This window comes from Methylobacterium sp. 190mf, assembly GCF_900107945.1.
Taxonomy (GTDB): Bacteria; Pseudomonadota; Alphaproteobacteria; order Rhizobiales; family Beijerinckiaceae; genus Methylobacterium.
Genome location: NZ_FNVI01000034.1, coordinates 1 through 45332, shown reverse-complemented (window position 1 = coordinate 45332; position 45332 = coordinate 1). Strand labels below are relative to the sequence as shown.

The 45332-nt window shown below is 69.1% G+C and carries 54 protein-coding genes and 2 pseudogenes; 21 read left to right on the top strand and 35 right to left on the bottom strand.

Annotated features, from left to right (window positions below; all coding sequences use genetic code 11):
- Positions 1-320, top strand: a 320-nt coding sequence (locus tag C4T42_RS27910; protein ID WP_146074034.1) for a transposase, incomplete at its 5' end; no start/stop codon positions are given.
- A 369-nt stretch (positions 321-689) separates the two neighbouring features.
- Here the strand turns inward: C4T42_RS27910 and C4T42_RS27905 are convergent.
- Positions 690-987 (bottom strand): annotated as a pseudogene (locus tag C4T42_RS27905) (transposase family protein); the annotation flags it as partial.
- A 150-nt stretch (positions 988-1137) separates the two neighbouring features.
- Here C4T42_RS27905 and C4T42_RS27900 point away from each other — a divergent pair.
- A complete protein-coding gene (locus C4T42_RS27900) occupies positions 1138-1290 on the top strand; it encodes a hypothetical protein (protein WP_020094741.1) in 153 nt (50 codons plus the stop codon).
- 153 nt (positions 1291-1443) lie between these two features.
- Here the strand turns inward: C4T42_RS27900 and C4T42_RS31655 are convergent, their stop codons facing one another.
- From C4T42_RS31655 to C4T42_RS27890, 3 genes and pseudogenes are all read right to left on the bottom strand, one after another.
- Entirely contained in the window at positions 1444-2661 is a 1218-nt protein-coding gene (locus C4T42_RS31655; RefSeq protein ID WP_146074055.1) for a hypothetical protein, read from the bottom strand.
- Between the two features lie 65 nt (positions 2662-2726).
- Positions 2727-3401: an adenylyl-sulfate kinase gene (gene cysC / locus C4T42_RS27895; RefSeq protein WP_103986275.1), complete on the bottom strand. Its 675-nt coding sequence runs from the start codon at positions 3399-3401 to the stop codon at positions 2727-2729.
- A gap of 101 nt (positions 3402-3502) precedes the next feature.
- A pseudogene (locus C4T42_RS27890) lies at positions 3503-3791 on the bottom strand (IS66 family transposase); the annotation flags it as partial.
- A 116-nt stretch (positions 3792-3907) separates the two neighbouring features.
- Here C4T42_RS27890 and C4T42_RS27885 point away from each other — a divergent pair.
- The 3 genes from C4T42_RS27885 to C4T42_RS27875 are packed head-to-tail and all read left to right on the top strand — an operon-like array spanning position 3908 to position 4654.
- Positions 3908-4150, top strand: coding sequence for a hypothetical protein (locus C4T42_RS27885; RefSeq protein ID WP_026605189.1), 243 nt, complete (start codon positions 3908-3910; stop codon positions 4148-4150).
- Between the two features lie 59 nt (positions 4151-4209).
- A complete protein-coding gene (locus C4T42_RS27880) occupies positions 4210-4395 on the top strand; it encodes a hypothetical protein (RefSeq protein WP_081636512.1) in 186 nt (61 codons plus the stop codon).
- A gap of 16 nt (positions 4396-4411) precedes the next feature.
- Positions 4412-4654, top strand: a complete 243-nt coding sequence (locus C4T42_RS27875; RefSeq protein ID WP_103986274.1) for a hypothetical protein — start codon at positions 4412-4414, stop codon at positions 4652-4654.
- A 312-nt stretch (positions 4655-4966) separates the two neighbouring features.
- Here C4T42_RS27875 and C4T42_RS27865 read toward each other — a convergent pair whose 3' ends face one another.
- The 3 genes from C4T42_RS27865 to C4T42_RS27855 form a co-directional block, all read right to left on the bottom strand.
- Positions 4967-5497: a hypothetical protein gene (locus C4T42_RS27865; protein ID WP_181049229.1), complete on the bottom strand. Its 531-nt coding sequence runs from the start codon at positions 5495-5497 to the stop codon at positions 4967-4969.
- Positions 5498-5575: 78 nt separating this feature from the next.
- A complete protein-coding gene (locus C4T42_RS27860) occupies positions 5576-5788 on the bottom strand; it encodes a hypothetical protein (RefSeq protein ID WP_103986272.1) in 213 nt (70 codons plus the stop codon).
- 414 nt (positions 5789-6202) lie between these two features.
- The gene (locus C4T42_RS27855; protein WP_244603296.1) at positions 6203-6715 is read right to left on the bottom strand and encodes a hypothetical protein; all 513 of its coding nucleotides are present in this window, start codon (positions 6713-6715) and stop codon (positions 6203-6205) included.
- 146 nt (positions 6716-6861) lie between these two features.
- Between C4T42_RS27855 and C4T42_RS27850 the strand changes: the two genes are divergently transcribed.
- Positions 6862-7374: a hypothetical protein gene (locus C4T42_RS27850; protein WP_103986270.1), complete on the top strand. Its 513-nt coding sequence runs from the start codon at positions 6862-6864 to the stop codon at positions 7372-7374.
- Positions 7375-7770: 396 nt separating this feature from the next.
- Here the strand turns inward: C4T42_RS27850 and C4T42_RS32140 are convergent, their stop codons facing one another.
- A complete protein-coding gene (locus C4T42_RS32140; RefSeq protein WP_181049228.1) occupies positions 7771-7908 on the bottom strand; it encodes a hypothetical protein in 138 nt (45 codons plus the stop codon).
- A gap of 855 nt (positions 7909-8763) precedes the next feature.
- On the opposite strand from C4T42_RS32140, the gene C4T42_RS27845 reads away from it, so the two are divergent.
- Positions 8764-9033: a hypothetical protein gene (locus C4T42_RS27845; RefSeq protein ID WP_020094732.1), complete on the top strand. Its 270-nt coding sequence runs from the start codon at positions 8764-8766 to the stop codon at positions 9031-9033.
- A gap of 244 nt (positions 9034-9277) precedes the next feature.
- On the opposite strand, the gene C4T42_RS27840 is transcribed toward C4T42_RS27845, so the two are convergent.
- The 5 genes from C4T42_RS27840 to C4T42_RS27815 all read right to left on the bottom strand — a co-directional run bounded on the left by C4T42_RS27840 (position 9278) and on the right by C4T42_RS27815 (position 12563).
- Positions 9278-10144, bottom strand: coding sequence for a porin family protein (locus tag C4T42_RS27840; protein ID WP_103986269.1), 867 nt, complete (start codon positions 10142-10144; stop codon positions 9278-9280).
- A gap of 1055 nt (positions 10145-11199) precedes the next feature.
- Positions 11200-11409, bottom strand: a complete 210-nt coding sequence (locus C4T42_RS27830; protein WP_026605187.1) for a hypothetical protein — start codon at positions 11407-11409, stop codon at positions 11200-11202.
- Between the two features lie 106 nt (positions 11410-11515).
- Complete coding sequence (locus C4T42_RS27825) at positions 11516-11836, bottom strand: polyhydroxyalkanoic acid system family protein (RefSeq protein WP_020094729.1); 321 nt, start codon at positions 11834-11836, stop codon at positions 11516-11518.
- A gap of 99 nt (positions 11837-11935) precedes the next feature.
- Entirely contained in the window at positions 11936-12247 is a 312-nt protein-coding gene (locus C4T42_RS27820) for a hypothetical protein (protein WP_020094728.1), read from the bottom strand.
- An 85-nt stretch (positions 12248-12332) separates the two neighbouring features.
- Complete coding sequence (locus tag C4T42_RS27815; RefSeq protein WP_020094727.1) at positions 12333-12563, bottom strand: hypothetical protein; 231 nt, start codon at positions 12561-12563, stop codon at positions 12333-12335.
- A 517-nt stretch (positions 12564-13080) separates the two neighbouring features.
- Between C4T42_RS27815 and C4T42_RS27810 the strand changes: the two genes are divergently transcribed.
- Positions 13081-13398: a hypothetical protein gene (locus C4T42_RS27810; protein WP_049961926.1), complete on the top strand. Its 318-nt coding sequence runs from the start codon at positions 13081-13083 to the stop codon at positions 13396-13398.
- A 400-nt stretch (positions 13399-13798) separates the two neighbouring features.
- On the top strand, positions 13799-14029 hold the full coding sequence (locus C4T42_RS27805) for a hypothetical protein (protein WP_056526661.1): 231 nt from the start codon (positions 13799-13801) through the stop codon (positions 14027-14029).
- On the opposite strand, the gene C4T42_RS27800 is transcribed toward C4T42_RS27805, so the two are convergent.
- Both C4T42_RS27800 and C4T42_RS27795 read right to left on the bottom strand, forming a co-directional pair.
- Positions 14026-14268 carry a hypothetical protein gene (locus C4T42_RS27800; RefSeq protein ID WP_020094724.1) on the bottom strand — a complete coding sequence of 81 codons (243 nt, stop codon included), beginning with the start codon at positions 14266-14268 and terminating at the stop codon, positions 14026-14028. The genes C4T42_RS27805 and C4T42_RS27800 overlap by 4 nt on opposite strands.
- Positions 14269-14300: 32 nt before the next feature.
- A complete protein-coding gene (locus tag C4T42_RS27795) occupies positions 14301-14555 on the bottom strand; it encodes a hypothetical protein (protein ID WP_020094723.1) in 255 nt (84 codons plus the stop codon).
- Positions 14556-14976: 421 nt separating this feature from the next.
- Here C4T42_RS27795 and C4T42_RS27790 point away from each other — a divergent pair, with 421 nt between their 5' ends.
- The gene (locus tag C4T42_RS27790; protein WP_103986268.1) at positions 14977-15792 is read left to right on the top strand and encodes an SDR family oxidoreductase; all 816 of its coding nucleotides are present in this window, start codon (positions 14977-14979) and stop codon (positions 15790-15792) included.
- Positions 15793-15849: 57 nt separating this feature from the next.
- Here C4T42_RS27790 and C4T42_RS27785 read toward each other — a convergent pair whose 3' ends face one another.
- The 3 genes from C4T42_RS27785 to C4T42_RS27775 form a co-directional block, all read right to left on the bottom strand.
- Positions 15850-17100: an ATP-binding protein gene (locus C4T42_RS27785; RefSeq protein WP_103986267.1), complete on the bottom strand. Its 1251-nt coding sequence runs from the start codon at positions 17098-17100 to the stop codon at positions 15850-15852.
- A gap of 152 nt (positions 17101-17252) precedes the next feature.
- A complete protein-coding gene (locus C4T42_RS27780) occupies positions 17253-19499 on the bottom strand; it encodes a molybdopterin cofactor-binding domain-containing protein (protein ID WP_103986266.1) in 2247 nt (748 codons plus the stop codon).
- A gap of 11 nt (positions 19500-19510) precedes the next feature.
- Positions 19511-19957 (bottom strand): (2Fe-2S)-binding protein, encoded by a 447-nt coding sequence (locus C4T42_RS27775; RefSeq protein ID WP_020094719.1) that lies wholly within the window; start codon positions 19955-19957, stop codon positions 19511-19513.
- Between the two features lie 602 nt (positions 19958-20559).
- Between C4T42_RS27775 and C4T42_RS27770 the strand changes: the two genes are divergently transcribed.
- Positions 20560-21942, top strand: coding sequence for a mercuric reductase (locus C4T42_RS27770; RefSeq protein WP_103986265.1), 1383 nt, complete (start codon positions 20560-20562; stop codon positions 21940-21942).
- Between the two features lie 3 nt (positions 21943-21945).
- Here C4T42_RS27770 and C4T42_RS27765 read toward each other — a convergent pair whose 3' ends face one another.
- Positions 21946-24447 (bottom strand): MFS transporter, encoded by a 2502-nt coding sequence (locus C4T42_RS27765; RefSeq protein ID WP_103986264.1) that lies wholly within the window; start codon positions 24445-24447, stop codon positions 21946-21948.
- Between the two features lie 356 nt (positions 24448-24803).
- Here C4T42_RS27765 and C4T42_RS27760 point away from each other — a divergent pair, with 356 nt between their 5' ends.
- The 5 genes from C4T42_RS27760 to C4T42_RS27740 all read left to right on the top strand — a co-directional run bounded on the left by C4T42_RS27760 (position 24804) and on the right by C4T42_RS27740 (position 28005).
- Positions 24804-25466 carry a response regulator transcription factor gene (locus C4T42_RS27760; RefSeq protein ID WP_103986263.1) on the top strand — a complete coding sequence of 221 codons (663 nt, stop codon included), beginning with the start codon at positions 24804-24806 and terminating at the stop codon, positions 25464-25466.
- Positions 25467-25797: 331 nt separating this feature from the next.
- Positions 25798-26169: a response regulator gene (locus C4T42_RS27755; protein WP_056526640.1), complete on the top strand. Its 372-nt coding sequence runs from the start codon at positions 25798-25800 to the stop codon at positions 26167-26169.
- Between the two features lie 211 nt (positions 26170-26380).
- Positions 26381-27118: a HAMP domain-containing sensor histidine kinase gene (locus tag C4T42_RS27750; protein ID WP_103986262.1), complete on the top strand. Its 738-nt coding sequence runs from the start codon at positions 26381-26383 to the stop codon at positions 27116-27118.
- Between the two features lie 246 nt (positions 27119-27364).
- Positions 27365-27658 carry a hypothetical protein gene (locus tag C4T42_RS27745; RefSeq protein ID WP_020094713.1) on the top strand — a complete coding sequence of 98 codons (294 nt, stop codon included), beginning with the start codon at positions 27365-27367 and terminating at the stop codon, positions 27656-27658.
- A gap of 71 nt (positions 27659-27729) precedes the next feature.
- Positions 27730-28005: a hypothetical protein gene (locus C4T42_RS27740; RefSeq protein ID WP_053621787.1), complete on the top strand. Its 276-nt coding sequence runs from the start codon at positions 27730-27732 to the stop codon at positions 28003-28005.
- A gap of 24 nt (positions 28006-28029) precedes the next feature.
- Here the strand turns inward: C4T42_RS27740 and C4T42_RS27735 are convergent, their stop codons facing one another.
- The 3 genes from C4T42_RS27735 to C4T42_RS27725 all read right to left on the bottom strand — a co-directional run bounded on the left by C4T42_RS27735 (position 28030) and on the right by C4T42_RS27725 (position 29682).
- Positions 28030-28242 carry a hypothetical protein gene (locus tag C4T42_RS27735; protein WP_103986261.1) on the bottom strand — a complete coding sequence of 71 codons (213 nt, stop codon included), beginning with the start codon at positions 28240-28242 and terminating at the stop codon, positions 28030-28032.
- A 22-nt stretch (positions 28243-28264) separates the two neighbouring features.
- The gene (locus tag C4T42_RS27730; protein ID WP_103986260.1) at positions 28265-29155 is read right to left on the bottom strand and encodes a methyltransferase domain-containing protein; all 891 of its coding nucleotides are present in this window, start codon (positions 29153-29155) and stop codon (positions 28265-28267) included.
- A gap of 185 nt (positions 29156-29340) precedes the next feature.
- Positions 29341-29682, bottom strand: a complete 342-nt coding sequence (locus C4T42_RS27725; protein ID WP_103986259.1) for a hypothetical protein — start codon at positions 29680-29682, stop codon at positions 29341-29343.
- Positions 29683-29746: 64 nt separating this feature from the next.
- Here C4T42_RS27725 and C4T42_RS27720 point away from each other — a divergent pair, with 64 nt between their 5' ends.
- On the top strand, positions 29747-30079 hold the full coding sequence (locus C4T42_RS27720) for a hypothetical protein (RefSeq protein WP_056526737.1): 333 nt from the start codon (positions 29747-29749) through the stop codon (positions 30077-30079).
- Here C4T42_RS27720 and C4T42_RS27715 read toward each other — a convergent pair.
- The 9 genes from C4T42_RS27715 to C4T42_RS27675 form a co-directional block, all read right to left on the bottom strand.
- Complete coding sequence (locus C4T42_RS27715; RefSeq protein ID WP_103986258.1) at positions 30064-30510, bottom strand: hypothetical protein; 447 nt, start codon at positions 30508-30510, stop codon at positions 30064-30066. The two genes, C4T42_RS27720 and C4T42_RS27715, sit on opposite strands and share 16 nt — an antisense overlap.
- Before the next feature lie 126 nt (positions 30511-30636).
- The gene (locus C4T42_RS27710) at positions 30637-30969 is read right to left on the bottom strand and encodes a hydroxyisourate hydrolase (RefSeq protein WP_103986257.1); all 333 of its coding nucleotides are present in this window, start codon (positions 30967-30969) and stop codon (positions 30637-30639) included.
- Complete coding sequence (locus C4T42_RS27705) at positions 30966-32399, bottom strand: amidase (RefSeq protein WP_103986256.1); 1434 nt, start codon at positions 32397-32399, stop codon at positions 30966-30968. Before C4T42_RS27705 ends, C4T42_RS27710 begins: the two co-directional genes overlap by 4 nt.
- Entirely contained in the window at positions 32396-33148 is a 753-nt protein-coding gene (locus C4T42_RS27700) for an aspartate/glutamate racemase family protein (protein WP_103986255.1), read from the bottom strand. Before C4T42_RS27700 ends, C4T42_RS27705 begins: the two co-directional genes overlap by 4 nt.
- An 18-nt stretch (positions 33149-33166) precedes the next feature.
- Complete coding sequence (locus C4T42_RS27695) at positions 33167-33985, bottom strand: ABC transporter permease (RefSeq protein ID WP_042673588.1); 819 nt, start codon at positions 33983-33985, stop codon at positions 33167-33169.
- A gap of 17 nt (positions 33986-34002) precedes the next feature.
- On the bottom strand, positions 34003-34902 hold the full coding sequence (locus C4T42_RS27690) for an ABC transporter permease (RefSeq protein ID WP_103986254.1): 900 nt from the start codon (positions 34900-34902) through the stop codon (positions 34003-34005).
- Entirely contained in the window at positions 34899-35942 is a 1044-nt protein-coding gene (locus C4T42_RS27685; protein ID WP_103986253.1) for an ABC transporter substrate-binding protein, read from the bottom strand. The genes C4T42_RS27690 and C4T42_RS27685 overlap by 4 nt, the downstream gene beginning before the upstream one ends.
- A gap of 37 nt (positions 35943-35979) precedes the next feature.
- Positions 35980-37080 carry an ABC transporter ATP-binding protein gene (locus C4T42_RS27680; protein WP_103986252.1) on the bottom strand — a complete coding sequence of 367 codons (1101 nt, stop codon included), beginning with the start codon at positions 37078-37080 and terminating at the stop codon, positions 35980-35982.
- Complete coding sequence (locus C4T42_RS27675) at positions 37077-37835, bottom strand: aspartate/glutamate racemase family protein (protein ID WP_244603295.1); 759 nt, start codon at positions 37833-37835, stop codon at positions 37077-37079. The genes C4T42_RS27680 and C4T42_RS27675 overlap by 4 nt, the downstream gene beginning before the upstream one ends.
- Before the next feature lie 167 nt (positions 37836-38002).
- Here C4T42_RS27675 and C4T42_RS27670 point away from each other — a divergent pair, with 167 nt between their 5' ends.
- The gene (locus C4T42_RS27670) at positions 38003-38731 is read left to right on the top strand and encodes a GntR family transcriptional regulator (protein WP_103986250.1); all 729 of its coding nucleotides are present in this window, start codon (positions 38003-38005) and stop codon (positions 38729-38731) included.
- A 114-nt stretch (positions 38732-38845) separates the two neighbouring features.
- Here the strand turns inward: C4T42_RS27670 and C4T42_RS27665 are convergent, their stop codons facing one another.
- Both C4T42_RS27665 and C4T42_RS27660 read right to left on the bottom strand, forming a co-directional pair.
- Positions 38846-39094 (bottom strand): PilZ domain-containing protein, encoded by a 249-nt coding sequence (locus C4T42_RS27665; RefSeq protein WP_042675639.1) that lies wholly within the window; start codon positions 39092-39094, stop codon positions 38846-38848.
- Between the two features lie 204 nt (positions 39095-39298).
- Positions 39299-40831: a sensor domain-containing diguanylate cyclase gene (locus C4T42_RS27660; RefSeq protein WP_103986249.1), complete on the bottom strand. Its 1533-nt coding sequence runs from the start codon at positions 40829-40831 to the stop codon at positions 39299-39301.
- 824 nt (positions 40832-41655) lie between these two features.
- Here C4T42_RS27660 and C4T42_RS27650 point away from each other — a divergent pair.
- Positions 41656-41883 carry a hypothetical protein gene (locus C4T42_RS27650; protein WP_103986247.1) on the top strand — a complete coding sequence of 76 codons (228 nt, stop codon included), beginning with the start codon at positions 41656-41658 and terminating at the stop codon, positions 41881-41883.
- Between the two features lie 19 nt (positions 41884-41902).
- Here the strand turns inward: C4T42_RS27650 and C4T42_RS27645 are convergent, their stop codons facing one another.
- Entirely contained in the window at positions 41903-42175 is a 273-nt protein-coding gene (locus C4T42_RS27645) for a hypothetical protein (protein WP_103986246.1), read from the bottom strand.
- 206 nt (positions 42176-42381) lie between these two features.
- Here C4T42_RS27645 and C4T42_RS27640 point away from each other — a divergent pair, with 206 nt between their 5' ends.
- Positions 42382-42672, top strand: coding sequence for a hypothetical protein (locus tag C4T42_RS27640; protein WP_103986245.1), 291 nt, complete (start codon positions 42382-42384; stop codon positions 42670-42672).
- Positions 42673-43124: 452 nt separating this feature from the next.
- On the opposite strand, the gene C4T42_RS27635 is transcribed toward C4T42_RS27640, so the two are convergent.
- Positions 43125-44066, bottom strand: a complete 942-nt coding sequence (locus C4T42_RS27635) for a HipA domain-containing protein (protein ID WP_244603294.1) — start codon at positions 44064-44066, stop codon at positions 43125-43127.
- Between the two features lie 965 nt (positions 44067-45031).
- Between C4T42_RS27635 and C4T42_RS27630 the strand changes: the two genes are divergently transcribed.
- A partial coding sequence (locus C4T42_RS27630; RefSeq protein ID WP_146074054.1) for a transposase occupies positions 45032-45332 on the top strand: 301 nt, incomplete at its 3' end.

The window sequence follows — 45332 nt, the reverse complement described above, 5'->3', positions numbered from 1 at the left end:
TCCAAGTCTACGTCGATCAGGTCCTGGTGCCCGAACTCGCACCCGGGGACATCGTGATCATGGACAATCTCGGCAGCCACAAAGGCCCGGCCGTGCGCGCGGCGATCGAGGCGGCGGGCGCGCGGCTCCTGTTCCTCCCGCCCTACTCGCCGGACTTCAATCCGATCGAGATGGCGTTCTCGAAGTTGAAGGCGGGGCTGCGCAAGGCCGCGGCGCGCACGCGCGAAGGGCTCTGGACCACAATCGGGCGGCTCGTCGATGCCGTTACGCCCGACGAGGCCGCAAACTTCTTCGTCGCGGCAGGATACGACCCCGATTAAACCGAAACCGCTCTAGTAGCAGGTTGCTGTTGCGGTTTGAGGCTCTGCATAGGGGTGACAGAAGATGTGCGGCTGCTCGATGATGATGAGCGCCGCAGAGCGAACAACAAGGCAGCGCTTACAACACATGCTACGGCTGCCCCGACCGGTGCCAAAAAGATCGAAATCGCTCCCAGCGACGGCCATATAGCCACAATCGAAAGTCCTGCGCCTACGAAGGCCGATAGAACGAGGAAGATGAGGTTCACGAGCGCACCTTTCCGCGATAGGCGGCCCGACGTGTCGCCCTCGGGTTCGAAGAACGGGGAGGTTGTATGACGATCTCAATGGCCGATATGCGGCAACTTCTGAGCGAAAACCGGTAACGGTCAGCCGGCGCGCCAAGCGTGCTCGCGGCGGCATCAGCTGGGGGAGTGACTCAGCGAAGGTACGACGGCGGCAGGCAATCTCAAAGCAGTAGAAGCGTCGGACGCGTAGGCGCAGCGTCATGGGCTGCCCGATGCTCGGCAGATCGGCCGGACGGCGTTCATAGCGGCTGTGAACGACAGAGCTGGTCGTATCACAGGTTGGACACTGCCCGTGCGCACGCCGCACTTGGGCGAAGACGACCGTCGGTCCGGATGACGCGCCCGATGGTACAGCCCGCCAGGGATGAGGACAGGATCAAACGCTTGGTGAACCGGCCCGTGCCATCCTCGTCACCGCGACCGTTCCACGCAAAGTGCGGGAGAACCGCAAAGCCGAAGGAAGATCATACAGTACCGAGCCAACCATGCACTTCGAAATCCGCGTGGCCGGCCGCCACCTCTAGACTTGGGTGCTGCTCGACGCCTCCCACATGACGGTGAACGAATCGGACTGGACCTTCCCGTCCGAGGCGCAGGCTTTAGCTGCCGCGCTGGCCTTCTCGAAGCAGATGACCCGGGCCTGGAAGACGCTGACCGCGCCGATGTCGGACGGCCTGCTATGATGTGCTGCCGCGGATCCGCGATAGCGCCGCTCAGCCTAATCCCGGCTGCGCGCCATTCCTCGGCGGCGATTAGAAGGTCGCGGTAGGCAACGGCCCGAGGTCTGACAGGCTTGATTTGATCTGGACAACAATTGAAGACATGGAAAACAATAATTAACAATCATTTAAAAGTTTTTGAGCTTGATATAGATAGACTTCATGACGGTGTGCAGTCGCTCCGTCGCTGGGCGTCGACTTAGCTACATCAGTCAAAATTTTCTTGAATTTAGATCGATTGAGTCCGCGCCAGGTAATGCTGGAGACCAGTGTCGATATGACGATTTCTAACGCATGTGACCGCTCTGTCTCGTTAGCCAATTGACATTCAAGCAGCTGTTCCCTCTGGCGCGCCGCAGCCAAAATAATTTCGATTTGGTTCCAGGCGTCCATATCCCTCTCGCACGATCTAAGATCACGTAGGATCGGTGATGTTGCCGAACTTTGGCTTTTTCGGCGAGCTGTGACTTCAGCAAAAGCGAACATGGCAGAAACAAGGTCGGGATTGGCGGTCCAAAAATCTGAATTGATGTACGAGTACGCTCGCTCCCGTAAAGCAAACAATTTTCCGCCAGTGAAACCCTCGATTCGATCTCCCCACCGAGCTATTAAGGTGCTTTCTATGCTAAGAAATTCCTCTATATCATAACCTATAGTCATATTTTCCATGAATCTATCTGCTCTTTCCGCCACTAACGTGCGTAAGAATTTAGATTCTTGTGCCTGGATTGCATCTATGCCAACGAAACCAAATGCATTCCACAGGCGGATCATCTCACATTCGATGTATTCGAAAGATTTGTTGTTGTCTGTTAGCTCGCCAGGGGGACTCGTCAAGCCGAGTAAATCGGAGGCGAACTGTTGTGTCACATCAGGAATTTGATCGTACAAGAAAATCTTAATCGCGTTTCTTCCAAAAACAGATGCCCAGTTACTCAACAATAAATCTGGAACCAGTAGATGTAGGCTGCCAGGAAGCGCAATTGCATCTTGAATAAACCTAGTAAAATCTTCGACCCCGCCATGTTTAATTAATTCTTGCCACCATGAAGGAAGAAGAGACAAGATATTCCTTTGGTAATAAACAATAGTAAATTCGGCAGATGGAAGAGCCGCGCGAATCTTTTGCAACGAGGCGACTGGAAGAAAGCTAAGCTCTTCACTCGAGAGAACACAGGTTTTCTCAAGGCCCGAAAGAATCTCCAGCAGGCCGCCAAGTTTGGAATGATCAGGGTCAGACGCTGTCCGAGCAAACTCGTGCTGCCCCGTCTGATTGGCATGAGCGAAGGGGTAAACAAAACTTGCGCCACTCTGCAAAGAGCGTGCGTAGAGCATGTTTTGGATCGATGTGGTTCCCGTTTTATGCGGGCCGATATGTATTATAAAATTTTGAGTCATAGTTAGATATTGCGCATTAGCTCCGGATTTTTAGGCAAAATCTGATCATAAAGTGGCTGTTCTGATGCTGCGCTCAGCTGTAAGAGCATGTCGATTAATGGCCGTGCTGTATCGACAATGGACTGACCCACGGTTGCGAGCGTTAAGTCAGGCTTCGTCGGCTCTTCATAGGGCGCTGTGATGCCGGTAAAATTCGGGATTGTGCCGGCGCGCGCCCGAAAATATAATCCTTTTGAATCTCGTTCCTCACAAATTGGTAGAGGCGTATCTATAAAAACTTCAATAAATGCGACGTCTCCTGCGATAGCCCTTGCGGCCTTCCGTTCCGCTGAGAAGGGGGATATAAGCGAGACGATTGTTACAAAACCAGCATCAGCTACCAGTTTTGCTGTTTCGGCCACACGGCGGACGTTCTCAGCTCTGTCGCGGTCGGTAAATCCCAAGTCACTATTCAATCCATGGCGTAGATTATCGCCGTCCAGCACCATTGTTGCGCGTCCTGAAGCGGTCAGGGCTTGATCCACGACGTTTGCGATCGTCGATTTCCCTGCGCCTGAAAGGCCAGTAAGCCAAGCAATGACTGGTCGCTGACCAAGAGCCTTCCATCGTTGCTCCCGTGGCTGCAGGGGCTGCCAAGTCAGGTTCCGATCCGACGTTGGGCCTCGTGATCGGTTCATGCTTCGCTCCTAAGTTGTCCTCCAGGTATGGATACACAAAAACGTGATCGGTTGTGTTGCTACAACGTCACGTTGATGCGCTTCGTAGCGGCGAAGGGTAATTACCCAGGCCTGTGATGGCAGGGGTCAGGCGCCGACGGTTTTGAGGATGAAGCCGAATGGATTGGCACCGCTCAGGCGCGCGGTGTCGACAACGGTGCGGATGGCGGCCTCGCCCTCAGCTGGCCACATGTCGCGATAGCCGTTGGTCGGTTTCCGCTGGACGACAGCCGGACGCAGGAGCCCCTCGGAGCTGTTGTTATTCGGCTCGACCTTTCCAGGATAGGCGAGGAAGACGAGGGGCTGATCGCGGGAGCGGCTGAGCTTGGCCTGCAACTCGCGGGTCAGGTCACGGACGCAACACGGGTGCAATGCGCTTCATATACGGCCTTCCGTCATTCGCATGAGGAAAGCGATAATCCTTAGCGCTAGAACGCGCTCGGATGTCTGGGTGGAGGCCTTCTCCGATGAGGCTTAATCTCGATTTTCCCGGTAGCTGGATCGTTAATCCCGGGTATGTGGCGCAGCGTATCGGCGTGAGCGCAACGACGCTGAAGCGTTCCGTCATCGAGGGAAACGCCAGGGTCTTGATCGTCCCCGGAAGCTGGGCGGACGCGAGGGGCGCGCGCGTCACTGTTCATCACTACGACGGTGGGTGGCAGGGCACGTTCGATCAGAGCGGACAGCTCGTGGCTGAGCATGTCTGGTAACTGCGGCCGCACCAACCGGAGGCACGGTGAGTTGTATCTCCTACTGGCAGGAGACGCCCATGAGCGCGCACACCTATCCGGACGTGAACACCAGTTCTGCAAGCGGAGCGGCTGCCAACAAGTTGACTCACCGACTTGGCGTAGACGTCAACAGCGGCGATCAGCTTCCCAGCCCATACCTGCTCGGCATCGCGCTTTCGGGTGCAGCCGTGGCGTGCCTGCTGATCCGGCTAGTGATCGGGTGAGCGGCACGACCTGCCCATGAGGCACACCCTCGGCCAGCAAGGCGACTGGGTCGGTGATTCGTGTGAGTTGGCCCCACGCCTCGGTGTGGATGCCGATTACCTGAAGCGCATGGAGCGGCAGGGACACGTCGATGCCCGGATCAAGATCGACGATGACAGCGGCACGGGCCAGACACGTGTGACCGTCCGCCTGCTGAACCGAGGCTGGAGAGGCACCTTCCATGGAGGCGGCGCCCTCATTTACGAAGAGATGTGGTGAGGCCTTGCAGTTGCAGCCGGCCCTTCGGCACTGCATAGCTCGGCCATGACAGCTGACGTACCGCACCCCTACTCGGTGACCATCGAGCCCCTGAAGAAACCGGAGGGTCATTTCGGTTGGGCATTGCGCCGAAGTGGTAAACTAATCGAGCGCTCGGACAGGGCGTTCACCACCGAGGTTAGGGCTTTCGAGAACGCTTTGAGGGCGATTGAGATAGACACGAAGCCGAGCAGTGGCGGTCGCCGCTAGGTGAGCGGACGCGCCGGATATTTCGGACAAGCGTCTCGTTTGTCCGACGTCCGGTCGCGGTACTCATCCTGGCAACTCGATCAGCCAGAGGTGGTTGACGCCGTTGAGAGCGACCGGGACAATCAGGCTGCGGCCGAGGCGTGCTTCGACGGCTCGCTTAAACACCTTGATGGCGGCCTCCGTCCGCTTGGCCTCATCGTCGCCTTCGGCTAGGTAGATGACGAAGAATGCCGTCCTGGCGGCCTGCAGCGGGACGGCACGAACCTCGGAGCCCTCATTGCCGAACGGTGACGCGCGGATGCCATCGTCGGTGACGCTCGTCCGAAGTGCTTGTCGGAACACCTCTGCCGATGTCGCCCAGCGCTCCTTGCTAGCCGCGACGGCTACCGCGGAGGTGCCGTCCGTCTGCCACTTCACGACACAGGTAGTGATCGGCTCGCGGTCGTAGTTCTCGCCGAGTGTGATGACCTCCAGATCAAAAAAGATCTCGTACCCGCAACGGGTGCCCCGCACCTTCCGGATTGCCACGCGCGTGTTGTTGATGGCGCCGCCCTTATAGCGATCGGCGAGTACGGCGAGAGCCTCATCAGCCAATCAATCGGTCGTCGCCCGTTTGTTGTGGAGGAGAGAATTTTTAAGCCGCAGATTAGAAGCGGCGCAGGCCTTCCCGACTCAGACGGTGATGTCCACCACACGCTCCTGCGATGCGAGAAGTTTCGGGTCATTCTTTTGCCTTTGGATGCCTGCGTCGTTCGGCGGGGGCGCCGGCATTGAGACGGTATGCAGCCCCGCTTTGTGCTCGATCGCAGCTTCCGCCCTTGCCGACTGGATCATCTCCGTCGCCTTCACCAGTCCGATGGCATTTATAGTGGTGGTGATTGTCATGGCTCTGATCTCCTTATTGGGGATCAAAGCACGTATTCGGTATTTGAATTACTTTTCTAATGTGTTCAATTTGCCGTTCTGTCAGCGGTCTATTCTAAGCAGCCCTCATCCTTCTGTCTTGTCGGGCTAGTCCTGCTTGGCGCCTCCGTTGATGCCTGTGCTATGCTCACCGCTGACGGAGCCGCTGCCGTGCCCCTGCGGGTTGAGCCGAGGGCGATCCGACGTGAGATCTTCGGGCTTCGTCCTTTTGGTTTGGTCGGATATGAGGTTCCTTCTTACTGACGAACCTAAGACACGAGAAGAGTTCGCTCGTACCAGTGTGCGGGCTATGCGCCATCGGGCACGGCCAACTGCGCTGGAGCGTTCCAGATGTCTGGATGCAAGTTTTCCGAGGACGCGCGGGTTCGCCTCTCCTCAGCGGTCCGGCCGACTACGTCCGATCGCTTCCGCCAATGCAGGGAAGCCGCCGATGAGTTCGGCACCGCTGATCCAGTAGCAATGCCCGAGCATGATGTTCAGCCAAGATGTAAAGCGAGCCCGTCTCGTCCAATGAATCCGCGCAGCAGCTTCGGGATCAATCTCCAGCCGGTAGTAGCTGCTCATCCAGAATTGCAGAGGCTTGATGGCGCGGATCGTCTTCCACGGGATCCAATCCGTCGAGAGGCGTCGGTCATAAATCCCTTGAGGACCAATGGAGACGACCACGTCGGGCTGGAACAGCTTCAGGCCCCACACAAGTGCGCCAAGGCCGAAGATCACTACGCCAACGCGCATCTCATAATCCCGGAAGCTTTCAGGAATTATGGTATCAGTGCCGACATTAGGCTGAGTCAGAGCCAGCCAAAGGGCCACTGCGACGAACACACACGATCCCATAAAGCGCGTAAAAATGCGCGAATTGGATCGGTAGAGATCGATTGTGCTCATTGGAATACTCCCTCACTTGAGTATTCGGCCTACGCCTCGCTACGGGCTTCCGAGGTGCGGCGGAGCACTGATGCGACCGCTGCAAGCGGTGCCAGTCACTCCGTCCACCAACTCAGTTGCGCAGGCTTGCATTGTGGAGGTTGACGATGACCTCAGATCCCGGCCGCACCGCCTACTACGCGCGCTTCGCATACGCCCGGCCACGCGAGTTCGACTCGTGGGACAGCCTGACACCGGAGGTGCGTGCCATCTGGGCACAGGTGGAGGTCGCGGTCCTCACCGGCGCTAGCTCTGGCATTCACCCCGGCCAAGCTCGGGAGGTCGCCGACGATCCGGATCGGCCCTCCACCATCTCAACGGCGGCCATAGTCCCGTCCGTGGTGGCTGGTGAGACCTTCGTGGTTATCCAAGACGAGCACGTGCAACTGCTTCAGCGCATTGACCGCGGCCCGTTCTTCGTGCCGCTCCTCGAGCTCGCATACGTGAAGCTCATCCCATGGAACGGTGACACGCTCATCCCGCGTCTGGTGAGCTGCGGCTGGGCTGAGATGGCGCCGCGCGAGTCGCGCGCAGTCCGAATCACCGACGCTGGCCGGCAGGCATTGGCCGATCTCGACGAAGCTAGGCTGAAGGGGCAGGGAGGGGGCAGTGTCGCGTGAGCAGTTGGCCAGTGCCGCCGACTTGGTGCGCGTATTCGGCTTCACCGAACGGCACTGAATCCGCCAGGCTGCGGCCGGGCGAAACGCTGATGCTCGACAGCCGTTCGGCGCGCAGTCATCGTAGGTGTTCGACCAACGTGCCGTGCGTCAGTGGTGGGATGCTTCGACGAGGACGGTGCCGGAATGACCGACACCTACCTCCGCGGTAAGACGTGGTGGGTCCAAGTCCACGCTAGGACACGGGAAACGAGCGCGACCACGCCGAGATAGTTGCCCCAGGAATTCGCCTTGGCTGCGCCTGGATGGGGCGCCGAATAAGGCTTAGAGACTTACCTGGCTGTCCGCCCGAGATCCGGCGGCCTCCATCGAGGCTGCGTGAAAGGGCTCTCGCTTGGCTCAGGCCAGCGTCGGAACCGGGCCGGTGAGGCCCGTAGCCGGCTTGTCGGCGTCGAAGTGATTGGCCAGCGCCACCACGAAAGCGAAGTTGGCGATGGCGGCGAAGGGGAGAAGGGCGAGGGCAGTGAGGAGGGTCATCGGCGGCGTCCTTTTGTGCGGTGCGTGAGAAACGATATCGCACTGCACGCGACTTCTTGGTATGCCACATGCCTCACGCCAGATATGCGGCGCATGCATGAAGGTGTCGGGAATAAGATCGACCCTTGCAACGATCGGGCTGCAAATCCCTGGCCCGCAGGCGAGCGGAGTGCGGGTCGTCGACGTGCGCGCCGCCGCCTGTTCGAGATGCCGAGTTCTCATCCTCTGCAGCGAACCTCAACGCGCGGCAGTCGAGCCGCCGCACAATCGCGGCTGAGACATTCGGGCATTTCAACCGCGCTCTCCGAGAGCCGAATGTGCCGGATGGCCGACGAATGGCCACGTTGCGGCCGCAACGCCTCGGACACGTCGCGCCGTTCGGCGGATTGACTCTGGAGAGACGGGGCGCGGGCCGATCCAGTCCGGCACGCGGACCGCTCGCCGCAAGCCGAAAGGGAGGCCGTGTGGACGGATCCGGGGAAGTGGAAAAGCGCGACCTCAAAGCCCCTGGTGATCGCGCTCGTCGTCGTGGAACGCGTCTCCGCGGGTCCATCGCGGACAACTGGATCTGGCAGGCCGGCAGCCGGCCGCATACTGCCCCGCAGCAGAGCGACGGATCGGCGACGGCTCTCCCGACGTGAGCGGGTGATCCGGGCCGCAGGTCCGGCGGACACTGTCGTCTTGGTCGAGGCGGAATCTTGGGCGGGTAGAGCGCCAGTATCGAGGCAGCGCTTAAAGAAAAGCTCCAGCGATGCGGGCAATCGAGACGGTCCGTAACACCCGGCCTTCAGCCGGGATCAGGTATTCGAGCGGTGCCGACGGAGATCGGCTCAGCCAAGACCTGGAGATCGGTTGATGCTCAAGTCCCTCGCCGCCGCGGCACTGCTCGCCGTCGGCATCGCCGCGCCGGCCTCGGCGCTGCCCGTCGCGGGTTCTCCGCTCCCCGCCGCGCAGGACGGGCTGATCCAGCACGTCTACGGCGGCTGCGGGCCCTATGGCCATCGCGGCCCTTATGGCGGCTGCCGCGCCGGCGGCCAGTGGGGCGGCTATGTCGGTCGGGCCTGTCCGCGCGGCTTCCACCTCGGTCGCGGCGGGCGGCGCTGCTGGCCGAACCGGTACTGGTAGCGGCGCTCCCGCTGTTCGGGGCGATCGGCTGACCGCCGTGGCGCACCGTGACGGAACGCAGGAACACCCTGGGAGCGTGCGCTCCCAGGGTGTTGCCGACCTCGCGGCCAGTTTGATCGGGCTGGGGATGCGAAGGCCAACCGGAAGGCTGCTCTTCGGCGGCGGAGGGCGATGAGGCGGACCTGCCCCCCTCGCCCGCCGCCGCGTCTCCCGGCACGGAGGCCGGGAGCGGCGCGACCCGATCTCAGTAGGAGCCGAACTTGTAGTTCAGGCCGGCGCGGACGACGGCGAACTCGGTCTTGGCGGCGGCGCCGTTGAGGTAGGCGGTGCCGTTCGGGGGCAGGAGGTTGCCGTAGAACACGCCGCCGGCGGAGTTCTTCTGGCGGTCGAGGCTGACGTAGAGGCCTTCGACCTTCAGCGTGACGGCCGAGGAGCGGAAGAAGTTCAGGAACGAGTCGGTGGGCAGGGCGTACTCGACGCCGCCGCCGGCGGCCCAGCCGGTGCGGAAGCTGTCGCGGAAGCGGTTGCCGGAGAAGTTCTGGTCGTCCTGGCCCGAGCCGTAGGCGAAGCCGCCGGTGCCGTACACGAGGGTGCGGTCGAAGGCGTAGCCGAGGCGGCCGCGCACGGTGCCGAAGTAGTCGAGGCCGTTGCCGCTGGTGGCGACGAAGGCCGGCGGGTTGGAGAAGGCGACGCCGGGGAAGCCGAGGAAGCTGTAGTTCTGGGTGGCGTTGGCGCGGCGGGCGAAGTCGACGTACTGGGCGTCGGCCTCGAAGCCGATCACGACGCCGGAGCCCGGGGTGAACTGATAGTTGTAACCGATCTGGGCGCCGCCCGAGAAGCCGTCGTTGTTGTTGCGGTTGTTGACGCTGACGACGCCGGCGGTGCCGGGGGAGTTGATCAGCGAGCCGCCGGGCAGGGCGTAGCTGGTGGTGTTGCGGCTGTTGGCGTCGAAGCCGTAGCCGGCGTTCACACCGATGTAGAAGCCGGTCCAGGTGAACACCGGCACCGGCGTGAACACCGGCGGCGGCGCGGCGCGGCGCGGAAGGTCGGCGGCGGACGCCGCGGCGGTCAGCGCAGTGAAGGCGGTCAGGGAGGCGAGGAGCTTGGTCATCAGGGTGATCCGGGTTTCGATCTGGTGATAAGACTACCAAGCTCTGAGCAGAATAGCTGTAGTTTTACGGACACACAGGCTCGCGACGTCGGAAAAAACATAGTAAACGGCCGATTAACTCCGGGCGGATCTGTTAAATACTGTTGAAGTTCTGGCGGTATGCTCGGGGCCTGCGCCCGAGGCGCATGCATCGGTCCGCGGCGAGGCCGCGCGGGCGGCCAGGGGGCGACGCGCCGACAGTCCTGCGGGCGGCGCTGCCGGCCGCCTGAGCGGGGAGGGTTCGTCATCACTGTGGGTGCGCCGCGGACGACCCTGGCGCCGCCCGCGCCGGATCCGTCCGGCGGTAACATGGGATCGAGAGCCGGCGCTTCGGCGCCGGCGGGGTGACACTGAGCCGGCGGACGGCGCGCGGGGACCTGTCCGGTGGTCCCCGCGTCCGCGGCCGCGCTAACCCGTCCGGTCGCGCCGGGTGATGTGCTTGACCAGTTCGGCCAGCTTCTCCTCGGCCTTCTTCAGCGCCACGCGCGAACTGTGTCCGGGCGGCGTTCCGTCGGCAGCCTCGCGAAGCTTCGCGATGGTGTCCTGGGTATCCTCACCTCGGTATCGAGCGCGGCACGCTCACCGGATCTATCGATGGCCATATCGATCCTCCAGGTGTTCTGCCCCTGGCGGCCGCCAGGGCGCCACGCCCTGAGGTAAGGCGGCATCCCGACCGTGGCGAGCTTCGCGGGCCTCGCCGGAGGCCGTTTCCGACACGGATCCGGGTTCGGCGACCCCGTCGCCGCCTGTGCGCCACGGCACGCCGCAGCGTGATCCCGGCGCCCGCGGACGGCGTTCTACCGTCACACACACCGGAGACCGCCGCCATGCTGATCCTCAATCCCCTCACCGGCCAGACGGTCGACGTGCGCGTGCCCCGCCCGCAACCCGGGAAGGCGTGAGGAACGGCGTGAGCCCGCCCCCGTGCGGGCTCACGCCGATGCGCCCCGGGGCCCGAGTGCGCCCTCCCCGGTCGCGCCCGCCCGCAGGTTCGGCGCGCCGGGTGCTGCGAGCGCTCACAGGGAACGCGGGGGCCGGCGCGCCAAGCGCTCGGCCTCCGCCTGCCACGCGTCGCGCTCGGCCTGAAGCGCCTCGATGCGGGCGTGGAGATGGCCGGCGTCGATGGCGGTCTCCATCAGCATGTCCTGCGCGGTGGCGAGCTGCTGGCGCAGCTCGGCGTTCTCGGTCGCGAGCGCGAGGAGCAGGGCCGCCACGTCATCGCTCATCCGGGCCCCTGCGCCGCCACCGAGCCGGCGCGTTTAGCCCCGGCACGACCGGGCCACAACCGCCCCGCGGGCACACCGGACCGATCGCCGCCCCGGGCCGCGCGCGTCAGGCGGCCTCGTCGGACAGGAGGCGCCCGACGTAGTGGCGCCCGACCGACTCGATGACGGGCGCGAACAGGCTGGCCATCCAGGGCACCAGCGCCTCGACCTCCAGCGCGTCATCCGCCACCTGGATGGCGACGTGCGCCGACTGCCCGTAGCCGCTACCCGAGAAGGAGCGGCGATTACCCAGCCAGTCCTCGGCCTCGACGCGGATCTTCTCCGCCTCCAGGCGGCGGAAAGCCCAGTCCATGTGCAGGTCGATGCGCCGGCGAACCTCGGCTGTCCCGAGGTCGTGCGGGACGGTGATTGTCAGGCGCTTCGGCATCGGCATCTCCTCGCGAGCGGGCCCCGTGAGGTGCGGCCGGAAGGTTAACGCCCGGTGATCGGCGCCACCCGATCGACGCGCCGGGCGAACCGCCGGCGGTCAGTACCGGACCGTGCGGACGCCGCCGGCCCCGCCGCTCACGACGCTCCGGATGACCTCCTTGGTCGACGGGCTGATCCCACCGTCACCGCGCAGCCGGCGCCCGTCCGCCCGGTCGAGGCGCGCGACGTCGTCGGAGCATCGGTCCAGGGCGCGGCGGACCTTGGACGACAGCGGCCCGCCGCGTTCCGCTGGGGCGCCGGCCATCTCGAACCGCAGGCAGGACGCCAGATAGCCTTTCAGGTCGTCGAAGGCGGCGGCCTGGGCCCCCGACGTCAGGACGATGAAGATCAGGGCGGATCGGGCGAGCATCACGCGCTCCAGGGAAAGCGGTCCGCGCGGACAACGCGCGAGCGGGGCGTTGGTCCCGGAGGCCGCGCCCTCGCGGCCGCCGCACTCAGCCGCTGCGGCGGGGCGCCTGGGCCGCGTCGCGCCGCTGGTCCTGGGTTCCCCGACACTGCACGTATTCCGGCGTTCCCGGCTCGGCGCCGTAGCCCCGGCAGATCGCGTCGTCCTTCGCGGCGACGTCGGCCTCGCTCATGAAGAGCTCGCCGCGGCCGGGCCGGTTCGCCGCGTTGCAGGCCGTCAGGGCCGTGGCCGCGATGGCCAGAACGATGATGTGCTTCATGGGACTCCTCGCCGCCGATCAGCACCACAGCGGCAGGACGCTGTCGATGACGCTGTCGACGACGCTGCCGCGGCGTCCACAAGCCGGCGGTCGACATGGTTATCCAAGGATGGCCGGACCTTCGGCGCCACGCCGCGGTCCCGGCCGTCCACCGCACGGGGCGGGGCCTGCTCGGCATGCAAGCCTGACGCCGCCGTGACCGGCGGTCCCTGCGGGGCCGACATGTCGTGTCGCCGGTGCAGCGGCGGCGCAACGCCGGCCAAGTATCTGCCTCTGCATCCTCCCAAGGCAGACCCACCTTCGGCCCCGCCGGCAGCGCCGCGCGGGGCCTTTTCGTGCGCCGATCCGGAGGGTTGGCGCGCCGCTCCCGGGCGAGACCCTGCGCGCCGGGCGCGGCCGGGCACGACGATCGGCGGCGCACGACGACGACGGGTGTCGGAAACCGTGTCCGCGCTCCCGCGTTCGGGCACGGAGGCCCGTGCGTGAGGCACAGTCGGGCCGAGATGCCAAGGAGCACATGATGCGTCATGCCCTCTTCGCCATCTTCGCGCTGGTCGCGGCATCGCCCGGTTCGGCGCAGACCAGCACCGGTCCCGCACCGATCCGGCAACCCGGACCAGCCCAGCCGGTGACGCCGGGCACCCCGGCCGGAACCGTCGTCGTTCCCGGCGGCAGCCAGAACAGCGGTCCGGGCAGCACCGCCGTCGTCGCGCCCACCGGGACGGGGGCGACGACCATCACGACGGATTCGGCCGCCGGCGGGAATGCCGGCCAGCCGGAGCGCGGCGTACCCCAGATCGGCAAGGGGAGCGGGGACGGCAGCGGCGGCAGCTGATCGCCGGACCCCTTCCTGAGGATCCGCCCCGTGCCGGATCGGGGTGGGACAGGTGGACCGTCCCACCGCCGGCATCGCAACGCGGCGGGCGGCGGCGCGCGGGCGCTGGACCATCACACCGTTGACCCGCAGCCCGGGACCGCCCGTCGCCGGGGAGGGATGATCCCGCGCCGCGTTCAATGCAGATGCCGAGCAAGTCTGTTGCGGGCCATCGAATTTTGATCGCTGTATCTAACTCAGGTTCTGCTGCTAATCTTAGATAATGATCGGCTGCCAAATAATTGGTATCAATGTACCGGTAAAATTTATTTCCGATTCATCGATGCGGTGTTCGCACTCTCACGTTATAAAGATACTGTAGATTTAAAGCGACGCCGCCGCGCGTCCGTCGGAGATCGATTTGGCGGATCCGGAATTCGAGGGTGGAAAGTTCGGGCCGAACGACAAGAGATCGATGCTCCGGCAGATCGCGCACGCCCTCGGCGTGCCCGAAGACGCTTTCCTCGACGAATCCGAGGCGCTCGCCGCGATCGACATGACGGGGGATTTGCTGCGCGTCTGGCACGCGCTCACCCTGTCGGACCGCCGCTTGCTGCTGCAGATGGCGCGCGGGATGATCTCCCGCGGCTAGAACGGCCACGGCTCCTCCTGCGGCCCCGGCGCCGTCCGCTCGCCCGGCGCCACGAGGTCCACGATCTCGTCGAGCGGCTGCGTCACCCGGATCGTCCGCCCCGCCGCGGTGATGAACGTCTCGTTGCGCATCAGGTCCGTGTCGCTCAGCGCCTGGACGCTCGTCACGCGCAGCAGGTGCCGGCAGCCGTCGCCGTCCTGCACCTGGAGGAAGTTCCCGACCCGCCGAACCGCCGACATGGCGCTCTCCCGCCCCGCTGGTGATCTGTGGCCTAGGCGCCCTGCAGGCTCTCGGCGAAATCGTCGGGGATCTCGCCCCACTGGCCGAGGATCGTGACGCCCTCCAGCTCGCCGGTCTCGTCGTCGGCCACCACCTTCAGCGCCGCCGCGCCCGGCATCCGCCTGGCCATGTTCTCGGCCTTCTTCACCGCCCCGCTCTCGGTCTGCGCAGGCTCCTGCCGGGCCGGCCGCAGCCGCTTCCGGTGCAGCTCGAAGGGCTGCACCACGAACGCCGTCCTCATCGCCATCGTCGTCCTGCACCCCGGTTCGTCACAGGTTCTCCACAGACCGCACGGGCCGCCCAGGGGCGCGCCACGACAGGAGTTTTCGAGCCGTATCCACACGCGTCCACGGGGTCGGAAGAAAAGTCTCGCCCGCAGATTGTGCCCGGCCCGCCCGTATGATCTGTTCCGCTTTCGTTCTAGCATGGCGAGGCCGCGGGTGCACCTCTCCCGGATCGACGCGCGGCGGATCTCGGGCGCCGATTCCGTCAGCGGGCCGGCGCCGCACCGGCCTCCCCGCGCCTGCCCGACGGGCGTTGGGCAAGGCGGCCCGATCATGCCACCGGGTCATACCAAGGTATGGCGCCGGCCCGCATCCGTATAAATGTAAGCCTCCGTCGCGATCGCTACACTTTCCGTCATTCAGCAGCACAGACGGAGAGTTGTCATGACGGAACGTGCCAAGGGAACTGCTCTGATCACCGGCGCTTCGGGCGGGATCGGCGCGATCTATGCCGAACAGCTCGCCGCGCGCGGCCACGATCTCATCCTGACCGCCCGGAACGCGGATCGCCTGGAGGCGGTCGCCGAGACGGTGCGCGGGGCCTCGGGCCGCACCGTCGAGGCGCTCGCGGCGGACGTCAACGACCGGGCCGGTCTCCGGCGCGTCGAGGACCGGCTGCGGAGCGACGCGGCGATTACCCTGCTGGTCAACAACGCCGGCTTCGGCTCCGCGGCCCCGCTGCTCCAGGCGGATCCGGACGAGATGGAGCGCATGATCGGCGTGAACGTCACGGCCGTGACGCGCCTCGCCTACGCGGCAGCGCCGGCCTTCATCGCGCGGGGACACGGGGCGATCATCAACGTCGCCTCGACCGTCGCCCTCAATCCCGAACTGCTCAACGGCGTCTACGGGGCGAGCAAGGCCTACGTTCTCGCCTTCACGCAGGCGCTGCAGCACGAACTCGCCCCCCGGGGCGTCCGGATCCAGGCGGTCCTGCCCGGCGCGACGGCCACCGAGTTCTGGAACGTGGCCGGCGTCGGCGGCCACCGGAACCTCCCGGCCAGCATCGTCATGACGCCGTCCGACCTGGTCGCGGCGGCGCTCGCGGGGTTCGATGCCGGCGAGGTCGTCACGATCCCGCCCCTGGAGAACGGTGCGGCCTGGTCCGCGCTGGACGCCGCGCGCCTTGAACTCGCCGCCCAGCTCGGCGCGGCGACGCCGGCGAGCCGGTACCGGACCGCGCGCGCCGTCGCCGCCTGAGGCCCTCGCGGGGCGTCCCGGCCGGGGCGCCCCTGCCCGCTTCCCGCGGCCGCCCGGTCAGGACTGGGCGAGCGGAAGGCACACCGAGAAGCGGGCGCCCGGCGCTCTGTCGCGGGGGCTCGCGTCGATCGAGCCGCCATGGGCCGCCACGATGGTCCGGCAGATCCGGAGACCGAGGCCGAGCCCCTCGGCCCGCGTCGTGAAGAAGCCGTCGAACAGCCGGTCGAGGGTGCCGGGATCGAGGCCCGGCCCGTTATCGACGACGTCGACCGTGATCGACCCGTCCCGGCAGACGGTCTCGACCGCGATCTCGGGCCCGGGGGTCCGCGCCTGCCGATGGATCTGGATGGCGTTCATCAGCAGGTTGACGAAGACCTGTTGCAGCTGGATCCGGTCCGCGATGACATGCGCGGCCGCGTCCGCCGGGGCGACGGTGAGCCTGATCTCGGTGCGGTTCAGATCGTGCGCCACGAACCGCGCGGCCTCGGCCAGGACCTCCGCCACGGAGACGGGCGCGCGGACGCTGTCCCGCTTGGCGGCCATGCGGCGTGTGCGATCGATGATGTCCCCGGCCCGCGTGACCTGATCGACGATGCGCTGGCATTGCCGCCGGAGCAGGTCGCGGTCGAGATCCGCGCGATCGAGCAGGCGCAGCATCGCCCCGGCGGTCATGCCGATCGACGATAGGGGCTGCCCGAGTTCATGCGCGATCGACGCCGAGAGCTCGCCCAGCGTCGAGATCCGGGAGACGTGGGCGAGCTCGTCGCGCAGCACCTCCAGCGACATCTGCCGCGCGACGTGCTCGGTGATGTCCACGAAGGAGGCGAGCCACAGGCCGGAGGTGGCGCCGTCCGCCCGCGGGACCACGCAGAACAGCGTCTCGAAGCGCGATCCGTCGAGCCGGACGCTGTGCGCCTGCTGCTGGAACGAGGTCGCGCCCGCCGCGAAGGCCCGGGCGGAATTGACCTGGGCGGTGCAGAGCGGGTCGAAGAAGCGCTGCGTGCGCTGCCCGATCATGTCCGCGCGGCCGCCCGCGCCGAACATCCGCACCGCCGCCTCGTTGACGTCGAGGATGACCATCCCGTGCCGCAGGCGGTCGGCCACGTCCGGATGGGCGTCGAGGTGGGCGGCGATGTCGGTGATTCCGGCCGCCCGCAGCGCGTCCAGGGTGGCGACCCGCTCGCGGGCATCGACGACGACGAAGCCGATCGTCGAGACCTTCATGCAGACGAGGTACCACGCGTCGTTCCAGTCGGCCTCGCTGGCCACGACGATCCGGTCGGCCGTCGGCGTCAGACCGTTGCTCATGTCGGCGGTTCCCGGGGCCGGCCCCGATTCAGGCCCGCCGCGCCCCCGCTATACGGCATCCGAAAATCCCGCTTCCAGTCGGGACGCGGGACTTTCGGGGGCGGACCCGGGGGGCGTCGCCCCGGGTTGTCGCCCGGGGTCATCGATCGGCGTCAGGTCCCCGAGAGGGTCTCCTTGGCCAGGGGCAGGCTGCGCAGGCGTCGGCCGGTCAGCGCCGCGACCGCGTTGACCACCGCCGGCGGCACGCCGGGCAGGCCCGGCTCGCCGATGCCGCCCATCGGCGCCCCGCTCTCGACGATCGCCACGTGGACCCGCGGCATCCGCTCCCGGTCGAGGATCGGGTAGGCGTCGAAGTTCCGCGCCTGCCGCTCCCCGTTCTCGTAGACGACCTGCTCCAGCAGCGTCGACGAGAGGCCGAGCGCCGCCGCGCTCTCGACCTGGCGCTTCACGATCGCCGGGTTGACCACGCGGCCCGGATCGATGGCGATCCAGAGATCGTGCACCCGCGCCTCGCCGTTCTCGAGCGACACCTCGGCGATCGTCGCCGTCTCCGACCCGAACGGCGAGGCCATCGACACGCCCCGCGCCCGCCGCGTGCCGTCCTGTGCCTGGAACGGCCCGCGCGTCCAGCCGCCCGCGAGGTCGGCCACCGCCTGCAGAAGGGTGCGGTGGCGGGCACTGTCCCTCAGGAGCGTCATCCGGAGGGCGAACGGGTCCTGGCCGCCGGCCTGCGCGATCTCGTCGAGGAAGCTCTCGTAGAAGTAATCGTTCATCGAGTGCCCGACCGAGCGCCAGAACGCGATCGTCACCGGGTGCGGCACCTTCACGTAGGTGAGCCGCCGGTTCGGGATCGCGTAGGGCTTCCGGTCGAGGCCCTCCACCACCGAGGAATCCACCGGACCCTTGAACAGCGCGCCGAACCAGCGCCCGATCGGGCCCTCTCCCACCGCGGTGGTCTCCAGCGCCACCGGCATCCCGTCCGGACCGAGGGCCGCCCTGAACCGGGCGAAGCTCAGGGGGCGGACGGCGTCCATGCCGAACTCCTCCTCCCGCGACCACAGAACCCGCACCGGCTTGCCCGCCGCCTTGGCCAGCAGGATCGCCTGCGGGAACGGGCTCGCCGGCCCGTAGTGGAAGTGGCGCCCGAAGAAGCCGCCGAGCATCGGTGAGTGGATCCGGACTTGATCCGGCTGCAGCCCGGCCGTCTTGGCGGCGACCTGCTGGAACAGCTCCGGCATCTGGTTCGGCACCCAGAGGTCGAGGCTGCCGTCGGGGGCGAAGCGCGCCACCGCCGAGGGCGGCTCCAGCTGCGCGTGGGCGAGGTAGGGGGCGTCGTACGCCGCCTCCACCACCTTGGCCGCGCCCGCGAAGGCGGCCTCCGGGTCGCCCGCCTGCTCGGCCGGAACGCCGGGGCCGGCCGCGTCCCGGAGGGCGGCCAGCATCGCCGCCGAGGAGAAGCCCGCCGAGACGGTCGCGACGCCGTCGGGAGCCGGCTTTGACCACGTGACCTGCAGCGCCTCGACGGCCCTGCGAGCCCGCCACCACGTGTCGGCCACCACCGCCACCGCGCCCGGCAGGCGCTCGACCACCTGGACGCCCGGCATCGCCCGGACCTCCGCGGCGTTGGCGATCGCCTCCGGCTCGGTGCCGAGATGCGGCGCGTGCCGGATCGCGGCGTGCACCATGCCGTCGAGCCGGATATCGATGCTGTAGACGGCCCGGCCGGTGGACTTGTCGCGCATGTCGAGGCGCGCCACCGGCTTGCCGATCCAGCGGAACTCTTTGGGATCCTTCAGGGCGACGTCGTCTTGCGGCTGCAGCGCCAGCGCCGCGGCGGCCAGGGCGCCGTAGCCGAGGCTCCGGCCGGAGGCGGCGTGGATCACGCGCCCGTTCTCGGTGGTCAGGCTGGCCTGCGGCACGGCGAGTTCGGCGGCCGCCGCCCGCAGGAGCATCTCGCGGGCGGTGGCGCCGAGGCGGCGCATGGCCTCGAAGCTGGAGCGTGTCGAGAACGACCCGCCGGTCATCCGCAGGCCGTTGACGACCGCGTAGTCGGGGCCGGGCGGGGCGCATTCCACCGCGAAGCGCGCCGGGTCGAGGTCGAGTTCCTCGCCGATCGTCTGGGCGAGGCCGGTGTTGATGCCCTGGCCGCCCTCCACGAAGGGGCTGAGCAGCCGCACGGTGTCGTCGGGGCGGATCTCCAGGAAGGCCGTCACGCGGGTCCCGGGTTTCGGCGCGACGGCCGCCGGGCCTTCGGCGCGGGTCTGGGCGGCGGCCGGCGCGAGCCGGAGGCCGACCCCGAGGAACAGCGCGCCCGAGGCGGCCCCCAGGAAGCCGCGGCGGGAGAGGTTGCGCACCGGTTCGCGACGGTCGGCGCGGCGGAGGGGCGTGAGGTCGGTCATCGTGCGCCTCCTCAGGCCGCGGCCTGCCGCACGGCGGCGGCGATGGCGTTGTAGGTTCCGCACCGGCACAGGTTGGTCATGGCGCCGGCGATGTCGGCCTCGGTCGGCTTCGGGGTCTGCTTGAGCAGGCTCGTGGCGGCCATGACCTGACCGGACTGGCAGTAGCCGCACTGGGGCACCTCGATGCCGACCCAGGCGGCCACGACCCGGGCACCGACCGGGTCCTGTTCGATCGCCTCGATCGTCGTGATGGCTTGGTCGCCGACGCTCTCCAGGGGGATCTGGCAGGAGCGGGTCGCCGCGCCGTCGAGCAGCACCGTGCAGGCGCCGCACTGCCCGATGCCGCAGCCGTACTTCGTGCCGGTCAGCCCGAGGCTGTCGCGCAGGACGAACAGCAGCGGCGTGTCCGGTTCCGCGTCCACCGTGTAGCGACGCGCATTGATCGTGAGCTGGACCATCGTTCGACCTCGTGGGATGGGGACGCCGCGACGTGTCTCGGCGTGCGAACCGGCCGGGCGACGTGTCTTCGGGGACGGCCGAAGGCGCGGTCCGGATCGTGTGCCGTGTCGCGAGAGGTACCGCCGCCCCCGGCCGCGCGGAATCATACGAAGGTTAGGGGTCGGCACCCGAAACGGTGCCCCTCCGCGGCCCCCCCCGGGATCAGGGCCGGCCGAGGACAGTCCATCGGCCCGGGTCTCGGTCCTGAAAGCTTCGCGCGGCGGCGCGCGGGCGGCCGGTCACGCGCCCGGGCCGCGGCCGCGGCGAACCCGCGTGTTCAGGGATCCGAGCCTTCGAAGCGGAGGGCGCGGGATTGCTGCAGGCCTGCCTGCAGAGGCGCCGACCGGAACGGGCGATCGCCCGTCAGCGATGGACGGAACTGCGGCGATGGGCCGATCCGGCTCGGTCAGGCCGAGGTTTCGGTCGGATCATCCGAGACTCGATGCGCACGAAACCTGCGCGCCGGGCGGTCGGGACCGGTCTATCATACCGACGCATGATATCCGTCCGGTCGTGAGGCCTCTACGTTTTCCGCAGATCTCGGGATCGCGAAGGAAATACCATGGACGACCACTACGATGCCCTCGTGATCGGCAGCGGCGAGGGCGGCAAGTTCCTGGCGTGGCACCTCGCCAAGGCCGGCCAGAGGGTCGCGGTGATCGAGCGCCGCTGGATCGGGGGCTCCTGCCCCAACACCAACTGCCTGCCGAGCAAGAACGAGATCTGGAGCGCCGAGATCGCCCACCGCGCCCGGCAGGCCGACCGGTACGGCATCGAGACCGGACCGGTCGCGGTGGATATGGGCCGGGTGGTCGCGCGCAAGCGGGCGATGGTCCGCGACCTCATCGACATGCACCTCGACCGCTACCGCGAGAGCGGCGCGGAGCTCGTCATGGGAACGGCCCGCTTCACGGGCCCCAGAGCGCTCACGGTCGCGCTGAACGCGGGCGGCTCGCGCGCGCTGACGGCCGAGCAGATCTTCCTGAATCTCGGCACCCGCGCGACCATCCCGGACGTCCCGGGCCTGCGCGAGGCCGGGCCGCTCACCCATATCGAGGCGCTCGAACTCGACGCCGTGCCCGCCCACCTCGTCGTCCTCGGCGGCGGCTACGTGGGCCTCGAACTGGCCCAGGCCTACCGCCGGTTCGGCAGCGCGGTGACGGTGATCGAGCACGGGCCCCGGATCGCGGGCCGCGAGGATCCGGACGTGGCGTCCGCCCTCGCGCAGCTCCTCGAGGCCGAGGGGCTGGCGATCCGCACCGGCACGGAGGTGGTGCGCGTGCGCGGCCGCTCGGGCGAGGCCGTGGAGATCACCGTGAGCGGCGGCGCCGGTGAGGCGGTCATCGCCGCGAGTCACATCCTCGTCGCGGCGGGGCGCGCGCCGAACACCGACGAGATCGGTCTCGACCGCGCGGGCGTGGCGCTCACCGAGCGGGGCGTCATCGAGGTCGACGACCACCTCCGGACGAGCGCGCCGGGCGTCTGGGCCATCGGCGAGTGCGCGGGCAGCCCGGCCTTCACCCACGCCTCGGCGGACGATTTCCGCGTGATCCGCGACACGCTGGCGGGGATCCCGCGCTCGACCGCGGGCCGGCTGATGCCGTCCTGCCTGTTCACCGACCCGCCGCTGGCGCGGGTCGGGTCGACCGAGACGGAGGCGCGGGCCGGCGGCCACGCCGTCCGGGTGGCGCGGCTGCCGATGGCGGCCGTGCTGCGCACGCGGACGACCGGGCAGACCGAGGGCTTCATGAAGGCCGTCATCGGCGCGGACGACCGCATCCTCGGCTTCACGATGCTCGGCGCGGAGGCCGGCGAGGTCATGGCCGCGGTCCAGGTCGCCATGCTCGCCGGCCTGCCCTACACGGCGTTGCGCGACGCGATCCTCGCCCACCCGACCACCGCGGAGGGGCTGAACAGCCTGTTCGCGGCTGTCCCCGCCCGCTGAGGCTCAGCCGGCGGCGGGCTCGGCCGCCGGCAGCTCGACCGCGAAGGTCGCGCCCGGCCCGTCATTGTTCCCGCCGGTCAGCGTGCCACCATGGGCCTCGACGATGGTCCGGCAGATCGCGAGGCCGATTCCCATCCCGTCGCGCTTCGTGGTGAAGAACGGGCTGAACAGCCTGGGCAGCTGCTCCGGATCGATGCCGGTGCCGCTGTCGACGACCGCGATCCGCAGCCGGCCCGGCGCGGGGGCGGTCAGCGCGATCCGCAGCGCGCGGCGGGGCTCGGGCAGGTCGCGCACGGCGTGCAGGCCGTTCGTCACGAGGTTGACCACGACCTGCTGCAGCTCGACGCGGTCGGCCAGGACGCGCGCCTCGGTCGCGGCGATCACCGTCCGCACCGTCGCCCCGGCCGCCAGGATCTCCCGGTCGAGGAGGGTCGCGACCTCCGCCAGGAGGGAGCCCAGGTCGAGGATCTCGGGCTGGCTGCGGTCGCGGCGGAGCTGCTCGCGCGTCCGCTGCACGATCCGGCTCGCCCGCATGCCGTCGCGGACGGCGCGCTCGGCCGCCCGCGCGGCCGCCTCGAGGTCCGGCGTCTCGCGCCGCAGCCAGCGCAGGCAGGCCTCGGCGCTCATCACCATGGCGCCGATCGGCTGGTTGACCTCGTGGGCGATGGAGGCGGAGATCGCCCCGACGGTCGAGACCCGGCCCGCGCGGGCGAGCTCGGCCTGAGCCGCGAGCAGGGCCTCCTTGGCGCGCTCCCGCTCGGTCACGTCGATCATCGCGCAGGCAACCCGGTCGAGGGCCGCCTCGTCGTCCGGCAGCGCCACGACGAGGATCGCGGTCACCTCCCGCCCGTCGGCGCGGATCAGGCGGCCCTGGGCCTCGAAGCGGCCGCCCGCCCGGTCGATCCGCTGCAGGAGCGGCAGGACGAGGTCGTTGCCCGGCGGGAGGAAGCGGCTCATCGAGCCGAGCACCGCCTCGCGGGAGCCGCAGCCGAGGAGCCGCACCGTCGCGTCGTTGACGTCGACCAGCGCGATCCGCCGGGCGCATTCGGCGACGAGCGCGGCGACGAGCGCGGCGTCGGCCTGCCCGCGGAGGTCGGGCCCGAGGGCGCCGGCGGCCCGCGCCTTTGCGAGGTGGGCCTGCGCCTCGGAGAGATCGACCTCGCACAGCGCGACGTGGCTCTGCTCGAACAGCGCGCGGTAGCGGCGCTCGCTCCGGGCGAGCGCGTCCAGCGCCCGCCGCCGGGCGCTCGTGTCGAAGGCGATGAGGCTGATCCCGCCGGTCAGCGCGAGGTAGAAGCCGACCGCGGTCAGGCCGCTCTGCGCGGCCAGCGCCTGGGCGATCATCGGCGAGAAGGCGCCGCCGATGATGCCGCCGACGTTGAACGCCACGGAGGTCCCCGTGTAGCGCACCTGCGGCGGGAACAGGCTCGGCAGCCACGCGCCGAGCGGCCCGTTGACGAAGCCCATCACCCACAGGGCGAAGGCCAGGAAGGCGAAGATCGTCGCGAGGGAGCCGCTGCCGAGCATCGGCGCCAGCAGGATCCCCGACACGATGGTCCCGGCGCAGCCGACGATCAGGACCCGGGCCGGGTCGAGCCGGTCCGACAGCCAGCTCGCGACGACGATGGCGGCGGCCATGAACAGGATCGCGCCGAGCTCGACCGTCAGGAACGAGGCCCGGGAGTAGCCGAGCGTCGTCGTGCCGTAGCCGAGCGCGAAGGCGGTGGCGGTCCAGAACAGGGAAAAGCACGCGACGACGCCGAACATCCCGGCGACGACCTGCCCGGCATGGTCGCGCATCAGGGCGACGAGGGGGACGCGCGGGGGCTGCGCGTCCTTCACGGCGGCGGCGAACTCCTCGGTCTCGCCGAGATTGGTGCGGACCCAGAGCCCGAGCCAGACCAGGGGCACGCTGAGCAGGAAGGGCACCCGCCAGCCCCAGTCCGCGAACTGCTCCGCGCTGAGGGTCAGGGTCAGGACGAGGAACAGGCCGTTGGCCACGAAGAAGCCGAGGGGCGCCCCGAGCGGCGCGAACATCGCGTAGCGCGCGCGCCAGCCCGGCGGGGCGTTCTCCAGCGCCAGCAGGGCGGCGCCGCTCCACTCGCCGCCGAGCGCCAGGCCCTGCCCGAACCGGAGGAGGCAGAGCAGGACGGGGGCGAGCCAGCCGGCCAGCGCGAAGGTGGGCAGCAGCCCGATGGCCGAGGTCGTGAGCCCCATCAGCAGGAGCGAGGCCACCAGCGTCGCCTTGCGCCCGATCCGGTCGCCGAAATGCCCGAAGACCGCGCCGCCGATCGGCCGGGCCACGAAGGCGAGGCCGAAGCTCGCGTAGGCGCTGATCAGCTCCGCCGATTGCAGCGCCGCCGGGAAGAACAGCGGCCCAAAGATCAGGCTCGCCGCCGTGGCGTAGATGTAGAAGTCGTAGAACTCGACCGTCGTGCCGATCAGGCTCGCGAGGAGGACCCGCGCCGTCGTCTGCCTGGGACGCGCGTCGCCCACCGCACTCATCTCCGCGCCTCGCTGCACAGCCGGTCGGACGGGCGCGCGGCCGGAGGAGGCGGGCGGCCGCGAGTCCCGGGCCGGGAGGCGCTGACCTCGCCGGAGGTTGAGCCGGTCCCGGGGACAGTGCAACCGCTCATAGCCACAAGCTTGGCCGCGAGTCGATAGGCGCGTCGGGAGCGGTCCGGCGAGCGGCCATTCGGGGCGACCCGTGCCGGCGGTCCGTGCCGGCGGTCCGTGCCGGCGGTCCGTGCCGGCGGTCCGCGCCGTCCACAGACGGTCGGCTTGATCGGGCGCGGATACAACCTGTAAGCACTGCCCGTGCGGGCAGCCTGTCAGAGGCGCGCGGGGACTCGTCGATCACGATGTCAGGCAACGTCCGGGGTGGCGCGGCGAAGCCCGGCGCCGACACGGCCTCACCGCTGGTGGTCATCGTCGAGGATGACGAGGGCGTCCGCGAAGGTCTGCAGGACCTCCTGCACTCCGTCGGGCTCGACACCCTCGCCTACGGCGCGACGCGCGACCTCCTCGCGGCGACGCTGCCGGACCGCCCGGGCTGCCTGATTCTCGATGTGCGGCTGCCCGGATCCAGCGGCCTCGACCTGCAGGCGAAGCTCGCCGCGATGGGCAACCGCATGCCGATCATCTTCATGACCGGTCACGGCGACATCCCCATGACCGTCCAGGCCATGAAGGCGGGCGCGCTCGATTTCCTGACTAAGCCGTTCCGCGATCAGGACATGCTCGACGCCATCGCGATCGCGATCGAGCGAGACAGGACCCGGCGGGCGTCGAGCGCGGGGGTCGCCGAGCTTGAGGCGCTGGCCGCGACCCTGACGGCGCGGGAGGCCGAGGTGATGGCACAGGTCGTCAAGGGGCTGCTCAACAAGCAGATCGCCCACGCCCTCGGCATCAGCGAGATCACGGTCAAGATCCACCGGGGCAACGTAATGCGGAAGATGGCGGCCGGCTCCGTGGCCGACCTCGTGCGCAAGACCGAGCTGCTCAAGGCCCGGGCCGCCGTCTGAGCCGGCCCATCGCCCCGTCGCTTCCGCAGACCCGGCCCGGGCCGATCGGCGCGGAACGATGCCGGACATCGCCGCGTTGGCACCCGCACCGGACAGATTCGTCGCGGCGATCGGATCGGGGATCGGCGAAGAAGTCCTGCCTCAACTCGTGAAATCCATGTCTACCGGGTCGCGTCGCGACGCCCCGGGTCCTGCGTTGCTGTGGCAGGACTCGGTTCATCGGGATGTGAGTCCGTCGCGCGCATCAAACCATCGTATAATTTCGTCGGAGCCGCCGCCGGCCCACAGAGGTGGGATCGATGCGCCTTCGAGAGGCTCCGGAGGGAGATTCGTGCCGGTCGGGAAGAAAGCGGTCGCGGTCGTGGACGATGACGAGGCGGTTCTGGACGCGACGTCCAGCTTCCTCGAGGCGTTGGGCTACGACGCGCGGGCCTTCAACTCGGGCGAGGCCTTCCTGGCCGCCATGGCCGGCAGCGACGTGTCGTGCCTGCTGACGGACGTGAACATGCCGGGGATCAGCGGCATCGAATTGCAGGACCGCGTCCGGGAGCAGCGCCCTGCCCTGCCGGTCATCATGATGACCGCGCTGACCGACGACGCACTCCGGCGCCGGGCCCTCGCCGGCGGCGCCCGCGATCTCCTGCGAAAGCCGCTCGTGGCCGACGAGCTGATCCGCTGCCTGGAAGAGACGATCGGGGCCTGACTCCAGTGCCTGATTCCAGGGCCTTTCCATCCGTGACGGGATCGCCGGCCGGCTCCGGACCGGCATCGCGCGCGTGCGCCGCTGGCACGCCGATCCGAGGCCGGTCCGGTTAGGACATCAAACCTCCGTATGATTTCGGCGCGAACGGCCACGGTCCAAGGTCGCGCCATGGAAGCGGCGCGCCGTCGGCGGGCCGGACGAGGAGGCGGGGATGGGACTGACGATGGCGAGCCCGGGTGCGGCGCCCGACGAGGCCCTGCTGCGCGCGGAGACCGCCCGCAGCGCCATGGCCCGGCTGCTCGCCGTGGCCGGACACGACCTGAAGCAACCCCTGCAGGTGGCCCTCATGGCCATCGACCGCGCGGTCTCGGACGGCGTCGGTCCCCGGGCCGCGGCCCGGCTCGGCCTCGCCAGCGACGCGCTGGTGCGGCTCGGCCGCGAGCTCGACGATCTGGCCCGCTCCTCCCAGGCCGGCAGCGTGGCGCCCCGGCTCGGTCCCGTCGCGGTCGCCCCGCTCCTGGAGGCGGTGGCGGCCGAATGGGCACCCTACGCCGACGCGGTCGGGGTGCGTGTCCGGGTCTGCGCCACGGCGCTGACGGTCACGAGCGAGGTCGCCATGCTGACGACCATCCTGCGCAACCTCGTCGGGAACGCCGTGAAGTATGCGGGCCCGGGCGGCCGCGTCGTCGTCGGATGCCGCCGCCGGCAGGGGCGCGTGGCGATCGAAGTGCACGACGGCGGTCCCGGCATCGCGCCCGAACGGCTGGCGGGCATCTTCGACGCCTTCGACCGCGCCGGACGCCGGGACGGGGCCGGTCTCGGGCTCGGCCTTCATATCGTCCGGCAGACCGCCGCGGCGCTCGATCACCCGGTCGCCGTGCGATCCCGGCGCGACCGGGGCTCGGTCTTCGGCGTGACCGCGCCCCGCCACCGTCCGGCATCCGCGTAGACGCCCCGGGACGATCCCGACGGCACCGCCGCCGCGGAGCAGGTCCGCCGTCCCGGTACCGGAGGCCGCGAAACGCCCGGACCGCGCGCGCAAGCCGCCGAAATCTGCGGTGTCCACGGCCACGCAGGCGTGCCGCCGCCGCACGGCTTGCTCGCCAGGGTTGCTTGTGGAACCGTGTCGGCCTGAGACCCCGAAGAGGCGACGGATGCTCCGCACCGTGCTTTCGCAGACGGAGCGCGACCTGACATGACGGCTGGTGATCCGCCCAACAAGATGGCCGAAGTTGCCGGCCTTGCGGCCGCGATCGCCGATCACATCCTCGCGCAGCACGAGGCCGGGACCACGATCCCGCCGGACCAGTTCCGGATGCTGGTAAGCGCCGCCCGGATGCTCCTGGATAACGGCGTGGCTTGGCCGCCGTCGGTGACCTACCTCGTCATGGAAGTCGCCCGACGGGTCGAGGAGGCCGAGCCGCCGCCCAAGGGCGACGAGGTCGTGACGCACCTGGAGCAGGCGCTCGACGCGGCGAAACCCACCTGAGACACCTTAGACCGACCGTCACGCGGCGGGCGCGCCGACTTCCCGCGGGATCGGCGCCCTATATGGGCCCTATGCCCACACTCGGTCTCAAGCTCCCGCTCCGGATCTGCGTCCTCGAGAACGCCGCCTGCGTCGAGGATGCCGGCGGCCGGCGCACCGGCTACGTCTACTGGGACGAGGGCCGTTCGGGAGGTGGTGACAGGCCCTTCACCCGCGCCGAGGCCATCGAGCAGGTCCGGATCATCGCGGGCGCCTGGGCCGGCGCCCTGGTCCACAGCGGCACCCTCGACACCGGCCCGGCGCCCGAGCCGGGTGCCGCCGCCGCCGAGCCGTCTCCGGAAGGCTGACCGCGCCCGGCCGAGCGGGATCCGCTACAGGCCGGTGCCGCTCACGTACGAGACCGGCGCGGCCGGACCCGAACTCGTCGCGGAGGCCGCGACGGTGGCGGCGATCCAGTCGCCGTCGCTGGTCCCGGATGCCCGGCACTCCCGCGCCATGGCCCGCACTCGGCGGCGCCAGAGCCAGAGGCGGAGGGTGTGGATGAGGTCGTACATGGTCGGCCCCGCGCTGTCGCTCCCGTCCATGTGGGGCGCGCGGGCGGACCGCTCAAGCCTGCGGCGCCAGACCGGTCGAGCTCGGAAGCCCCGCCTCAAGCGAGCGGTGCTTCATCACGAAGTGGAAGCCGAGCTCGGGATTCTTGCTGAAATCGGCGTCGTAGAACGCGTTCTCGTTGCCGGAGCCTCGGCAGAAATCCTTGAACTGAAACATGGTCATCGGGACAAATTCCAGCCCGTGCTGCCGGACAAGCTCGCGCCACCACGTCTCCGGCTTGACCGTCGGGTGGTAGCTCACGCCGTTGGCGACATCGTCGTATGTCGCGGCGGAGCCCACGAAAAGACCGCCGTCCGCCAAGTGGGATTTCACGTTCGCGAACAGCTGAGGAAGCAGCGATTCCTCGATGTGCTCGAGGACCTCCCACATCGTGATGACGTCAAATTTCGCTTTCGTCCCTGATCTCTGATCCATCAGAGCGAAGGGCTTGGTAATATCGCATGTCTTCAGATAGTCCGGGATGATGGACCATTCGGCGCGCTGCGCGCGAAGGGAGTAATCGCTCCCCTCGATCCCGAAGGCCGCATTGCCTCGGATGAGAAAATCGAAGACGAGGCCGCCCCCCGCGCAGCCGAGGTCCAGGGCCCTGACCTTTCGGCCGAAATGGCTCTCGACCGCGTGGCAGAACCGCTGATTGCGCGTATTGTCATCCTTTGTTCCACGCGGAACCGTGTGATCGTTGCTCTCGTAGGCGATCGGATGATCCGTCACGAGGCAGAAGTCGTTCTTCGGTGCGAGCTGAACCACGGCGAGGCGCCGGACATCTTGCATCTGCGCGAGCTGCTGCGCGTGAGCCGTCATGATCTTGCTGTCGAGGGCGGCATAGAGCTGGCGGCCGACGTCGAGGATCTGCTGCGTGATAAATTGCTTGTCCTGGTCGTCCATCACAAATTCCCGACGAGCGATCTCGAGCTGACGCGGTGTGGCCAGCCCCAAATTTATCCGAGATCCTGTATCAAATCTTTACGCGGCGACCCGAATTCGGACCGTGGCGCGTCGGCGCGCTGCCCGACCGCGCGACGCCGTCCCGGATCTGCCGCCAGCCCGATCCGGCGAGCCGGCAGGACGCCTCACGCCCCTCCCCCGGGCAGACCCGCCCAGGCCTCGCGGACGAGCGCGAGGCGTCGCTCGGCCCGGGCCGCGTCGGCGTCCGCGACTTGGTCGAGCACGGCCTCCAGCGCCTCGGATCCGCCGAGCGCGGCGGCCGCCTCGCCCTGGCGGCGCATGGCGGAGCGGTGCGCCCGCATCGCCGGCCCGGCCTTCTGCCCGGCCTCGATCGCCTCCAGGGTGGCGATCAGGGCGGCCGCGAACGGGGCGACGTCGCGCCACGAGGCCGCCGCGGGCGCCGGCTCGGGCGGGTGGGCACGCTCCGGCGGCGGTGCGGAGAAGTTGGTGGTGAGCGGGCGCTTCATGACGAACCTCCACGGGCGCGGTATCAGGGGGCCATCGGCCGGAGCGGAGCTGTACGAGGAGCGCATGGCCGAAAGGCGGAAGGGCACCGGGTCCGGCGAGGATAGCCTGTCGCGCCACATCCTCCCCAATGCCGGCACGATGGTCGGCGTCTGCACCACGCTGATCGGCCTCGTGAAGATCGCCGAGGGCTGGATCGGGCCGAGCCACGTCGACGAGGCCGCCGCCCTGACGGCGATCCTGTTCCTCGTCAGCGCGATCGCGTCCTACCTGTCGATCCGCCTGGACGACGGCGGCGATCTCTCGGTCACCCTGGAGCGCTGCGCCGACATCTGCTTCGTCATCGGGCTGATCGGCCTGACGCTGATCTCGGTCCTGTTCGCCTACGAGACGATCTGACGACGCGCGGCGCGGAGCCGGTCGGGCAGGGCCTCGCGGTCGGTCAGCGCCGCCGCCAGGACCGCGAACAGGCCGAGATGCAGGCCGAGCGCCGCCAGCCCGGGATCGCGCAGGGACCACAGGCCGGCCGCCCCGAGCGCCATGAGCGGCGGTCCGGCCACGTAGACGGCGCTCCGCCACCTGGCGGGCCGGCCGAGACGCCAGAAGCAGCCGGCCAGCGCCGCCAGGGCGAAGCCGCCCTTGAGCAGCGCCATGAAGCGGATCACCCGCACGAGGTCGGGATCGACGGGCGCCGCGGGGACCCGCGCGGCCGCGACGAAGGCCAGCGGAAGCGCGAGGATCGTCAGCGCGGCGAGCAGCAGGCGCGCCGGTGGGGTGCCGCGCGTCGCGGGCCCGGCCGCCGCCGGGATCGTCATCGCCTGAACCCGCATCGGCTTCCTCCTGCGCGCGCCGCGATCGGGGGCGAGTCTAGGCTCTCCGGAGGCTCCGGTCACCTCGCGGAAGAGGGCGGCCGGGCCGCGCCGTCGCGGGCCGGGTCCGAGGGCGGCGCTAGAGGCTCAACAGCCGCGGAACAGCGCCACCCCGAAGGCTGTGAATTTCAGCGGCAGGTGGCAGTGGCGGTCGGGGTCGTCGAGCCGGAAGCGGATCGCGGCCTCCTCCAGGAACCCCTCCCCCGCGGCCCCGACGAAGTCCCCGATGACGAACACGACCTCGTAGAGGCCGGCGGCGAGCCGCGTCCGCACGACCGGATGGTCGAGGGTCCCGTCCGCCCCGAGGCGGCCCTCGGCGATCACCCGCCGCTTTCCTCCGGCGCTCAGGACGCGCACGCGCATCCCCTCGGCCGGCCGGCCCGTGGCGGCATCGACGGCGTGGAGTGACAGGCCGGTCACGGTGTCCCGTCCTCCCAGACCATCCGCCAGGGATGGGCCGCCTCGTAGGCGGCCGCCATCGCGACCAGGGTCTCGTCGCCGCCCCAGGGCGCCACGAGCTGGAACCCGATCGGAAGCCCGGCGCCCGAGGGTCGGCAGGGGATCGAGATCCCCGGGCAGCCGGCGGCGTTGACGAAGCCCGTGAAGGTCGCCGAGCCGCGGGGGCCCACCGGTACCCCGGCGATGCGCGGCGGATGGGTGTCCTCCGCCGGCCAGGGCAGCGCCGCGGCCGCGGGCGTCATGAGCAGGTCGTGGTCGGCGAACAGGGCGGCGAGGTCCCGGCGCAGCGCCAGCGCCATCCGCTGCACCTCGAACAGGTCGGCCGCCGACAGGGCCGCTCCGGCCTCCGCCAGGGCGCGGATGTCGGGGCCGAGCGCGTCGCGTCCGCCCGGATGCGCGCGCATCAGCCACGCGATGCCCGCCTGACCGAGGACCGGCCACGCCTCCGTGATGGCCGTCGCCGCGTCGAAGCGGCCGGTCTCGACCCGGTGGCCGAGGCCGGCGAGGCGCCCGGCCGCCTCGGCGACGCTGCCGGCGATCTCGGGATCGACCGGGGCCGTCCCGAAGGCCGGGACGTGGAGGATCCGCAGCGGGCGCTCCGGCACCGCGGTGGTCCCGAACGGGCCGAAGCCGTGCGGCGCGACGGCATCCGGGTCGGCCGCCCCGAGGATCCGCATGGCCGCCGCGAGGTCGTCGACGGTGCGCGCCATCGGCCCGACCACCTCGAGGTCGAGCATGATCGGCGGTAGCCCGCCTGTCCGCGGCACCCGGCCGGCGGTGGGTTTCAGGCCGACGAGGCCGGTATGGGAGGCGGGCCGGCGGATCGAGCCGCCCGCGTCGGTCCCGAGCGCCAGGGGCCCGATCCCGGACGCCACTGCCGCGACGGCGCCGCCGCTGGAGCCCCCCGGCGTCAGCGCCGGATCCCACGGGTTCCGGGTGACGCCGTGGACCGGGTTGCCGGTGTAGCCCTGGACGGTCAGCTCGGGGACGTTGGTCTTGCCCAGGATCACCGCCCCGGCCGCGCGCAGGCGCGCCACCGGCGTCTCGTCGCGGTCGACGGCCTGCCCGGCCCCCTCCCCCGCGTAGAGCCGGCTGCCCCAGCCGGTCGCGAACCCGGCGACGTTCAGGCTATCCTTGACGGTCAGCGGCACGCCGTCGAGGGGCCCGAGCGGCCGTCCCGCCCGCCAGCGCGCCGCGCTCGCCACGGCGGCGCGCTCCGCGCCCTCGGGATCGACGGCGACGAGGGCGTTGAGCGCGGGGTTCACAGCCTCGGCCCGCTCCAGGCAGGCGCGGGCGGCCGCGACCGGGCTCGCCGTCCCGGCGGCGTAGCGGCGGCCGAGGGCGGCGGCCGAGAGGGTCCAGAGCGGGCCGTCCGCGTCGATCCGGGTCATGACTCCTCCTCGCGATGGGCGATCCAGCGGGCGAGCGGCCCGGCGAGGCCGGTGGCCGGCTTCGCGGGCGGGCGGGCGAAACGGCCGGCCCGGGGCGGGCGCGTCCCGAGCCGCACCAGGGCCTGTGCTTGGCCCAGGGCGGCCGCCAGCGGGTCGACGAGCGGCACCGGCACCGCGTCCCGCAGGACCGTGGCGAGGCCGGCGAGCGGCGCGCCGGCCAGGATCACGACGTCGGCCCCCTCCCCCACCGCCCGCTCGGCCAGGGCCAGGATCTCGGGCCGCAACTCGTCCTGCACGTCCGTCACGGCCTGGAACGGCCGGCGCACCGCGTGGAGGCCGACGCAGCGCGCCGACAGCCCGGCCAGCGCCACCGCGTCCTCGTACCAGGGCAGCAGGGCGGGCGCGAAGGTGACGACCGCGAACCGCGCCCCGAGCTGGCAGGCGGTCAGCATCGCGGCCTCGGCCATGCCGACCACTGGCAGGTCGAACAGCTCCCGCGCGGCGACCAGACCGGGATCGCCGTAGGCGGCGATCACCGCGGCGTCGTGGCCGGAATGGTGGGCGGCGAGCGTCTCCAGCACGGCCGCGCCGGCGAGCTGCGCCTCGGCCCGGCTCGCGATGTAGGGCAGGCCCGTCGTGGCGGTGAGCGCGGTGATGTGCGCGTCGGGGGCGAGCGCCGCCTCGGCGGCCCGCGCCATGCGCGCGGTCATCGCTGCCGAGGTGTTGGGATTGAGGAGCAGGATGCGCATGCGAGGGCTCCGGGCGCTTCAGCCCGCCATCCGGCGGGACAGGCCGGCGGCCCGCTCCATCACGGCGGCGAGCACCACGGTCACGAGGATCAGCAGGCTGGAGGCCGCCGCCACCGTGACGTCGAGGCGGCCCTCCAGGTCCTGCCACATGCGGATCGGCAGCATGTCGGTGGCTGCGTCGCGCAGGAACAGCGAGACCGGGACGTTGTCGAAGCTCGCCATGAAGGCGATGAAGCCCCCGGCCAGGATCCCGGGCCGGATCAGCGGCAGGGTCACCCGGCGGAACGTGTAGAGGCGCGAGGCGCCGAGCGAGGTCGAGCTCTCGAGGAGCACCGGATCCATCTGCGACAGGGCCGCCACGGTGGTGCGGACCACGTAGGGCACGCAGACCACGGTATGGCCGAGGACGAGGGTCAGCGGCGAGACCGGGATGCCGGCGAGGCTGAACAGCATCAGCGCCGCGAGCCCGAAAGCCAGGGCCGGCAGGACGAGGGGCGACAGGAACAGGCTGTCGAGGAGCCGCGCGGAGACCCGCGGTGACCGGGCGATGGCGAGCGCCGCCGCGGTGCCCAGAACCACCGACAGCAGGGTCGTCCAGCCCGCCACCACGAGGCTGTTCCAGGCGGCTGCCCGGAGCTGCTCGGCCTCCGCGAGCGCCGCGTACCAGCGCAGCGAGTAGCCCGGCGGCGGGAAGCGCAGGGAGAAGCCGCTGGTGAACGACACCACCACGACGATCACGGTGGGCGCCGCCAGCAGGACGAGGCAGAGCCCGGCCAGCAGCAGCACCGCGCCGTGGAAGCTGAACCAGTCGAGATCGCGCCGCAGGCTCGTCCGCATGGTGACTCCCGGTGGCTTCAGGCGCGCGCGCGGCCGCCCGACAGGCGGCCCGCGAGGTTGAGGATCGTGACGCAGGCGAGCACCGCCACGAGGAAGACGATCGCGATCGCCGCCGCGAACGGCCAGTTGTTGAGTGAGGAGGCCTGCTGGTACAGGTACATGGGCATGAACAGTATCTGCCCGCCGCCGATCAGCGACTGGGTGATGAAGGCGGTGATCGCCGCCGCGAAGGTCAGCAGGCAGCCCGCCACGATGCCGGGCAGGCAGAGCGGCAGCGTCACCCGGAGGAAGGTGCGCCACGCCCCCGCCCCGAGCACCGCCGAGGCGTCGGCGAGGTTCGGGTCGATCCGCGACAGGGCGGTGACCAGGGGCAGGACCATCAGCGGCAGCTGCACCTGCGCCAGAGCCAGGACGAGGCCGCCCTCGGTGTAGAGCAGCTTCAGGGGCGCGTCGGTGAGGCCGAGGCCGAGGAGCGCGGCGTTGACGATGCCCTGGCGCCCCAGGATCACGATCCACGCGAAGGTCCGGACCACCACGCTCGTGAGCAGCGGCAGCAGCACGATCAAGGTCAGCAGGCCGCGCAGCCGGCCGGGCGCCCAGGTCAGGAGCAGCGCCAGCGGCAGGCCGAGCAGGAGGGTCAGCGCCGTGACCTCGACGCCGAGCCACAGGGTCGCGCCGAGCACCCGCAGGGAGAACGGGTCGAGCATGAACCGGGCGTACTGGTCGAGGCCGAACCGGGTCATGGCCGGATCGGCGTAGAAGCTCACGAGCAGCAGCAGCGCCAGCGGCGCCAGGAAGAAGACGAGGAAGAACGCCCCGAGCGGCAGCGCGAGGCGGATGTCGTAGGCCGCCGTCCAGGCGCGGCCCGGGCGGAGGGGCGCCGCGACCGGGCCCGCCGTGGCCGGGCCGGCGCTCACACCCGGATCTCGCGGTTGAAGCGCTCGATCCAGGCCGGCCGGCCGCGGTTGATCGCGGCCCAGTCCTGGAACACCGACTTGCGCTTCAGCTCGTCCGCGTCCCTCGCCAGGACCTTGGCGACCTCACCCTCGATGGCGACCTTCCGGTTGGTCGGCACGATCAGGTAGGGGCTCTGCATCAGCTTGGCCTGCACCTCCGGCGACAGCGCGGCCTCGATCAGCCTGAAGGCCAGCTCCTTCGACGGCGTGTTCTTGACGATGTGGATCGTCGTCTTGAAGGCGATGATGCCCTCCTTCGGTGCGGCGAACTCCACCGGCACGCCTCGGGCCTTCAGGATCTGGATCGCGTTGAAATTGCCCGGCCCGATGTCGACCTGCTCCTGCTGGTAGAGGGCCGCCAGGGCGCCCGGGTTGGCGGCGACAGCGGCAAGGTTCGGCTTGAGCGCCTCCAGCGCCTTGAAGCCCGGCTCGACGTCGGTCTCCGAGCCGCCGTGCATGCGGGCGATCTCCACGAGGAAGCCGGTGCCGAGCGTCGAGTTCAGGTTGGTGATGCCGACCCGGCCCCTGTACTCTGGCTTCCACAGGTCGGCCCAGGAGGTCGGCGGCGTCTTCACCTTCTCGGGATTGTAGGTCAGGCCGACGATCTGGAAGAACGGCGCCGGGCCCATCGGCTCCTGCGCGTCCGCGATCAGGTCGCCGTAATGGGCCGACTGGGCCACCGGGTAGGGCTCGACGAGGTCCTGGGCGATGGCCGTGAGGGCGGGGCCCGGATCGTGCAGCATCACGTCGATCGGCGGGTTGGCGCGGGCCGCCTGGACCTTGGCGATCTGGTCGACCGAGAGCATCGGATCGAGGATCACGTCGCCGCCCGAACTCTTGCGGAAGGCCGGCACCAGCACGGCCCGGTGCGCCTCCTCCCAGCTGCCCGTGAAGGTCGCGAAGACGAGCTTGCGCGCCTGGGCGCGGGACAGGCCCGGGAAGGCCTGCGCGGCGCCGAGGGTCAGGGCGCCGGCGAGGAGGCTGCGGCGGTGCAGGGGCATGGTCGGTTCTCCTGGCTCGGTGTCGGGCGGCTCGGCCTCAGTGTCGGGGATCGGGAAAGACGCCGACCCGCTCGGGTGCTGTCGGGCGCAGGCGCACGCGGGTGCCGGGCGGCCGGGGCCGGGCGCCCGCCGCGCGCGGCTCGGCGGTCTTGAGGCGGGCGCCGCCGTCGAGGCGGATCTCGTGGACCAGGGTTGCGCCGAGCGGCAGGCCGACCTCGACCGCGCCGTCGAGGCCGTCCGCGGCCCCCGCCCCGGCCCTCGGTCCCTCCTCCGCGAAGGCGACGTGCTCGGGCCGCAGGCAGGCGGCGACCCGGGTCCCGTCCGGCAGCGTCGTGGCGGCGGGGAGCAGGCCGCCCGCCTCCAGGGCCACCACGCGGGCGCCGCACGGCTCCGTCGCGAGCCGCCCGTGCAGGACGTTGGCCGTGCCCACGAAGGTGTTGACGAACAGCGTCTCGGGGCGGTCGTAGACGTCGGTCGGGGGGGCGAACTGCTCCAGGCGGCCGGCATTGAGCACGGCGACCCGGTCGGCCATCGACAGGGCCTCCTCCTGGTCGTGCGTGACGATCAGCGTGGTGGTGCCGGCGCTGCGCTGGATGCGCTTGATCTCGATCTGCATGTCGAGGCGCAGGTTCTTGTCGAGGGCCGCGAACGGCTCGTCGAGGAGCAGGATCGAGGGGCGCACCGCAAGCGCCCGGGCCAGCGCCACCCGCTGCTGCTGGCCGCCCGACATCTCCCGCGGGAAGCGCCCGGCGAGGTGCTCCAGGCGCACCAGCGCCAGCATCTCGGCGACCCGCGCCCTCTGCTCCGCCCGCCCGACACCCCGGGCCGCGAGGCCGTAGGCGACGTTGTCGGCGACGCTCATGTGCGGGAACAGGGCGTAGTTCTGGAACACGATGCCGACGGTGCGCCGGTTCGGCGGCAGGTGGTCGACGGCTTGGCCGCCGATGATGACGCGCCCCTCCGTGGGCTTCAGGAAGCCCGCCACCGCGCGCAACAGGGTGGTCTTGCCGCAGCCCGAGGGCCCGAGCAGGGCGACGAGCTCCCCGCCCCGGATGTCGAGGGTCACGGTGTCGACCGCGAGCGCCGACCCGTAGCGCTGGGTGATCCCGTCGAGGATCAGGGTGGTCCCGGCGCTCACGGGCGGCCCGCCCCGTCCGCCGCGAAGGCGCGGCCGTGCGCGGCGAGATGCGCCGTCGGGCAGCCCGCCAGCTCCAGGCCCTTCCACAGGGTGACGGCCACGGAATCGACCACCGGCACGCCGAGTTCGGCCTCCAGGGCCGGGGCGAGCGCGGCGCCCGCGAGGTTCGTGCACACGATCGCCACCGCGTCGACGCCCTCGGCCGCCACCGCCCGGACCATGCCGGCGATGGCCTCCGGGCCGGTCTCGGCGAAGGCGAAGTTCTCCGACAGGCCGAGGTGGCGCTCGGCGGCGCAGTCGAAGCCGGCCGCGCCCCAGTTGGCCTGGATCCGGCGCTGCACGTCGCCGGTATAGGGCGTGACGAGGCCGATCCGCCGGAAATCCCGGGCGCGGAACAGGTCGCGGAAGGCGAGCGCCGCGGTGGAGGCCGGGCACCCGGTCCGGTCGGTGATCGCGGCGCTCAGGCGCTCGTCCGCGTCGAAGCCGAGCCACGCGCCGGAGGTGCCGTTCCACAGGATCGCGGCGACGCGGGCATCGGCGAGCAGTTCGGCCGCCGCCAGGATCGGCTCGGGGTCGAACTGGTCCAGCGCCGCCGCCGACAGGCCGATCTCCGTCACGCGGAAGCGGGCGAAGTGGGCGCTGACGCCCGCGACGCCGGCCAGCAGATGCGCCGTGGCCGGCTCGAGGACGCTGTTCGACGAGGGCGTCAGCATGCCCAGACGCGTCGTGCCGTTCGCTCGTTCCATGGAATCCATCCCCGATCCGTGAAGCATCCGACAGGCCTGGGCAGGCGACAAGGCATTTTCTGCATGCTGCATGCAATTTGCGCAAATGCATGATATGGCAGCGCAAGCGGCCGAAAAATGGGTCATCGATCGGGCGGCCGGACGCGCTAGGCTGGCGCGGGAGAACGGGAGGATCGATGGACGTCGTCGCACGCCGCCGGGGCCGGCCCCGCAAGGCGCCGGTCGTCCCGGCCGCGCAGCTGCCGCGGACCGGGCTGCACGAGCAGGCGGCGGGCCGGCTCAGGGACATGATCGTGCGCGGCGTGCTGCCGGCCGGCGCGTCCCTCGTGGAGACGGACCTCTCCGTCGCCCTCGGGGTCAGCCGCACACCGTTGCGGGAAGCGCTCAAGCTCTTGGCCGCGGAGGGGCTGGTCGAGCTGCACCAGAACCGCAGCGCCCGCGTCCCGGACTGGACGCCGGAGGAGATCCTCGAACTGTTCGAGGCCCTGGCCGGGATCGAGCGGCTGACCGCGGAACTTGCGGCGCCGCGGATCTCCGAAGCCCTGATGGACGCGCTGCGCGGCAAGCAGGCGCAGCTCGACCGGATGCACCGGGACCAAGTGCTCGACGCCTATTTCGCCCTGAACCAGGAGATCCACCGGACGATCGTCGAGGCCGCCCGGAACCGTCCGCTGGCGGAGGCCCACGCGGCGCTCCAGGCCCGAGCCCAGTGGGCGCGCCTGCGCGCGCTCTCCAGCGGCAGCCGCTGGGAGGAATCGGCCCGCGAGCACCGGGATCTGTTCGAGGCGCTCGCCGCGCGGGACGCCGCCGCGGCCGGGACCGTCGCCCACCGCCACGTGCTGCGGACCGGCGTGGTGATTGCCGAGACGCTCCAGGCCCGGCGCACAGACCCCGCGGCGCCGTAACGAAGCGTTAACCCTGTCGTCGCATCGGTGGGTCACCAGCCGGACGCTGGCCTTCCACGCCCATCCGATCCGCCCCTCAACACGGGTGGGCGTGGAAGCCTCGACCGCCGCCCGTCAGGCGTCGCCGAACGAGACCCCGAGCTCGGTCTCTTGGCGCCACGTGACGCGCGCCGGCCGGCGCCGACCGCCGACCCCGTAGGCCAGCACGAACGCGTCGGGCACGCCGATCACGCTGACGACCTTCAGGCGGGCGCCCCCGTCCGACATGTTGCGGATCGTACAGTCGATCACGCCGCCGCCGGCGAGTTCGATATGGCCCTCAAGCAGGGTCCGTCTACGGGGCGCGGCGCGTCTGTCGTCCATCCTCGTTACCCTATGGTTGCGGGCCGGATCCCTGCGGATCCGCGCGCGCTCCACCGACTCGGGGCACGGATGATCGATCCCGGCCGCCCCGTCCGGCGCGACGCCGTCGGGCCCGATCCGGGCCGTCCGCCATCGCGCCCATGAGACCACGGCGTTCGTGTCGATTCCGTCAAAGCGCTCCGCGAAAGCGCGGCAGCGTGCCGGTCAGGACGTCCGCACGAGTTGCAGGGCGCCCCGCGGGGTCGGCGGCGCGACGCTGCGGGTCTGGTTGCGACCGCCGTTCTTGGCCTCGTACAGGGCGCCGTCCGCCAAGCGGTAGGGATCCGGCAGCGGCGCGCTCCGGTCGGCGCCCGGCCGGACGGCCGCGAGCCCGATGCTCACCGTCACGGCGCCGGCCCCGATCCCCGCCGACGGGACGGTCAGCTTGGCCACCTCGGCGTGGACCGTGTTGGCGACGCGCAGGGCGCCGGCCTCGTCCGTCTCGGGCAGGAGCAGGGTGAACTCCTCGCCGCCGATGCGGCTGACGAGATCCTGTGGGCGGTGCACGCTCGCCGCGAGGCAGCGGGCGAGGCCCTGCAGGATCTGGTCGCCCACCGGGTGCCCGTAGCGGTCGTTGAAGCGCTTGAAATGGTCCGCGTCGACGATGAGCAGCGACAGGGGGTGGCCGTCGCGCCGGGCCGCGTCCAGGTTCCGCCGGAGGGCGTCCTCGAAGCAGCGGCGGTTCGGCAGGCCGGTCAGGGCGTCGGTGCGCGACAGCGCCGCCATCTCGGCCCGCAGCGCCTCGCGGCGGCGCAGCTCCCGCCCGAACAGGAGCGACAGCGCGATCGTGAGGCCGCACAGCGCCAGCACGATGCCGCCGATGATCGTCGCCTTCGCGGCCCACTCCGCCTCCACGTCCTTGGTGGACAGGGCGACGTTCAGGATCAGCGGCAGATTTCCGATCCGTGTGAACGTGTAGTTCCGTTCGACGCCGTCGCGCACGGAGGTGCTGACGAAGTTGCCGCGTCCCTCGCGCAGGAACCGTTTGAAGATCGCGGTCTTCCCGATATTCGCCCCGAGATCCGCCTCCACGTAGGGGTAGCGCATCAGGCGAGTGCCGTCGGTCAGGTACAGGTTGATGGCCCCGCCCGGTCCGAGGTCGATCTCGCTGAACAGGTGCGTGAAGTAGGACAGCTTCACGGTGCCCAGGACCACGCCGCCGAAGCTGCCGTCGGGCCGTTCGATGCGGCGGCTGAACGGGAGCATCCGCTCCCCGTTGAGCCGCGACACGATCGGGCGCCCGACATGGAGGCCGAGCCCCGTGCTCGCCCGGTGGACCTGGAAATACTCGCGATCCGCGTAGTTGCCCGGGCGCGGCGGCACGGCCGCGATGTCGCCGATGGCGTCGCCCCGCTCGTCCAGGATCAGCATCACGCCCATGTCGCGGGCGGTCGCGGCGCGGTCGAACAGGATGAGCTGGCGCAGGTGCGGGTCGGCCTCGGCCAAGCCCGGCACCTTCAGGTTGTCGACCGCCGCGTGGATCGAGAGATCGTACATCTCGATGTTGCGCGCGATGTCGCGCTCGAGGACCTGCAGGAGGTTCCAGGAGGTCTGCTCCGCGCTGGTCCAGGCGTCGCGGCGCAGATCGGCCAGCATGAGACCGGACGTCACGACCATGCCCAGCGGGGCCAGGATCCCGAGGACGATCCACGTGCGGGCCGAGCCGAGCCACGGGGCGACGCGTCGCCAGACGTTCATCGGCCCCCCGCGGACGGCGCTTCATTGCCGTGCTCTGGCACGCCGAGCCTTAACCGCCGCTTTCGCGGCGGTCGGGCCGGTCTTACATCCCGGCGTCTCTGTCCACGATCCGAGACACCTCGTTGATCGCGCCGCGCGGCCTTCCGGGTCCGCGCCGGTCGGCGGGAAATGCCGCGTCACGGGCGCGCCGGGGATGTTGGCGACTGCCGCTATGAGACTCAAGCCATGGCCGGCGGTCCGGCGCGCGGTCGACGCGGCGGAAGACCTCGCTGCACTTCCCCGGCCTCAACCCAGCCCTGGCTCTGCGCGGCGAGCCGTTGTCGGTTCCGACGGCGACCGGCTTCATACGCCCTTCGGCATCGCGATCCTGAACGGCGTCGTGCTCGCGAGCGACCTCCGCGATCTGGAGGCGTCCAACTCCGGCGTCCGGGAGGCCGCCACCCACGCCGCCGCGAAGCCGCTGCGGCCTGTGATCATGGCGGCTCACCTTACGGCACTGGACTTCCGGCTGTGGCGTTCTCGACCAGCGCCCGCGCGGAGGTGCGGCGGCCGCTCGCCACCGCGGTGATCGGGGGCCTGAGCGCCGCGACCCCGCTCACCCTGGTGCTGCTGCCGGCGGTCGATACCACCGTCGCTGACCTTCACCGCCCTTCGAGTGGTCCCGGCCCCCTCCCGGCTACGGTTCCAAAGCGCGGCGGCGCGCGGCGACTGACCCGTGAACGCGACAAAGTATCCGCAATCGGTATGTGGATACGCAATTCTGTGCTGATGCCGGGACGATGCTCAGGCGACTATGCTGAGCTGACACGGAGCGGGAGTCCGGCATGTTGGACGGCGACGCCTTTGCCCACGAGATCGCGGCGCTCCTGATCGCCGACATCAAGACCTCCGGCGCGCGCACCCGCGGCGAGCTCGAGGAGGCCTGCCGGATCTCCCTCGCTAGCCTGCTCGGCGGCACCGCGGTGCCGCCGCAGATCGCCGTACTGATGCCGATCGGCCTGGAGCGGTGGCCGCGGGTGGTCGTGAAGGGACGGCCCCTGCCGGACGTATAGGCCGGCGCCGCTCGCCCCCTCAGCGGCCGATGACGCCGGTGCCCCCGGTCGGGCCGATGGCGTTCGGCCCGGTATTCGGAGCGGGCGTGGCGGCTTGGTTCCTCTGGATGTCCATCCGCAGCGTATTGCTCTGGGTCGTCTGCTCCTGTCGCAGAGCGCGGACCTGACCGCTGGTCTCCATGGATTGGTTGGCGGCGTTCGGATTGTTCTGCTGCACCTGGGCCAGGGCGGGTGTCGCGGCCGCGGCCAGACCGAGGCTCGCGGCGGTGAGCATGGCGATGAGGAGGCGCATTGAAAAGCTCTCGCGCTGATGGATCCTGTGGAGTTGACACGCCGACGGCCCGCCAAGTTCCATTCCGGTCGCGTCAGGTTGCCGTCCTCGCCGTTTGGCGGGGTGGTTAGCCAATTCCTGCCGACCGACGGCGTTCTTCACGCCTTGTTAACGCATCGGGGCAAGGCTGTCGGTGGCGTAGGGTGCGGGACGTTGAGAGGGGCGTGATGCGGGCCTTGTCGGCGGAGGATGAACAGGCTGTCGATCGGCTCACGCTGCAGCTTCTTCACGACGCCTATTGCGACCTCGCGGCGGTCCTGCGCGGCGCCCAGCCCCAGGCGGCCGCGGCGATTCTCGGGGTCATGGAGCAGCGCGTGACCGACGTCCTGACCCGGATCTGCCGGCAGGGTTCGGAAGGGGCGGGCTCGGTGGAGATAGCCGTCGCCGTCGGCGAGCGGATCGGGGAGATCATGGATCAGGCCCACGGACGGGACGTCGCCGGCACGCGAGCCGCTTGATTTGGAGTGATCACGAACGCCGGCGCAACCAGCGTGTTCTACGCCCTGCGCATACTCTACCATTCAAGGCTCAGCTGAACTTACGGGCCGCGCAAACTAATTTTTGACTTACATGATGTGATTTTTTAGTTTTCGAATATAAGCATCTTGGATCGCAATCGTTAATTTTTGTATTGCTCAGCTCGCATGCAATGCCTCGCCGCTGCAAAAATATCTTCATAATTATATTGCCTCGGGTCGAAAAGCCAGATTATGGCTTTGTGGAGCCATTGCGGCGTGTTCGAAGTCCTTGTGTTGTTTGGCGGCATAAGTTTTGATGGGAGTTTTAGGGGAGTCCAGATCCTTCATGCCGTATCCAATTTGCATTTCGAGTATGTCTCTCGAAGTATGCAAATTTTTGCTTCGTTGTTCCATCTTGTCACGGGCGTGGCGCCATTTGATGGCGCGGACTTTCATTGTGACGCGGCGGTCCTGGGTAGCGAGCCGAAGCATGCCAAGAGTATCTCTCGATCCCGTCGCGACACGCCTCGGGCGTCGAAAAAAGCTGGGATGCGCGAGGTGGCTTCATGAACCTCATCGAGAATGGAACTGGCTTCGGCAGCGGAGAGGCCAAATTTTGTGTAGGCCGCGAATGCGGTGCACGGGTTGCATTCCCGGCTGATACCGGGAGCCGGGGCGCAGACATGCTTGGTGCCCGACGGATGCGGGACAACATCAAACACCGGTGAAAGATTCCAGCCGGTCCCATCGTTGATGAAAGCGTGGTTGCGCAAATGATCGTCTGTGTTGCGGAGATAGGTATTGACCAGGAGCCTGCGAAAAATCTCGCGTTCCGGCGCGTGCACACCGATACGGCGCGCGGCTGCCGCGATGTCCAAATAGGTCTTGCTTGTCGCATAACCATAAGCGGGCTCGCCCAGCAAAGTGCCGGCGCTGAGGTAAGACAAACACGCTCCAGCCGAGGATCGGTCAAAACGTGATACCAAGAGAACCGGCCTGTCGTTTACGACACGAATCTCCCGCTCCGGGACTCGCAGGCCTGCTGCCTCGGCGAAATCGAGGCAAACCGCTTCAGCCCTGGGATTGTCGAACCTGTCGTCCCACGCGGAAAATTTGGCTATCCATTCTTTTTCTGAAATCCTCACACGCGTCTTCGGTCGAGCTCCCCCAACATCCGAGCTGTGGATGAGTAGCTGCGCGAGTTGGCGCGCCGACGCTTCGCCATCCTCGTACTTCTCTGCTGCGATGAGCGCACCTTCAAGATCATCCTCGCTTTGAGCGTGCTTAAGCGCTGCTTCCATCCTGGGCGTCCACCTCTCGGGAGCCTCTGGCGTTGAGCCGAAGGCCAGATCGCCAGTGCGCGACAGGCCGCCCAGAGCCAGAAACTCCGGCATGCCGAGTTCCAGTTCTGGGAATACCTGTGTCAGGATTCCTTTGCCCCAGCCGTCGGGGCCTGCATCGTGAAAGGCCAGATGGACCCCCCCACAGTCACAGGCCGCCACTTGTTTCCGAGCGGCAGGCCGATGGGGTCAATCGGCCTGCGTCCTTCCGAAGCTAGATAGTCGGAGCTATAGGCAAAACGACCGAGCCGCCGTGAGGAGCTACCTTCGAAGACCAAGAGGCCGATGGGCACATAGCCGCTCGGCCCTGACCGGAACACGTGCATTTCCTCGATGCGGTTGTACTTAGAGGTTCGCCACATACCCGCTCACGATGATCCCGCGGCGATCCAGCATGGCATCCGCTGTGTCTCTGATGTGATCACACAGGCAAATGTCGCCACGTTGATCTGTGCGGATCGGTGAGATCAGCGCACTGAGCAATAATCTGCTGGCGACAACCGGCCACCCGGCCATCAGGCGATCATGGGATGTGATGCGCTCACCCGCAACAACAAAAAGGGCGCCAGGCTTCCGTTAACGATCGCGACAGGAAGGACTTCCTCAAGCTCATATTGCCGCATCTGCGGCCTTCTCAAAGGTGCCGATCCACGCCAAGTTCGTCCCTGGCAGACCACACGCACACGCCGCGCCGCTCTTTAGCAGGGAGCGGCCGACACCGGTGTTAGCAGCACCGAATGCCGGCCTGACCACGATCCGTATCATCTGAGGATACAGACTATGGCTGAGACCTTCCCTACCGGCGTTATCACGCCGACGAAACTGTCCCGATGCATGAAATCCGGGCAGTCCCACTCCCCGTCCCGGGAACCCGCCTGATCGCCTGAAGGTGCGCTGGCACGCGATACGCCGTGCCTCAGCGTCCCCTCGCTATCCCGCAATCCTGACGCCCTCGTTACCGCAGGCCTAAGAGCGCCTAACAGAACGGGCACGGATTGCGTGGGCAGGCGTTGGTCGTGATGGCTCGTCCGCTTCTGCCCGATGATCTCTGGACCGAGATTGCGCCGCTTCTGCCGCCGCCCCGCCCACGTCCAAAAGGTGGCCGACGGCCGATCGAGAACCGAGCTGCGTTGACCGGCATTCTGTTCGTGCTGCGCTCAGGCGTCCCGTGGGAGATGCTGCCAGCGGAGATGGGCTGCGGCTGCGGGATGAGTTGCTGGCGCCGCTTACGGGACTGGCAGGCGGCCGGCGTATGGGCCCGCCTGCATCAGGTGCTCTTGGAGCGCCTGCATGGGGCGGGCGAGATCGACTGGAGCCGAG

Coding starts and splice junctions, on each gene's coding strand:
- C4T42_RS31655 (WP_146074055.1), bottom strand. CDS start 2,661: ATGCTCTACGCACGCTCTTTGCAGAGTGGCGCAAGTTTTGTTTACCCC.
- cysC (WP_103986275.1), bottom strand. CDS start 3,401: ATGAACCGATCACGAGGCCCAACGTCGGATCGGAACCTGACTTGGCAG.
- C4T42_RS27885 (WP_026605189.1), top strand. CDS start 3,908: ATGAGGCTTAATCTCGATTTTCCCGGTAGCTGGATCGTTAATCCCGGG.
- C4T42_RS27880 (WP_081636512.1), top strand. CDS start 4,210: ATGAGCGCGCACACCTATCCGGACGTGAACACCAGTTCTGCAAGCGGA.
- C4T42_RS27875 (WP_103986274.1), top strand. CDS start 4,412: ATGAGGCACACCCTCGGCCAGCAAGGCGACTGGGTCGGTGATTCGTGT.
- C4T42_RS27860 (WP_103986272.1), bottom strand. CDS start 5,788: ATGACAATCACCACCACTATAAATGCCATCGGACTGGTGAAGGCGACG.
- C4T42_RS27855 (WP_244603296.1), bottom strand. CDS start 6,715: ATGAGCACAATCGATCTCTACCGATCCAATTCGCGCATTTTTACGCGC.
- C4T42_RS27850 (WP_103986270.1), top strand. CDS start 6,862: ATGACCTCAGATCCCGGCCGCACCGCCTACTACGCGCGCTTCGCATAC.
- C4T42_RS32140 (WP_181049228.1), bottom strand. CDS start 7,908: ATGACCCTCCTCACTGCCCTCGCCCTTCTCCCCTTCGCCGCCATCGCC.
- C4T42_RS27845 (WP_020094732.1), top strand. CDS start 8,764: ATGCTCAAGTCCCTCGCCGCCGCGGCACTGCTCGCCGTCGGCATCGCC.
- C4T42_RS27840 (WP_103986269.1), bottom strand. CDS start 10,144: ATGACCAAGCTCCTCGCCTCCCTGACCGCCTTCACTGCGCTGACCGCC.
- C4T42_RS27830 (WP_026605187.1), bottom strand. CDS start 11,409: ATGAGCGATGACGTGGCGGCCCTGCTCCTCGCGCTCGCGACCGAGAAC.
- C4T42_RS27825 (WP_020094729.1), bottom strand. CDS start 11,836: ATGCCGAAGCGCCTGACAATCACCGTCCCGCACGACCTCGGGACAGCC.
- C4T42_RS27820 (WP_020094728.1), bottom strand. CDS start 12,247: ATGCTCGCCCGATCCGCCCTGATCTTCATCGTCCTGACGTCGGGGGCC.
- C4T42_RS27815 (WP_020094727.1), bottom strand. CDS start 12,563: ATGAAGCACATCATCGTTCTGGCCATCGCGGCCACGGCCCTGACGGCC.
- C4T42_RS27810 (WP_049961926.1), top strand. CDS start 13,081: ATGATGCGTCATGCCCTCTTCGCCATCTTCGCGCTGGTCGCGGCATCG.
- C4T42_RS27800 (WP_020094724.1), bottom strand. CDS start 14,268: ATGTCGGCGGTTCGGCGGGTCGGGAACTTCCTCCAGGTGCAGGACGGC.
- C4T42_RS27795 (WP_020094723.1), bottom strand. CDS start 14,555: ATGGCGATGAGGACGGCGTTCGTGGTGCAGCCCTTCGAGCTGCACCGG.
- C4T42_RS27790 (WP_103986268.1), top strand. CDS start 14,977: ATGACGGAACGTGCCAAGGGAACTGCTCTGATCACCGGCGCTTCGGGC.
- C4T42_RS27785 (WP_103986267.1), bottom strand. CDS start 17,100: ATGAGCAACGGTCTGACGCCGACGGCCGACCGGATCGTCGTGGCCAGC.
- C4T42_RS27780 (WP_103986266.1), bottom strand. CDS start 19,499: ATGACCGACCTCACGCCCCTCCGCCGCGCCGACCGTCGCGAACCGGTG.
- C4T42_RS27775 (WP_020094719.1), bottom strand. CDS start 19,957: ATGGTCCAGCTCACGATCAATGCGCGTCGCTACACGGTGGACGCGGAA.
- C4T42_RS27770 (WP_103986265.1), top strand. CDS start 20,560: ATGGACGACCACTACGATGCCCTCGTGATCGGCAGCGGCGAGGGCGGC.
- C4T42_RS27765 (WP_103986264.1), bottom strand. CDS start 24,447: ATGAGTGCGGTGGGCGACGCGCGTCCCAGGCAGACGACGGCGCGGGTC.
- C4T42_RS27760 (WP_103986263.1), top strand. CDS start 24,804: ATGTCAGGCAACGTCCGGGGTGGCGCGGCGAAGCCCGGCGCCGACACG.
- C4T42_RS27750 (WP_103986262.1), top strand. CDS start 26,381: ATGGGACTGACGATGGCGAGCCCGGGTGCGGCGCCCGACGAGGCCCTG.
- C4T42_RS27745 (WP_020094713.1), top strand. CDS start 27,365: ATGACGGCTGGTGATCCGCCCAACAAGATGGCCGAAGTTGCCGGCCTT.
- C4T42_RS27740 (WP_053621787.1), top strand. CDS start 27,730: ATGCCCACACTCGGTCTCAAGCTCCCGCTCCGGATCTGCGTCCTCGAG.
- C4T42_RS27735 (WP_103986261.1), bottom strand. CDS start 28,242: ATGGACGGGAGCGACAGCGCGGGGCCGACCATGTACGACCTCATCCAC.
- C4T42_RS27730 (WP_103986260.1), bottom strand. CDS start 29,155: ATGGACGACCAGGACAAGCAATTTATCACGCAGCAGATCCTCGACGTC.
- C4T42_RS27725 (WP_103986259.1), bottom strand. CDS start 29,682: ATGAAGCGCCCGCTCACCACCAACTTCTCCGCACCGCCGCCGGAGCGT.
- C4T42_RS27720 (WP_056526737.1), top strand. CDS start 29,747: ATGGCCGAAAGGCGGAAGGGCACCGGGTCCGGCGAGGATAGCCTGTCG.
- C4T42_RS27715 (WP_103986258.1), bottom strand. CDS start 30,510: ATGCGGGTTCAGGCGATGACGATCCCGGCGGCGGCCGGGCCCGCGACG.
- C4T42_RS27705 (WP_103986256.1), bottom strand. CDS start 32,399: ATGACCCGGATCGACGCGGACGGCCCGCTCTGGACCCTCTCGGCCGCC.
- C4T42_RS27700 (WP_103986255.1), bottom strand. CDS start 33,148: ATGCGCATCCTGCTCCTCAATCCCAACACCTCGGCAGCGATGACCGCG.
- C4T42_RS27695 (WP_042673588.1), bottom strand. CDS start 33,985: ATGCGGACGAGCCTGCGGCGCGATCTCGACTGGTTCAGCTTCCACGGC.
- C4T42_RS27685 (WP_103986253.1), bottom strand. CDS start 35,942: ATGCCCCTGCACCGCCGCAGCCTCCTCGCCGGCGCCCTGACCCTCGGC.
- C4T42_RS27675 (WP_244603295.1), bottom strand. CDS start 37,835: ATGGATTCCATGGAACGAGCGAACGGCACGACGCGTCTGGGCATGCTG.
- C4T42_RS27670 (WP_103986250.1), top strand. CDS start 38,003: ATGGACGTCGTCGCACGCCGCCGGGGCCGGCCCCGCAAGGCGCCGGTC.
- C4T42_RS27665 (WP_042675639.1), bottom strand. CDS start 39,094: ATGGACGACAGACGCGCCGCGCCCCGTAGACGGACCCTGCTTGAGGGC.
- C4T42_RS27660 (WP_103986249.1), bottom strand. CDS start 40,831: ATGAACGTCTGGCGACGCGTCGCCCCGTGGCTCGGCTCGGCCCGCACG.
- C4T42_RS27650 (WP_103986247.1), top strand. CDS start 41,656: ATGTTGGACGGCGACGCCTTTGCCCACGAGATCGCGGCGCTCCTGATC.
- C4T42_RS27645 (WP_103986246.1), bottom strand. CDS start 42,175: ATGCGCCTCCTCATCGCCATGCTCACCGCCGCGAGCCTCGGTCTGGCC.
- C4T42_RS27640 (WP_103986245.1), top strand. CDS start 42,382: ATGCGGGCCTTGTCGGCGGAGGATGAACAGGCTGTCGATCGGCTCACG.
- C4T42_RS27635 (WP_244603294.1), bottom strand. CDS start 44,066: ATGCCGGAGTTTCTGGCTCTGGGCGGCCTGTCGCGCACTGGCGATCTG.